A 56666-nucleotide genomic window follows, 5' to 3' on the forward strand; every position below is an offset into this window, starting at 1 on the left:
ATCCCGTCACCCGAATCACCCGCGAAACGAATGATCACCCGGCCCAGACGACGGACCTCCTTCCCACCCCCGCCCACGGCTCCCGTCGTACCTGGTGTCGTGGCGTGTTCGCCTGTGGTCATGGTGTGCCGGCCTCCGCGGTCCGGGGGCCCCGCTCGACGGGTGCCGCGGGGTGGTGGAGTCCGACGGACGTGTCCCACACCTCGGCGAGCGTGCCGCCCCGGAGCTCGACGAGGTGGTGTCGGTCGCGGGCGGGCCCGGCCCGTCGCTGCGCGGCGGGTTCGCTCCGCAGGTGGGTGCTGTCCAGCGGTCCGGTCGTCACCAGTGCCAGGCCGACATCCGCGCTCCGGGTGTACTCGGGTCCGTCGGTGCCCACGATCAGCAGGTTGCCGACCGTCGCCAGCTGGATCGGCGGGACGCCGTGCAGCCGGAGGCGGGTGTCGCAGCCCGTGCCCAGGATGCTCTCGTACTGGGCGACGGCTGCCGGGAAGGCGCGGGCGCTCACCGCTCTGCGCACGAGCAGGCGTGGCGCCCCGTCAGGGGGCGCGGCCTGCCGGCGAGGGCGTGGGCGCTCCCCCGGCTGTGGACGGTGCTCGACCAGCTCGGCGATCGTCCCGTCGGCGTACCGCACGCGGGCGCGGCTGCCGGGGAGGATCGTCTCGGGGGGTTCCAGCACCGTTGCGGCGGTGTCGCGGAGCCGGTCCAGCTGGGTCTTCAGGGACGGGACGATGAGCGAGTGTGTCGTGCGCCGTTGGATGTCGGTGAACGGTCTGATGCTGGCGATCAGCAGCATGCTTCCCACGGCGGCGAGTTCGAGGCCGCCGAAGTCGGGGATGGGCATGCGCAGGTCCGCCGGTGTGCCGGTCAGCTCTTCGTAGAGACGGATCTGTTCGTCGAGTTCCCTCAGGTGGATGAGGGAGCGGGTCAGCAGGCGTGGGCGGGGCAGCCGGGCGGAGTCCGGGGTCTCCCGGAACCATCGCTCGGACAGGGGTGCGGTGGGTGCTGCCGGCATGGGACCAGTGCCTTTCTCTCTGCGGTCGGGAACGAGGACCCCGGAGGGGGTGCCCGACGGGCCGGGCCGGGTGGCTTCTAGGGCGTGTCCGGTCCGGGCGGGGCCGGCTCGGCGCCCCACCAGCGGTCGACCGTGAGGCCCCAGGCGTTCAGTTCCTCGCTCACCCGGCGCCGCAGGCTGGAGCCGTCACCGAAGTGGTCGGGCATGCCGGTGACCGTGACCGCCATCCGGTCGCCGGTGCGGACCAGGCACAGCGAGGCGCGGATGCGGGCCTTGTCCGGCACGACGCCGGGTACGTTCATCGTGCGTACGGCGACGGTCTGCGCCCGCTGCCCGGCGAAGCGTGCGACCGCGTCGGGTGTCCGGCCGAAGTTGGAGGCGACGACGTCGGTCTGCTGTGCCCCTGGCCTCAGCAGCCGGTGAGCCGGGCGGGTGGGCAGCAGTTGCCACAGGGGCTCGGGGACGAGAGTGCTGCTGTGTTCGGCCCCGCGGCCGAGCAGTGTTCTGGTCGCTTCCCGGGTCGCGTCGAGGGTGTGGTGGCGTGCGGGTCCGCCGGGGACCGTGAGGGGCAGGACGATCAGGGCGTTGGCGCGCCCGTCGTCCTGGGATCGGCGCAGGGTCATCGGCAGGCCCACCTCGACCGGCGTGGGCGCCCCGTTGCGGACGGCCGTGCGGACCAGGTTGGCGGCGATCTCGATGAACAGGCTGTTCACCGTTCCGCCGTGGGCGCGGGCGCGTTTCTCCCACGCGACCGCGTCCGTCTCCAGGACCAGGGACGTGAAGAAGCGCGGCTCTTTCCGGTCGCCTGGTGGCGGACCGCTCGGCGGCCGGCGCAGTGCCGACAGGAGCTGTGCGCGTTCGGCGGCGTCGCCCCGCAGCCGGTGCAGCCACCGGGCGGTCGCCGCACCGGCTCGCACGGCCTGTCCCAGTACTTCGGCCGCGTCGGTCAGCGGGCCGGGGCTCTGTGCCGCGATCGTGGTGTCGGGGCCGTGGGAGGCGATGGCGTTGAAGATGCCGAGACCGTCGCAGCGGAAGTGGGGCACGGTCAGCGAGATGACGCTTCCCCTCCCGTACGGTGTGGCGGCCAGTCGCCACAGGGCGTCCGAGCCGGGTGGCAGCGGGACTTTCACCTGTAGGTCGGCCCATTCCATGAGCGTGTGGCCGGTCACCCGCACCGTGCCGATGTCCAGTGGCTCGGTGTTGTGGGCCCGGATCCAGCTGCGTCGTGCTCCGGGGATCGTCGAGGCGGCGGCCCGGCGGCTCAGGCGTCCTTGGTCCAGGCGTTTCCATTCGGCTTCCAGCGCGTCGGCCCGGGCCGGGTGGGGCAACGACCACAGGACCTGGACGATGCGGCTGGAGCCCAGGGTGCCGGCCGAACGGTGCAGCATCTCGTCGGTGGGGTTGAGGCGTACGGCGCCGGGCATCAGGCCATCGTCTCCCGCAGCAGTGCGGCCGCGCGCTCGCCCACGGCGGGCGCCAGTTTGAATCCGCCGCCGTTCCAGCCGGTCGCGGTGACCAGGCCGTCGATCTCGGAGGGCGCCTCCACCGCTCCGGGCCCGTCGGGGGACATCGCGTCGTAGGCCATCACGCCGCCCACGGGCCGGGCCCGCGCAAGCTGCGGGATCCGTGTGAGCAGTACGTCACGGACTCGCCGCGTCTCTTCGTCGGGGACGCCGTGGCGCACCTGGGCGGGCACATCCGTCTTCGGTGAGAAGACGCCCGCCAGGACGACGGACGCCGAGTCCCAGGGCCGCAGCCATGAACCGGTGGCCGGGTCGACGACGACGGGCAGGGCTGTGTTCACGGCTTTGCCGTGAAGGCGGAAAAGGCAGTAGCCGACCGCCCGGGTGCGCAGGGGCAGCGTCACGCCGGCGGTCGCCGCCAGGGGGGTGCTGCCGGTGCCGGCGGCGAGCAGGACGGCTCTTGCCCGGATCGTTCCCGCGCTCGTCTCCACACCGGTGACACGGGAACGCGAGGTGAGCAGGCCGGTGGCCCGTGCCCGCACCTGGCGCAGGAGCGGGCCGGCGTCGCGGACGAGGGCGGCGGCGACTTCGCGGGCCGGGAGCCAGCCGGCGTCCTCCTCGTACACGGCGTGGTCCCCGGTGGTGGTCCTGAGGTCGGGGAAGCGGGTGGTGATGTCTTGGGCGGTGAGGATCTCCGCCTTGTGTCCCGCTGTGCGGAGTGCGCTCACCGCGGGGTGTGCTCGCGCGAGGTCGTCGGTGGTGAGGAAGGTCAGGCTGCCGCGGCCGCGCACGGCGGGCCAGGTGCCGTGCCGTCCTCGCTTCCGGTAGGCGGCCAGGCCGGCGGCGGCGAGGTCCTGGTCGCGGCCGGACGGGGCGAAGCCTCGGACGAGACCGCCGGAGACGCCGGTGGCGCCCGCGGCGATGCCGGAGGCGTCGACCACTGTCACGGTGTGACCGGCTTCGGTCAGTCGCTCGGCGGTGGCCAGGCCGATGATGCCGCCGCCGACGACGACGACGTCCGTGGTGGGGGGTGGGTGGCTCACGGGGACGTCCCCGAGGTCAGCAGTTCCTCGCGCTCGCCTGTCTGGTTCTTCTGGAGCGAGTCGGCGATGTCCGTCGCCCGTACGGAGAGCATGGCCAGAGCACCCGCGTCGCCCATGCCGTGGCTCGCCTCGCAGAGCCCGTTCAGGTAGACCCTGAGTGGTTGTGGGCTGTCTGCCTGGGACTTGAGCTCGATCGAGTAGTCCCGTGAGACGACGGGGACGCCTTCCTCGTCGAGCGGCAGCCGGTGGGCGATCCCTTCCAGGAGCGGGTGGTAGGGCTCGTCGCCCTGCTCGCTGCCGAAGTCGCGGAATCCGGTGGCCAGGATGACGGCATCGACGTCGACGGATTCTTCGCTGAGGTGGTTGACGTCGCGCAGGACCAGCTGTCGTGTCTGCCCCTGTTGTCTGCTGAGGACCACTTCGGAGAACGGTTTCATCAGCAGCCGGTCGGATCCTGTCAGTTCGTACTCACGCTGGACGCCGGCCAGGCGGTCGATGACGTCCTGGTCGCAGGCGGCGTAGTTGATGGACCGCAGTTCGCCGCGCAGTCTGCGCTTCTTCGCGCTGGACAGGGGGTGGAAGTAGTCGACGAACTCGGGGAGGAACACGCGTCGGCTGTAGGGGCTGGTGTCCTTGAGGCGGAAGCCGATGCTGCGGTGGATGGGGATGACCTGTCGGACCTGGGGGCGTGCCAGCAGGTCGAGGATGATCTCGATCGCGCTCTGGCTGGCGCCGACCACCGCCACCCGCAGGGGTCGGTCGCCCAGTTGCTCGATGGATGAGAGGTAGCGCGTCGAGTGGAAGACGCGGGGGCCGAGGCATCGGTGGAAGGCGGGCGGGACGCGCGGGGAGCGGCCGGTGCCGAGGGACAGCGTCCGGCCGAGGTAGGCGTCGCCGTCGTCGGTCTCCACCCGGAACACTTCGCCGCCGTCGTCGCCCTGGACGAGTGAGAGTCCTACGGCGGACCGGCCGTAGTCCACCTGTTCGCGGAAGGCGTCGGCGACCCAGGTGAGGTAGTCGGCGTACTCGCGGCGCAGTGGGAATTTGGCGTTCAGGTGCAGGTAGTCCGTCAGTGAGCCGCGGGAGGCGAGGTATTTGACGAAGGTGTGCGGGCTGGCCGGGTTACGTGGCATGGCCAGGTCCCGGAAGGGGTTGTTCTGGATGTCCGCGCCGGAGAGCAACTGCTCGCGCTGCCACTGGAAGCCGGCGGACCGTTCGATGAAGTGGGCGGTTCCGGAGCGGCCGCGTTCCTCGAGCGCGACCGCCAGGGAGAGGTTGGCGGGCCCGAAGCCCACTCCCAGCACCGGATGGATCGTTTGGCTCTTCACGTTTCACGCATCCTCGACTTGTCGTGCATGCAGGAACGTCGTACGGGTGGGAGCACGAGTGGTTCAGGTGCTCAGGAGCGCCGTCTCGGTGATGGTGTTGGTGTCGTCCACGTGGACGACCCGTGATTTGTGGTCGGCGACCTCGTCCGGGGTGAGCTGGGCGTAGCTGATGACGATGACCTTGTCGCCGGTCTCGACCAGGCGGGCGGCGGCCCCGTTGACGATGACCTGGTTGGCGGCGGGCTCGCCGAGGATCGTGTACGTCTCGAAGCGGGCGCCGTTGTTGACGTTCACGACGTGGACGAGTTCGTGGATTCCGATGCCTGCCGCGTCGAGCAGTTCGGGCGAGATGGTGATGGAGCCGACGTAGTTGAGGTTGCTGTCGGTGACGGTGGCGCGGTGGATCTTGGCGTTCATGAAGGTGCGCAGCATGAGGGGACTCCTTGTCCGTGGAGGAAAAACGGGGGTGGGGTGGGGTGGGACGGGGTGGGACCCGGGGGGTGCGGCGGGGGCCGTTCAGTGGGCGGCCGGGGCCAGTGTCGAGGCCGGGCCGTTCAGTGGGCGGCCGGGGCCGGTGCCGGGCCGGTGTCGGGGCCGGGGCGCGGGTGGGTGTCGGGGCGGGGGCTGTTCAGTGCGTGGCCGGAGTGGGGGCGGGTGCCGGGGCGGGTGGGATGGTCAGGCCACGGAACTCGCCCGCCGGTGGTGTGGTGAGGTCGGCGAGCAGGGGTGCCTTGCCGGCCGTGGATCCGGCGGAGAACGCCTGGGCGATGTGGTCGCTCAGGTCGGGGGTGACGGGCCAGCCCAGTGTGCGCAGGGTCCAGAGGAACTGGAGGGCTCCGGAGACGTCGCTCTCGTCGTCGGTCCGGATGGTGTCGCAGCGCAGCGCGAGGACTTCCAGGTGGAGGGCCACGGCCTCGGCCGCCCGGCGCACGCTGAAGGATTCCAGGCGGAAGGCGTCCTCGAACCGGCCGCGGGACGCCTTGATCGCGGCGTGCCACCAGGGGGACGGGGCCGTGCTCACGCTTCGGCCGGTCAAGGTCTTGCCGAGGGCCTCGCTGATGGCCCGCAGGGGGGCGTCGTAGCGGGCTTCGATGGTAGCGGCCGCGATGGGTTCGCTGAACTCGGCCTGCTGGAGCTCCGGGCTGGTGAGGCCGAGCACGAACCTGGCCCGGTCGCGTCCCACCGCCTCCAGGTAGTCCTTCGCCCACCGGACGTCGCCTTTGCTGGTGGAGAACTTGCGCCCCTCCAGCATGTAGTACTGGTTGGTGATCGTGCGGGTTTTGGGCAGCGAGATGGACATGCCGTGGCGGGCGGCGAGCAGCGCGAGCGTCACGTACACGAACGCGTTGTAGAAGCCGTTGTCGATGCCGATGAACTGCACGAGTTCGTCGCAGGGGGTGAGTTCGTCCATGCGTGCCTGCTGGAGCCAGTACACATGGCCGACGTAGATCTCCGGCCAGGCGTTGATGGCCTGCGGCTGTACGTCGGGTCCGTCCCAGTCCACCGTGATGCCCCAGGCGCTGGGGTAGGTGAGGGGGATGTAGGGGAGGCGGCCGGCGAGGGTGTCGGAGACGACTTTGGCCAGGTCGGGGCGGAGCTGTACGTCGGTCGTCCGGTACCAGTTGGTGATCATCGACCGGTAGCGTTCGAGGTCCAGGACCCAGACGGAGACGGTTCGGCCGGGCAGGGCGGAGGCCGTGTCCGCGACGGGCAGCAGGGCGCCGGGCAGGTTGTACAGGCCGCATGCCTCGCACACTCCGGCCCGGGCGTGGGCCAGGCAGGTGGGGCAGCGGCCGGTGACGAACGCCTCGGCCTTGTACTCGCCCGTGGTCTCGTCGTACGGCAGCTCGATCTCGCGGAGGTCGAAGGCGCCGTGCTCCCACAGCCGGGTGAAGAAGTCCCGGACGAAGCCGGTGTAGTCGGCGTCGGGCCTCTCGAAGAGGTCCACGTCGACTCCCGCGAGGTCCAGGGAGCGGGTCACGCTGTCCAGGGCCTGCTGGATGAGGGTCTCGGGGAGGGTGCCGAGCCTCTCGGCCGTGGTGACGACGTAGGTCTGGTTGTCGTCGGTGCTGGTGGCGAAGGCCACGTCATGGCCCAGGATCTTCTGCGACCGGGCGCACACGTCGCTGTTCAGCACAGGGCCGGCCAGGTGGCCGAGGTGGAGGTCGCCGTTGGGGGTCGGCGGGGAGAAGGTCACGTTGATGCGCCGTCGGGGGGAGGGGGCGCCGTCGGTCCTGCCGGTCATCAGGCGTCCTGCTTCTCGTCGGTGGGCTGGAGCCAGTAGATGCTCACGAACGTCAGGGGTGCGCGGTCGCTGGTGTTCGTCACCACGTGGTCGGTTCCGTGGGGGATGTAGATGACGTCTCCCGGGGTGATCTGCCGTTCCTCGGCTCCGACGCGCAGGAATCCCTCGCCGCTGATGAAGATGAACGTCTCGTCGGTGGCGTGGCCGTGGGGTGTGCTGGACTCGGTGGGGCGGATCGAGCACAGGGTGCTGTTCCAGGGCGGGGTGACGACGCCGTTCCACGGGTAGAGCTCGCGGATGTCGCAGCCGTTCTTGCGGATGCGTGCGTCGGCGGCGTCGGTTTTGACGTGCATGGGCGGTGTTCCTTTTCTGTCGGCAGGCACGGTGGGCTACTTCAGGCGAACCGGCCCGGTGGGTTACTTCAGGGCGAACAGGCGCGGTGGGTTACTTCAGGGCGAACAGGCGTTGGATGGTGGCGGGTTCGAATGATTCGGAGGGGACGCCGAAGGCGCCCTTGAAGGTGGCGAGCCGGGAGCCGGCCAGGATCGGGTCGGTCGGCCAGGCTTTGGCGTATGCCTTGCGGCGGGTGGCGCCTTCAGGGCCGAAGGTCATGTTCATCGTGGTTCTGACCGAGCCGGAGATACGCAGCCGGCGCATCCGCTCCTCGCGTTCCTTGCGGTAGGGGGCCAGCGTGTCGGCCGTCCAGTCGGTGTGTGAGCGCAGGGCGTCCCGTACCAGGCGGGCGTCCCGTAGCGCGATGGACAGTCCCTGTCCGACGACAGGGTCGGTCCACCCGGCCGCGTCCCCGATCAGGACGCCTCCGGGTACCACCGGGGAGTCGGTCCAGGCGTCGTTCATGGGGTAGAAGGCACAGGATTCGGAGGGTGTGGCCGAGGCGAACATCTCGCTGCCGGGGATGCAGCGGAACTGGAATGCCTCGAGGAAGTCGGCCTGGCGGGTCGGTCCGGAGAAGCGGCCCTTCTGGGCGACGTCGTGCAGCAGGTAGAGCCGGGCCCGGGCGCCTTCGCGGGGGAAGACGAAGTAGAGGAGGTCGCCCTCGGTGCCGATCGAGGTGACGTTCACGGGCCAGTCGTGCAGGTCCTCGACGAGCATCCCGCCGCCCAGGGAGTTCGGCGGTGTCTGGGTCAGCGAGATACCGAGCCGGCGTCGTACGGTCGAGGTGCGGCCGTCCGCTCCGACGACGAGCCGGCACGGAACGTCGTACTCGACGTCGTTGTACTCGTAGCTCACCTGGGGCTTCGGTCCGCCCGTGACGGTGACGTCCCCGATTCCGCGGACGACTGTGGCTCCGGCCTCGGCGGCGGCGGTCGCGAGTGCCTCGCATGCCTCGGGGTGTCCCACGTCGAGCACTCCGCGGATACCGGGGATCATCTCGTCCAGGGGGATGGCGTTGGCCCGCGCGACGTCCGGCTCGACGATCTCGTCGTATCCGATGAAGCTGTCGACGTAGCTGCCTCCGGCCTTGAGGAGACATTCCTCCAGCCCGAGCCGGAGCAGCTCGACAACGCCCCAGCAGTTGATGACCTCGCCACGGACCTTGTCCCGGTAGACGGTCTGCCGCTCCAGGAGCAGCACGTCGTATCCGTCCTTCGCCAGTGCTGCCGCAAGGGCGGATCCGGCGATACCGCCGCCGACCACCACTACGTCCCTACGTTCGGCTGTCGCCATGAAACCCTCCACGGAAGACTTTTCGAGGCGCGACTGTGCGGGCCGCCCTGTTGAGGGCAACCGGAGATCCGAGCTCGTGGTACAGGTGGAGCTGCTTCGCGACGGGTTCGTTCCGGCACAAGAGGGGGCGCAGGCGGCCGCTCCGGCAGCGGCCTTGCCGGGCGGGCCGCGAACAAGCCCCGGGCCGCTAACAGGCCCCGGGCGGCGGTGACATGGGCCCGCCCCGTCCCCTCTACGGGCCACCCCGAGGGGGGCAGCCCGCCCAGGGGGTCAGCCGACCCGTGAGGCCAGCCCGCCCGGGGGTCAGCCGACCCGCGAGGTCAGCCGACCCGGGGGGAGCCCGCCCGAGGGCCAGCCCGCCCGGGGGGCAGCCGGCCCGGGGTCAGCCGGCCCGGGGGGAACCGCTCAGGCGTTTCCCCGTGTTCCTCACACCGGTGCCGCAGGCGGTGCCGCGGGATGGTGGTGTGGGTGGTGGTGCGGCGAGGAGCGCGGGCACACGGCGGGTGACGCTGTCCGGTGAGATACCGCTCGTTGGATTCGTCGCCACCACGCTCACTCCTCGTAGGTGTGTCGTTCGCGGCTTTCCACCATCCGGGGTGGCGTGCGGAGCGGCAATGCCGACTTGACTAAATCGTCCGCCGGTTTCGCACGGTCATACGAAGAGTTCGCCCACCTGTTCGTTCAGGGGTCGATGGGCGGGCGGTGGCAGATGCCGTGCTGGATCAGGTCCCAGACCCGTCTGAGCTCGTCGACGGCGTTCGTTCCGCGGTCATCGGGCTGCGGGTCCTCCTGGTCCGCCCGTGCACGGCACTCGACGCCGATCGTCAGATACATCGACAGCGACATCAGGGACGCGGGGCGCACCGCCGCACTCAACTGGCCGTCCAGGTAGGCGTCCACGAACAGATCCTGCGCGAGCACCGTCCAGGACGCCGTCCACGCCAGATCGGGCTTGGGGCGCTCACGGCTCAGCCGGGCCGCGGAGCGTACGGTCGGTACCGCCTCGAGGAGCCGGGCGACTTCGAGCATGAGGTCGATGGCCTGGTGGAGAGCGGGAGCGGGGCGGGCCGGCAGGTTCTCCAGGGCGGTACGGGTGATCAGCTGCCCCTGCGACTGCACCGCGTCCGCCAGCTCGGATTTGTTCGAGAAATGGAAGGTCAGAGCGCCGATGGTGATCCCGGCGTTGCGGCAGACCCGGCTCAGCGACGTGCCGGCATAGCCGTGGCGGTCGAACTCCGCAGCGGCGGCTTCCAGCAGTGCCCGCCGGGTGCGTACGGCACGTTCCTGCCTCACCATGCTTTTCTCCGCTTGCGTTTGTCGGTCAGGAGCAAGAAGTAACCGCCTTCCGTCGACACCTGGCCGGCGGTGACGGACCGCCCGCCCCCTCCAAGGCGTGGCGGGTCGCGCAGGTGTCGTCCGATGGCGCTCGAGGGCAGAGCCGCCTGCCGAACAGTGACGTCGGACGGTCCGGGCGCACCCACGCGCACCGCGCCCTGCGGCCCGTGCGGGTGTCCGGTTGTCGTGCCGGACAGTGTGCAGTCGCAGGTCAGAGACATCAAGCTCGCTGATTCGGGTTGGCTGGTTCGTACGCGCCGACGGGACAAGGAGGATCGAGGGTGGCGTTCCCCCGGGGGTTGGCTGGTTCGATGCGATAAAACAATAGCGAACTCTATTATTCTCTGGGGCGTCCTGAGCCGCTCGGAAGGGAACAACCATGACCACCGCTGTGTACGAGCCGGACCCCTCCTTCGTCCTCGCCGCCGGGCGGGGGGTCGCGCAGTTCGCGGATCAGATCTTCACGCACTTACCCAGAGCCGACCAACGCAGGTGGGCCGGCGTCTACCTGCTCGGCCTGTTGGCCGTCGAGGGCCGCAAGTCCGTACGCAGTCTGGCGGCGGCCGTGACCGACTCCCCCACCGCCTCGCAGTCGATGCACCGGTTCGTCAACGCCAGTCCGTGGGAGTGGCAGCTGGCGAGGGCGGAGCTGACCCGCTGGGTCGAGCAGCGGCTGCGCCCGACGGCCTGGACGGTGGGAACGGCCGTCGTGCCCAAGCGGGGCAACCAGTCGTGCGGTGTGCACCGGCGCTTCGATCCCGCCCTCGGCCGGACCGTCAACTGCCAAGTGGGCATGGGCCTTTTCCTCGCGGCGGGACGCTGCCAGATCCCGGTCGACTGGCACCTGCACCTTCCGGGCGAATGGGCCGACGAACGCCTGCGCAGCCGTGCGCGCATCCCCGAAGGGGTCCGGCCCGTCCCCGGCTGGGTCCACGTCCTGTCCTTCGCCGACCGGCTGGCCGCCTCGCTCTCCACCCCGCTGCCCCTGGTCACCGACCTGCGCGGCTTCGAACAGTACGAGCGCCTGCTGCACGGTCTGCGAAGACGTGGACACAACTTCCTCGTCGCCGTCCCCGAGAACCTGCCGGTAGCGCTCCCGTCACCCGGCCGCAACCCGCGTTCGAGCGACGCCGTCCCATCGATGAGCGCGCGCCGTTTCCTCGACGCCCACGGCGAGACGCCGCGTACGGTCGTGGCCGCCTCCCACGGCGGGACGACCGGAGTGAAACGGGTCGTCACCGCCGTGGTCGGCCTTCCTCACGGACCCCACGCCCAGCACATCTGCCGCCTGTTCGCCGAATACCCGGCGGACCGACGGAACGCGCCGGTTCTCTGGCTGACCAGCCTGACACAACAGCCCCTCAACCGGCTGACGGAACTGGCCGCAGCACATGCCTGGACCTCGGGCGCCGTGCGCCGTATGGAAGGAGGCTTCGGTCTCCAGGACTTCGAGGGACGGTCCTATCCGGGCTGGCACCGGCATGTGACGCTGGTGTCCGCGGCTTCCGCCTACAGCCAGCTGGCCCACACCACGCCCACACCCCCCGCACCCCCCGCGCCGCGTACGGCCTCACCCGGCAGTCCACTGCCCGCACGACGGCAGAACAGGCCCCTTGACCCGGCCGACGGCCGCTGGACAGTGGAAACCGCGAACGGCCACACGCAGCCGCTCAACCGCTGAACCCTGGGCCGCTGAACCGTGGGCCGTGTCGGGCCCCCGGCACCGGTGAACGAGGACAAGGAGCCCCTGCCCGCCGGTGAACGAGCAAGGCGGGGCTGCCGCCGGTGCACGAGGGCAAGAGGGGCCTGCCTGGGCCAAGAGTTGTCCCGTCATCCCTGGAGGATCGGCGCGCGGCGTCAGATGCGGTGCATCGCAAGGCGGAGGGGCGTCCGCATACTGGAAGTATGTGGATGTTCCGACAACGCGGCGAGGTACCGTAGCTGACGCCGCGCGCCCGCCAGGCATTGCGGGACAACCCTTGGGCCGCCTCTTTTCGGATCATGCTTAGGCGGCCTCCCACTCTGCTTGCAGCCGGCTGAGCTGCGCCTTGCTGAGCGGAGGCTCAAAACCTTGGGGGAACATGAGTGTGAGCGGCTGCGGCTGTCCGTCCGCAGCAACGTGGACCTTGCTGCCCAGGCCGCAGCGAGGTGGATCTTGCTGGTCAGGCCGCCGCGGGACCGGCCCAGGGCATGGTCGACCGGCTCGCCGGCTGGTGCCCATCTTTCACGAGCCCCAGCGCGGCGTGCTGGTGGGCTCGGACGACGGTGGAGTCGACCGCGACGACCCGGTCGAGATCACCTTGGGCGGCGGCCCGATCGAGCAGAGCGGTCAAGACCTCCTCCCATGTCCCATCGGCAGCCCACTTTCGCAGCCGGTTATGGGCGCCTTCCACGAGCCGAAGCACTCGGGCAGGCCCATCAGCGGCGTCCCGGTGCGGTACTCGAACGCGACCGCGTCGAACACCTGCCGGCGATCCCGCCACCGCCCACCCCGCTTCGGCATCCTGTCCGGCAGCAACGACTCCATGCGCGCCCACCGGGCATCAGTCAACAACACAGCTCAGCCAACGATCAGACGACCCGAAGGAAACGCCCCCTCCCCTCGGGCCCCGGTCACACCGCGCTCCAGCCCCCGTCCACGGGAATCGCTCCACCGGTGACGAACGACGCACGCTCGCTGCACAGCCACACCGCGGCCTGGGCGACCTCGCACGGATCCGCCAGGCGCTTCTGTATCGCCCTGCGCGTCATTTCGGCCTCGGCCCCGGGCGAGCCGGCGATGTAGGGCTCCAGCAGCCCCGTACGGGTACTGCCCGCCATCAGCGCGTTCACCCGTACACCCCGTCCGCCGTACTCCGCGGCGGCCGCCCTGGTCAGCCCGAGGACCGCGTGCTTGGCAGCCACATAAGGAGCACTCGCCCCGGACGCGCAATACCCGGCCACGCTCGACATGTTGACGACACAACCCCCGGTCTCCTGGCCCAGCATGACGGGAATCTGCTGACGCATACAGTTCCAGACCCCCCGGACATTGACGTCCATGGCCACGTCATAGGCACACTCGGGAAGTTCATGGAGCGCGGGACCCGCCGAACCCCAGCCGGCATTGTTGAAAGCCGCATCGAGCCCCCCGAACTCCTCGACCGCCCTCGAGACGGCCCGCGCCACATCGTCGGGTCTTCGCACATCGCCGGGAACCGGAACAGCCCGGCCCCCCCGGGCGCAGACCTCCCCGGCCACCGCCTCCAGCCGGTCAGCGCCACGCGCCATCAACACCACCGAGGCGCCCTCCTCGGCGAACAGACGGGCGGCCGCAGCCCCGATACCCCCCGACGCCCCCGTGATCATGACTGTCCTGCCCGATAACATCCCAGGAATACTCACGGGCAGATTAAACCGCACATCCCCGAACAAGCCCCCCACCGAACAAGCCCCGCCCAACCGACACCCCACACACGCGCCGCCCGGTCACACCTCCGACGCCTCCCGCAACAAGACGATCCTCGCACCGCACTCCTCCGTCGCGACCAGAGGCAGCAGAAACCGCCACATCTCCCGCACCCGCTCCGGAAGATGACGCCGCCCCGTCGAAAGCTGCTCATTCATCTGCAGCCCCGTCGCCGCGTTGACCACCAACCGCGCCAGCGGCTCCGGCCCCACCCCTTCCCGCAGATCCCCGCTCTCCGCCGCCTCCCGCAGAAACGGAACCAGAACCCCCGTCCACTGCTCATAGGAGTTACCGTCCCCCGGACCGACGAAATACTCCTGATCCATCACCAACCGGGCCCCCGCCAACAGCACCGGATCCTCCAGCAGACGCGTCGCCCACAAAACCGAAGTATCGACCGCCGCCTGCAAACCACACGCACCGACAGCCACCGGAACCCGATCCGGCTGAGCACGCACGATCTCCCGCGCCAACCCCTCCTTCGACCCGAAATGAAAATACAACGCACCCAGCGTGAGATCAGCACGACGAGCGATACCACTGACACTCGCCCCCGCGAAACCCAACTCCGCGAACACCTCCGCCCCCGCCCGGAAAAGAGCCGCGCGCGTCCGCGCACTCCGCTCCTGCTTCACCTCACGCAGCGCCACAAGCCGCCCTCCAGCCCCCCTCGACAAGGAAAATAGTAATCTCTATGTTACTTCGGAGATGACTCGAACGTACGCCCACAGCAACTGTCGACCTCACGCCCACACGGCCACCCGAGGAAACCCCATGACAGTCACCACTGGCTCGTTCACACCCACCACCAACACCACCACCCAACCAACGCCAACACACCTCACACGCAAAACCAACGCGGACCAGGTACTCATCACCGGCTGGGCAAGCCACAAAGACGGCATCTCGCACACCGTCCTCGCCAACTGGCCCACGCACCACCCCCTCTACACCTCCCACCACGACGTCTACCATCCACTGATACTCGCCGAGTCCATCCGTCAGGCCCTGACGATGCTGTCCCACACCGCCCACGGAGTACCCCTCGACCACCGGCTGGGATGGCAGTCCTTCGACACCTCCATCGTCACCGCGGCACTCAACACCCGCCCAGGACCCGGCACCATACGCATGACGATCACACACACCGAGGCACAGCAGCACAGACGAGGATCCCGCCGCTTCGCCGCCCAGGTCATGGCCACCCGCGACGACCAACCCCTCGGCATCGCCCGGATCCGCTACATCGCCCACCCACCCGCCCTCTACAACCGGCTCAGAGGCACACACGCCGACGCACACACCGCGACCACCCATGCACTCCCTCCCGGCCCCGCCCTCCCCCTCGCCGAACGCGGCCAACAGACACCACTCCAGCAAGCAGTCCTCAGCCCCCTCGACAAACCCCACCAATGGCAACTGCGCGTAGACGTCACCAACCGCATCTACTTCGACCACGACCACGATCACGTACCCGGCATCCTCCTCCTCGAGGCAGCCGCCCAAGCCGCCCAAGCCGAGTCAAACGCCGCCTCGACCCTCCCCACCAGCTTCAACGCACACTTCCACCGATACGTCGAACTCGACACCCCATGCCACATCGCATCCCACCCCGAACACCGAAGACAACCCGGCCAAACCAGCACCCTCATCACCGGTCACCAAAACAACCAACACACCTTCACCATCCACACCACCACCACGCAACACACCTGATCACACCGGCCCCACACTCCAGAAGAAGACGCCAAACCCGCCCCCGCCGAAGAACCCACGCTCGAGGCAAAGAACGGCGCCGCACTCGCCCTCGAGTGCGGCGCCGTTCCTCATCCGGCAGAACCAGCTCGAACCTCGGCCGCCCAGTACGCGCCACAGGCCGAGCTCATACGTCTGAATGGAACGCCTGACTGGGAAGACTAGGAACCGGACGGGGCTGAGGCAGGTGCGACAGTGCTGTAGAAGACCGAACGTCCCTGCTTGGACCGCTCCAGCAGGCCCTGAGCGACCCCTTGCTCCAGGGAGTTGCGCACCACTGCCACCTGGACCGCGCGCTCAGGGTGCGCCTCGGTGAGTGAGGCCGCTACTTCTGCCGCGGACCTGGGCTCGCTCTGTCCCTTCAAGTGGTCCGTGGTCAGCTCCAGCCACGTCGGCTCCCCCGCTTTCTTCGGCGTCACAGCCTTCTTGGGCCGCAAAGCCTTCTCGGATGCCTTGGGCCCAGTGGCGGCAGCCGTCTTCCCCGCTGCCTTCCTGCTGTTGGAACCTCGGGCCGCGGGAACTGCGGCCCCCTTGCGACCCTTGCCCTGCTTCGCTGCCTGCTTGGGCGTACCGCCGAGCACTTCCTGCATCTTCGTCAGGACGTGCTCGCTGTCCTCCAGGCGGACAAGCTCATCCTGCAACCGTGCGAGTTCGGCGCGCACACGCTCCTGCTCGTCGCGGTTCGCGGACAGGTCGTCAGCGACCCTCTGGGAATAGTCTGCGGTGATACTCGGACCGGGAAGGGTTTCAGACATGTAATCCTCGGCTCTCGACGTGGGGGGTGTGTCAGCGACGATGGTACTCACATGAATCCAGCCAACTCACCTACTCGCCTGGCGAAAAGACGCCGACCTGACATCACTCCCGACCGGCTCCAGGTGAGTGATGTGTTCGTCGGCGTGGATGCGCCCGGTTACCAGCCACCGGTGGACGGCTGCCGTGAGGTCTCTCCCCCCGCATCGCACGACGAGCGATATCGGCTGCCGCGAACCCGCCTGTGGCGGCCGATCCGTAAGAACGTTCCCCCGGTGTGGTCGGCGCGCTGGACAACGCTGCGGCGGATGCCGGGCCCCGGCCCGAACTCGATCGTCGAGTCGGTACCACTTCTTGATGTCGCGTTTGGTGGGGCCGACCTGTTTGAGTTGGTCGGCTAAGAGTTGTCCCGCAAGATGAGCGCTCGCGACTACGTCGGTCATCTCTCCACCGTCTCTGCCTATCTCGCCTTTTCGGCAGCGGAGCGAGAGCAGTTGTTCAGCCGGATCACGCAGGTGCTGCCGGGCCGAGTCGACATGACCGCCGACATCACCGTCCATCTCGCGCGTCGGCATCACCAGAATTGATCACGGCGCCTCACCGTGTCAGTCCGCCGGCCCCGGGCTGGTTCCGGGAGAGCTGACAGCACTATCCGGCTCGTGACAGCGACCTGGCCGTCCTTCCAGATCTCTCGCTGGTCGGTGGAGAACAGCTGGATGTGACCCCACAGGCATGCGTCGCCGCTCCGGCGACACGGCCTCGAAACCCCCGCCCCGGGCCGTTGCGCCCGCCCATCCGGACCCCGCCCGCCTTGAGTTCGGCCGGGACGCGACTGACGCGTTCCGTGCTCCGGGGTTCGCGCGCCCTCAGTACCGGCAGGCGGCCATAGCCGCGAGCAGGGCGAGGGCGACGGCTGCTGTTGCTGCCAGGAGGAGGCGTCCGTGGGCTCTGACGGAGCCCCTCCTGCGGGCCTCCACCTGGCCCCCGGGAGGCACGCCGGGGTGTTTGAGGGCGTAGTGCTCGATCTGCTGGTGCTGACCCTCGGGCTCGCTTCGCCAGGGCGTCTTGAAGCTGCATTCGCCGCACCAGTAGCGGTGGGTGGCCATGTCGACTCCTTGCCTCGCGCCGGTGTGCCTGCCCACGGGCTGCCGACCCCGACGGTGACCTTGGTCATGTCGGCTGTACAGGTCAGGGATCCGGCCATCTGTGACCGGTGGCCGCGGGTAGGCTCACCGCCGTTCGTACTGGCGGGTAGGGAGATGCTCGGTGGCAGATGGCCTTGGCACGTTGCTACGCAGGCTGCGCGAGGAGGCCGGCTTTACGCAGGAGCAGATGGCCGAACGGTCGGGGATCAGCGTGCGCACCATTCGCCGGCTGGAGAGCGGCGGGTCCACCAACCACCGGATGGGCACGGTGCATCTGCTCGCGGACGCGCTCGGCCTCGGGGAGAAGGACCGCCGGCGCCTGGCGGCGACCCTCGCCGGAGCGCGTGACGTCCCGCCTGTCCGGTCCGGTGCCGAAACGGAGCCCCGAGCCGGGGCCGGTCCGGAGCGAACCGGGCTTTCGGCCTCTGCCATCGGCGCTCGCCGGCCCGGTCGGGAGTCGCCCGCACCCGTGCATGTCTCTCCCGAACCGTCGCCCGCCCCCATGGCCGTCCCCCTCACACCGTCGTCCGTCCCCGACGCGCTCGCCGACACCGCGCGGGAACTGGCGACGGAGGTCCGGCGCCGCTGGCGGCGCGAGGAGGCCCAACGCCGGGTCCACGACCCCTACCCCCTCCCCGTCCGGTGGAAGCCGACGCCTGCCGCCCTGACCGACAGCGCGGAGAACATCCAGCGTCTCGGCCCGGGCGAGGCACCGCGCGAGATGGATCTCGGCGGCGACCTGCGGAGCGTGGCCGACGTCTACCTCAGGATTCCCTCCGGACGCATGACGATCCTGGGCCGGGCGGGATCGGGCAAGTCCGTCCTCACGATCAGACTCGCCCTGGATCTCCTGGAAGCCCCTACCCCGGGCGGCCGCGTGCCGGTCATCTGCAGCATCGGTGGCTGGGACCCGTCGACCACCGCCCTACGGGACTGGCTGATCGGCCGGCTGCTGCGTGATCACCCTCATCTGGCGCGCCGCGGCGCCGGGGGTGCCGACCTGGCCGTCGCGCTGGTCGACGCCGACCTCGTCCTCCCGATCCTGGACGGGTTCGACGAGATCGCCGAAGGCATGCGGCGCGAAGCGCTGGACGCGCTCAACACGACCGTCACGCCGCTCGTCCTCACCAGCCGACGCGACGAATACGCCGAAGCGGTCCGGGCGGCGCACACACCGCTCGTCTGGGCCGGGGGCATCGAGCTCGCCGACCTCGCCTTCGACGACCTCGCCGACTACCTGCCGCGTACGACCCGCATCGCCCCGCCCGACGGGAGCGGCGACGGAACCGGCACACCCGGGGCGACGTGGGACGCGGTCCTCGCTGCGCTCCGCACGCGGAAGGCCCCGGCTGCCGCGGCCCTCGCCACGGTGCTGACCACCCCGCTCATGGTCGTCCTCGCCCGCACCCTGTACAGCGAGACGCCCCGACGGGATCCCGCCGAACTCCTCGACACCGCCCGGTTCCCTTCGGTGAGGAGTCTGGAAGAACATCTGCTGGCAGGATTCGTGCCCGCCGTCTACCGGCGCCACGTTCCGGAACGGGATGCCGTCGGCCGGCAGCCGAAAACGCCGTACGCGGACCCCGCACGTGCCGAGCGCTGGCTCGGCCACCTCGCCCATCACCTGGTCCGTCCCGACCGGGAACAGCAGGATCTGGCGTGGTGGCAGCTGGGTGACTCGCTGTCCCGCTCGACCCGGACCCTGGCCGTCGTCCTGGCCACCGCTCTGAACGTTGCCCTGGCCGTCTGTCTGATCGGCCTGCTGCTCACCCCTCTCGGATTCGGCGAACTCCTCCTGCAAGGCTCTCTCGTGGGGCCCGCGGCGGGGCTGGCCTTCGGCTCCGTTTACGTGATGGCGGACAGGTCCGGTGGCGGCACAGCCTTCGTTCCGGTCCGTGTCCGGCTGGGGCCGCGCTCCACGCGCGGCGGTCTCGGCCGCCGCCCCCTGCGCGCCTTCGCGGTTCGGTTCGGGCACGGCCTGTTCGGCGGGGCCGTCACGGGGATCGGATGCGCGTGTGCGCTCACCGTCGGGCGCGAGCCGGCGGGGGCGTCGTTGACCGACCCGCGCCTCGTCGAAGCCACTCTGATCAACATGCTGGTACTCGGGCTGATCTTCGGCTCGGCCGCCGGCCTCGTCCTCGTGCTCATGACCGCGCTCGAAGCACCCGTCGACGTCACCGCCGCGGCCACGCCGGTCAGCCTGCTGCTCGCGAACCGTGCGACGGTGGGCCGACAGTTCCTCATCCTGGCCCCGATGTTCACCCTGACCATCGCCTTCGGCGGGCACCTGGTCGTCCTGGCGCTCCAGGGCTCGATGGGGCGGCTGAACTGGGGGCTGGAGGAGGGCCTGTTCATCGGAACGGTCGGCGGCATCGGCGGCACGGCCTCCTATGTGCTCGCCTTCACCGCCTGGGGGCAGTGGCTCCTGCTCGCACGTGTCTGGCTGCCCCTGACCGGCCGGCTCCCCTGGAGCCCCGCCGCCTTCCTGGACGACGCCTACCGTCGAGGCGTGCTGCGCCAGACCGGCGCCGTGTACCAGTTCCGCCACGTCCGACTGCAGCACCACCTCGGAAACCTGTACCGCCGGCAGCACCCCGACTTCGCACCGGCCGCCTTTCCGCCTGCCTCGACCCGCGCCTCCTGATCCGCGTGTACGACACCGGCACGCGGCGGGGGTGGCGCGGTCAGCGGGCGTGCCCGGGCGACCGGTCACCGATGGCCGGTGGTGTGGCCTGTCGGCCGGACGGTACCGGGCGACAGCATGCGGAGGGCGGCTCGCGGCATCCCAGCTCGTCGCGGTCCTCCCGACGAGGGGTCCCGAAGACACGCGGGTGCCTGAAGACGTGCGGGTGCCTGAATACGTGCGGGTGCTCGCAGTCACACAGGTGCGCGGCTCTACCGACTTCGCCCGCACCCTCGCCGTCACCACGAAGCAGCTCTCCAAGAAGCAAAGGAGTTCGGTGTGGCACCGCACAACCCCAGCCGCCGCCACATTCTCAGGGGCGCCGGCGGTCTCACTGCGGCACTCGCCCTCGGATCGGCCGGAGCCCTCGCCGCGGCCGGTCCGGCATCGGCCGTCGGACCGGGCGACCTGACCATCGCCTGGTCCGACGAGACCGACCCGCGCATGTTCCGCTACCGCTTCACGACTCCCGCGGTCACCGGGACCCCCGGCGTCAACGTGCTCCTCCCGGAGGATTACGGGACTGGGAACCGCCGGTATCCGGTGCTCTATCTCTTCCACGGCGGGGGCGGCGGCGACGCGACCACCTTCGACCGGCTCGGCGTCCGCGACTGGGCAGCGGGGCTGCCGCTGATCGTGGTGATGCCGGACGGCGGCGTCGCGGGCTGGTACTCGAACCCCGTCGGCTCCCATGTCGGTCCGCGCAACTGGGAGAGCTTCCACGTCGGACAGCTGATCCCCTGGGTCGACGCCGCGTTCCGCACCCATGCCGGGGCCGACGGGCGGGCGGTCTCCGGCTTCTCCATGGGCGGGTTCGGCGCCCTCAAGTACGCGGCCAAGTACCCCGGCCTCTTCTCCTCGGTCAGCTCGCACTCGGGCCCGGCCGACCTGAGACGTGACAGCGGCATCGTCGGCCACTGGGCCAACCTCTCGTCGGCGGCCACCGAACTCGGCGGCGCCACGGTCTACGGGGCGCCGCTCTGGAACGAGAGCCGGGTGAGCGCCGACAACCCGGTGGAGCACGTGGAGAGCTACCGCGGCAAGCGCGTGTTCCTCGTCGTCGGGACGAACGGCGACGCCGTCCCGTGGTTCAGTGCGGTTCAGGAGCAGCACGTCAGGAACGGGCACCGCGGTCTCCGGTCGCTGATGAACGGCGCCGGCATCCCGCACATGGCGTACGAGGAACCGGGCGGCCACGTGTTGCGCCACCCACGCGTCCGGCAGGACCTGGCAGGCGTCGCGGCCCATCTGCGTCCGGCCACCTGACGTCCCGACCGACCAACCTGACGATGGCTCCGGCCACCTGACGGCCCTTCCCACCATCTGACGCCCCCTCCCCCGCCCGTTTCCTACCCGATCAGGAGTTCCCGCCATGTCCCTGAAAACCGCCCGACTGCCTCTCGTCCTCGGTCTGGCCGCGGCCCTGTCCGCGATGCCCTTGGCCGCTCACGCCGCTCCCGACGCCGACCACACGGCCACCGCCGCCGCGCTGCGGACGTTCAACCTCGCGGGCGGGCCCGGTGCCGGCATCCACGCGGGCGACGGTTCCACCGCGTGGAGCCTGTCCTCCGGCACCGCGACCCTCAACGCCCAGGACCCGCTGGGGCCCGACGAGCGTTTCCGCATCGGCAGCCAGAGCAAGACGTTCACCGCAGCCACAGTGCTCACGCTCGTGGACGAAGGCCGCCTCAAGCTCGACGACCCGATCGAGAGCCACCTGCCCGGTGTCGTCTCGGTCAACGGCTACGACGGCACCCGTATCACCGTGCGCCAACTGCTCCGGCACTTCAGCGGCATCCCCCAGGCCAACACCGTCAACGCCCCCGCGCAGCAGTCCGGGGGCGGCTACTCGCTGGCCTCACTGGTGCAGTACGGCCTCGACGGGGCACCGCCGGCCGCCGAGCCCGGGGCGAGGTTCATCTACTCCAACACCAACTACGAGATCCTCGGCATGCTGATCGAACGGCTCACCGGGCAGCGCGTCGAAGAGGCCGTCATGCGGCGCGTGGTCGAGCCGCTGAAGCTGCCGAACACGAGCTTCCCCGCGCCGGGCGACCGTTCGCTCCCGGGCCCGCGCATCAACGGCTACGCGGGGGTCCGGTTCATCGGCACCGTGTTCATCGGCACCGAGGTCACGACGGCGCACGAGCCGAGTCGCTTCTACGCCTCCGGCGCGATGATCTCGACCATGCGCGACGTCGCCGCGTTCTACCGGGCGCTCGTCGGCGGGCGTGTGGTGTCGGCGGAAAGTACGGCGGAGATGAAGCGCGGTGTTCCGATGGAGCCGGGCTCGCCGTCCAAGGCGGGGCTGGGCCTCGTCGAAGCCCCCCTGTCCTCCTGCGCCGGCACGTTCTGGACCTACAACGGCGGGGTTCCGGGCTACTTCACCCTCACCGGCGTGACGGAGGACGGCCGCTACGCGTCCACGGTCACCAACGCCCAGATGGGCCTGTCCAACCAGCCGGTGAACCAGGGGTACGGCGCACTCCAGGCGGCGCTCTGCGAGGGCAGCGGAACCTGACCGTTTCAGCAGGTCGGAGCCGCGTGAGTCCGCCCCTGCCTCCATCGGGGGGAGGGGGAGGGGGGCTCATACCTCCCCCTCCCCCCGACGCAGCGGAAGGACGGCGGGACACTGGCCGAGCAACACACGTTCGGGCGAACCTGTGCCAGGGAGCGCCGTAATGCACAGAGGCCGGCAGCAACTCGGACGCGGCATGATCGAACGATGCTGGTCGAACTGGTGAAGGTCGCCAAGTCTTCCTCGAGCCCCGGGCCGGCCCAGGTCCAGACCCAGTTCGGAGAAGCAGCGGTCCGCTGGTGCGGTGAGCCTGCGAAGGCATGCCCAGCTTTGGTCGTAATGCTCTGTTTCCCCCGGCCGGAGCACCCATCGGCAGCGGGCCGGAGCCTTCCCGCGAATACGGACCCGCGAACCGGAGACGGCCCCGGCCCCGGCCGCCGCTCGGGCCGGGGCACCGTCCCCGGGTGCCCTGCGACAGTGGCGCGGTGGCCCGAAGGGCGGGCCACGAGGCAGGCGGCGCTCCGTGTCAGGCTCTGGAGGGCCGCCGGCCCCGTGAGCCGTCGGCCGCCAGCGGAAGACTGCTCAGAGACAGCTCGCTCGGCGCCGGCAGCGCTCCGTGTGCCGCCTCGGCGCGGAACGCCTGGAGCAAGTACGCCACCAGGCGCCGGGACGCCGCTCGGTCGCCCGGCAGTGCGGTGACCAGAGCGCAGTGGGACAACAAGGCCACGGCCAGGTCGGAGGGGTGGAAGTCGGTCCGCAGCGCGCCCGCCGCCTGAGCCCTGCGGACCAGGGTCACGAAGTCCCGCTCGGACTCGTTCCATACGCGTGCGTGTTCTCGCGTGCTGTCGGGAAAGGCCGCGACGAACGCGGCCGAGAAGCCCCGTTCCTCCCGTTGCAGTTCGCAGACCGTCTCGACCAGCCGTTGGAAGCCCTCCCACGGATCGGAGTCGGCCAGCGCCTCGCCGAGCGCCCGAGCACAGGCGTCCATCTGGTGCTCGAACGCGGCCCGCACCAGGGCGTCCCTCGTCGGGAAGCGCCGGTACAGCGTCGCCACGCCGACTCCCGCCCGTCGGGCCACGGTCGCCATCGGCGCGTCGATGCCGTGCTCGGCGAAGACGAGACGGGCAGCCGCGAGGATGCGCCGCCGGTTGCGCCGGGCGTCCGCCCGCAGACAGTCCTGCCCCGCGATCCGAGATGATTCCCCCACCGCTGTCTCTCACCTCCGGTCAAGTGGACGATCTCGTCCGTTTGCCAGCCTACGCTCGGTGCCACGATCCCCCGCACAGCCCCTGGTGGCGAAGGTGAGAACCCGACGATGGACGACCGCACGATGAAAGCCGTACTGTTCGACCGCTTCGGCGGTCCCGAGGTGCTGTATGTGGGCCGGGTGCCACGTCCCGAACCGGCGCCCGGCGAGGTCCTTGTGCGTGTGCGCGCGTTCAGTGTGAACGGCGGCGAACTGTCGGCCCGTTCCGGTCGGGCCCGTCTCATCACCGGCCGGAAGTTCCCGCTGCGCATCGGGCTGGACTTCACCGGCGAGATCGCCGCGCTCGGCACCGGCGCGACCGGCGTAGCCGTCGGCGACCAGGTGTGGGGCGTCCTGGGCCGCAGTTCCGGATTCGGCAGCGCCGCCGAGTACGTGACGGTGCGGCCCCAGCGGCTCGGCCGGGTCCCGGACGGACTGGACCTCGTGGCCGCCGCCGCCCTGCCCGTGGCCACCACGGCCATCACCGCCCTCCGCGACAAGGCCGCGCTGCGCCCCGGCGAACAGCTGCTCGTACGGGGCGCGGCGGGCGGGGTCGGCAATGCCGCCGTCCAGCTCGGACGGGCGTACGGCGCCGAGGTCACGGGCCTGGCACGCGCCGCCAACCTCGACTTCGTCCGTACGCTCGGTGCCCACCACGCCGTCGACCACCGGACCGTGTCCGCTGCGGAACCGGGACGGTTCGACGTGGTCCTCGACACGGCCGGCACGGACCTGCGTACCGTTCGGCGGATGGTGAAGCCGGGCGGACGCATGGTCACCATCGCCCTCGACCTGACGCGACCCGCCGCCTCGCTGGGCTACATCGCGGCCAGCGCCGTGCACGGACGCGGCCGGGTGCGCTTCTTCAGCGGCAACCCCGCGCGTGCGCTCTTCGACGACCTCGCTCTCCAGGTGGCGGAGGGAAAGCTGCGGCCGTCGGTGGACGCGGTCTTCCCGCTGGAAGAGACAGCGGCGGCACACCGGGCGCTGGAGGCCGGCGGTGTGCGGGGCAAGTACGTGGTCAGGGTCGACTGAGGGCTGTCCCGCATTCCCTGGCGGGCGCACGACGACAGCTGAGCGGCGGCAGCTCCAGGCAGTGGGTGGCATCGTCGCCCGATCCCGGCGGGCGCCAGTCCAGCCGGTACGCGTGGGCCCGGGCGCCGGCCCGTGCGAACTCCTCCCCGAGGGCGGTCAGTGGCTCCGCGTACAAGCGGTGGGTCCGGCCGGCCGGGTCGCCGTCATCCGCGGGCCGGCCGGAGTGTTCGCCGTCGCGTTCGTCGGGGAAGGCGGCCATGTCGTCCGCGTTTGTAGCCGTACCCGAGGTCCACGCCGCGCCGGGGGCGTGGACGGCGAGCCGTTCGAGGAAGGTCCGGCCCAGCGAGGCCGCCTCCGCCCGGGGGCGGCCGGCGGCCGACCCCGGTGGGGGGGCGGGTGAACGCCGGTCGCTGCGGGAAACCGCCCCCGGGCCGGCGGTCGGGCGCCGGCCCGGGGGGACGTCCCTCGCGGGTCGTTTCACCGCGGGGGACGGTTCAGGGGAAGGAGACCAGGGTGGACGGCACGGTCGTGGTGCCGGCCGGGACCGTGGAGGCTCCGGTGTTGTTGATGACGTGGTTGTAGTGGCCCATTCCGCCGAGCGACACCACCAGCAGGCTGTGGAACTTGACGCCCGGTTTCACCGGGGCCTTGAAGCCGTGGTCCTGGCGGATGGTCGGATCGACGTTGTAGTTGCAGTAGCTGCCCATCGCCCAGCCCTCGTGGACGTCGACCGAGTCGTCGACCCGGTAGGCGGCGTAGCCCTGGGTGTCGCCGTTCTGGATGGCTGCCTGGTCGGGTGCGTCGTACGCCTTCTCGTTCTGGTAGAAGATCGTGCGGCCGCGCTCGCCGTACCACTCGACGTCGTACTTGTTGAAGTGCTCCACGAACAGGCCGGTGGCGAGCACGTCGTCGCCGTACACCCGGACTCCGTAGTCGGCGCGGTTGGTCTCCCAGCCGACGCCCTCGCCGTGGTCGGCGCGCCACACCCAGGTGTGGTCGATGATCACGTCGTCGCTGTGGACGGCGATGGAGGTGGTGGCCTTGCCGGCGCCCGCACCGCCGATGCGGACGTACACGTCCTGGACGGTGGTGGGGTTGGCGGCGTGGTCCGCGGAGGAGTTCGGCGCGCCGACCTCCAGCAGGGTCGGGGAGTTGACCGTACCGGCGTCGATCAGGAAGCCGGCGAGCTTCACGCCGTCGACGTCGGCGACCTTCATCGCGGTCACCCCGTTGTCCGGGATGATCGTCGCGAGACCCAGGCCGAGGACGACCGTGTCCGCGCGGTCGACGTTGATGGTCTGGTCGACGTGGTAGATGCCCGGGGTGAAGAGCAGGTTGAGACCCTGCGACAGCGCCTGGTTGATGGTGGCCGCCGTCGCGCCCTCCTTGACCACGTAGAACCGGTCCAGGCCGATCGAGGTGCCCTGCGGGGTGCCGTTCCAGGAGACGCCGCGGGCGTTGGTGCGCTTCTCGGGCACGAAGACCTTGTACGTGTTGCCGTCCAGGTACAGGAACGGCTTCTCACGGGAGATCGGAGTGGTTTCCAGGGTGGTGTAGCGGGGCTCGGGGAACGCGTTGGCGGGTGCGCCTTCGACTCCCGAGAACGTCTGGTTCCAGACGGAGTTGGACCAGCCGCCGATCGAGCTGTCGCGGGTGTACCACTGCTGCTGCGAGTAGTTGCCGATCTCGCCGTCCACCTTGGAGTCAGCGATGTAGCCGCCGCTGGCCCAGCCGTAACCGCTCGGGGCCAGGTTGAGGCCGCCCTTGACGTGCATACGACGGAAGGAGGCCGCCTGCGAGACGGCCCAGCGGTTGGTGCCGCTGACCGGGTTCAGAGCCAGGTTCTCGGCCGAACGCCAGAAGTTCTGCGTCGCGTTGCCGTTGAACCAGCCCGCGTCGACGGTCACGTCACCGTTGATCGTGGTGTCGTCGGGCTTGAGGCCGAGGCCGGAGATCGAGGTGTAGAAGCCGATCTCCGCGTTGAGGTTGTTGTAGGTGCCGGGCTTGAAGAGGAACTGGTGACGGCCGTTGCCGAAGTGCGCCGCCTCCTGCTCGTCGAAGACCTGGTCCAGTTTGGCCTGGATGTTGGGCGTGGAGGGGTCGAAGACGTGCACGTTCGGGCCGAGGTCGCCGCCGCCGGGCAGCTGCGGGCCGTCGGTCCCGCCGGACTCGCCGTAGACCTTGAACTCCCAGAGGGAGAAGCCGTACTGGGTGCCGCGTTCGGTACCGTTCACTCGGACATAGCGGGCTTCACCACTGATGTCCAGGGTGTCGGTGCCGCCGTCGCCGTCGGTGGTCCGGTAGGCGGTCGACCAGTCGGAGCCGTTGGCCGACAGCTCGACGCGGTATGCCTTGCCGTAGGCCGCCTCCCAGTCCAGGACCACCTGGCTCAGCTTCGTGGTCGCGCCGAGGTCGACGCGTATCCACTGCGGGTCGGAAGCGGCACTGGACCAACGGGTGGTCGGGTTCCCGTCGACGGCCGCGGTGGCCGGAGTGCCGTAGTTCTCCTCGCTGGACGCGGTGACCGGCTTGCCCTGGGACAGCAGCACCGGTGCGGCCTCGGCCCTCGCGGCGGGAACGAAGGCGAGAAGGGTGGCGGCCAGAGCGGTGGCCATCGCGGCGACGATGCCGCGGGACACCGGCGCCGGTTGACGGCCGGGTCCGCGGGGCAGCGGTGCCGCTGGGGGAATGCCGACTGCGGGCATGCGGGGGCTCCTCGAGAACGAGTGGAGATACGGGAGAGCGCTCTCTCGTACCTTGCCCGCCACCCCGGGCACGGTCAAGGATCCAGACACGGTCTTTTCTTCCATCTTTTATTAAGTCCGTGCCGCAGCAGTGGAGTTGGCGGCCAGCCGTCCGACGCGGAGCGCGGAGACCGGTTCGCCGGCGGAACAGCACCTGACGCCTTTGGGCTCGAAACTCCTCACGGCCGGCTTCGCGTACGGAAAAGCCCTGCTCCGGGGGGCGGGCCTTCCGGACGGACCACGCCCGCACGGACGCCCGACCCGGCAAGGCTCCGGCCCCTGGCGTCAAGTGGTGTGCGGACTCCACAAGTTCTTCGGTCGGAAGCGTTGACGAAACAATCCGTTCGGCTCTAACTTCATCGCGTCGTACTTCGTACGTCATATATGAGACGCGATACGCGAGATGTGAGAGCCCGTCACCCATGACCTTCGCCCCTGCCCCGATCCCGTCCCGGACCCAGTACGTGCTGGAGGCCATCAAGCACGCCATCCTCACCGCTCAGCTGAGACCGGGACAGGCGCTGGTGGAGACGGAACTCGCCGCGCAGTTCGGGGTGTCGAAGACTCCCGTCCGCGAGGCGCTGAAGACGCTCGCGGGCACGGGACTCGTGGTGATGAGCCAGTACAAGGGCGTCACCGTGCGGCTCGTCGACGCGACCATGGCCAGGGAGGTGTACGACGTGCGCCTCCTGCTGGAACCGGAGGCGCTGCGCCGCTCCATCACCCGGGGGGCCTCGCTGGACGCGGCCCAGGAAGCCCTGGAGCGGGCCGACTCGGCGGTCGACCCGGCCGACAGGTCGCTGGCCAACCGGGACTTCCACCGGGCCCTGTACCTGCCCTGCGGCAATCCCCTGCTCTCCCGGATGCTCGACGAGGTCCGTGACCAGGCGGCGCTCGTGTCGACCGTGGCCTGGTCGGCGGTCCCGTCCTGGGAGCGCGAGGCGGCCGAGCACCGCGAGATCCTGCGGCTCGCCGTCGCCGACGACGCGGAGGCCGCCGCCGGGGCTCTGCACCACCACATCGCGTCGTTCGTACGCCGCGCCTTCCCCGACGACGAAGACGGGGGTGGCACCGCGTGAACCACTCGCCGGCCACGCACCAGCAGCACCTCGACGAAAGGCCAGTCCGCATGGACAACTCTCCGCTCAAGGCGGCCCTCGCAGACGTTGTGGCGATCCCGGTGACGCCGTTCGCCGAGGACGGCAGCATCGACACCGCGGTCCACCGCGCGCTGATGCGCAGGCTGCTCGACGGCGGGGTCCGCGTCGTCACCCCGAACGGCAACACCGGGGAGTTCTACGCGCTCACTCCCGACGAGCGCCGCCTCGTCACCGAGCTGACGGTCGAGGAGGCCGCGGGCCGCGCCACCGTCCTGGTGGGTGTCGGCCACGACGTGCCGACCGCGGTGGCCGCCGCCGAGCACGCGGCCGGGGCCGGTGCCGCGATGGTGATGGTGCACCAGCCGGTGCACCCCTACGTCGCCCAGGAGGGCTGGGTCGACTACCACCGGTCGATCGCCGAGGCCGTGCCGGAGCTCGGCGTCGTCCCCTACATCCGCAGCCCGCGGCTGGCCGGCGCACGGCTCGCCGAACTCGCCGACGCCTGCCCCAACGTCATCGGGGTGAAGTACGCGGTCCCCGACGCGGCCCGCTTCGGGGCCTTCGCCCGGGACGCCGGGCTGGAGCGGTTCGTCTGGGTCGCCGGCCTCGCCGAGCTGTACGCCCCCTCCTACTTCGCCTCCGGTGCCACCGGCTTCACCTCCGGGCTGGTCAACGTGGCCCCGGCGGTCTCCCTCGACATGCTGGAGGCGCTGCGCGCCGGCGACTACGTGGCGGCGATGAAGGTCTGGGAGCGCATCCGCCGCTTCGAGGAACTGCGCGCGGAGGAGCAGTCCGCCGACAACGTCACCGTCGTGAAGGAGGCCCTGTCCGCACTGGGCCTCTGCCGCCGCGAGGTACGCGCGCCGAGCCGCGTCCTGCCCGAGGCCCGGCGTGCCGAGGTCGCCGGGCTGATAGCCGAGTGGTCGCTGTGACCGGGGCGTCCGCCCGGGAACCGGGAACCGGCCGCATCGCGCCCGAGGAACTGCGCAGCCACCAGTGGTTCGGCACCGACGGACTGCGCTCCTTCAGCCACCGGGCCCGCACCCGTCAGCTCGGCTACCTCCCCGAGGAGCACCTCGGCAAGCCGGTCATCGCCGTGCTCAACACCTGGTCGGACATCAATCCCTGCCACAGCCATCTGCGCGACCGCGCGCAGGCGGTCAAGCGGGGAGTCTGGCAGGCGGGAGGGTTCCCGCTGGAGTTCCCGGTCTCCACGCTCTCGGAGACCTTCCAGAAGCCGACGCCGATGCTCTACCGCAACCTGCTGGCGATGGAGACCGAGGAGCTGCTGCGCTCCTACCCCGTGGACGGGGCAGTGCTGCTGGGCGGCTGCGACAAGTCGACGCCGGCGCTGCTGATGGGCGCCGCCTCCGTGGACCTGCCCACCGTCTTCGTGCCCGCCGGGCCGATGCTGCCGGGGCACTGGCGCAACGAGGTCCTCGGCTCCGGCACGGACATGTGGAAGTACTGGGACGAGCGGCGGGCCGGGACCATCGGCGACTGCGAGATGAGCGAGCTGGAGAACGGCCTCGCGCGCTCCCCCGGCCACTGCATGACGATGGGTACCGCCTCCACCCTGACGGCCGCCGCCGAGGTGCTCGGCGTCACACTGCCGGGCGCGTCGTCCATACCGGCCGTCGACTCGGGTCACGAGCGGATGGCCGCCGCGTCGGGGCTGCGGATCGTCGAACTCGTCATGCGGCAGGTGACGTTGTCGCAGATCCTGACGCCGGAGGCGTACGAGGACGCCGTCGCCACGGTCCTCGCGCTCGGCGGGTCCACCAACGCCGTGATCCACCTGATCGCCATGGCCGGCCGGTCCGGTGTGAAGCTCACGCTGGACGACTTCGACCGGATCGCGCGTACGGTGCCCGTCCTGGCCGATCTCCGTCCCGGCGGACGGTACCTGATGGAGGACTTCCACTTCGCCGGCGGTCTGCCCGGCTTCCTGGGGCGGCTCGGGGACGTACTGCACCTGGACCGGCCCACGGTCGCGCACGCCACCCTGCGCGAACAGCTCGACGGGGCGCCCGTCCACAACAGCGAGGTCATCCGCGAGCGCGCCGATCCGCTGGCCGAGGAGGGCGGGGTGGCGGTGCTGCGCGGCAACCTCTGCCCCGACGGGGCCGTCATCAAGCACATCGCCGCCGAGCCGCACCTGCTGCGCCACACCGGGCCCGCCGTCGTCTTCGACGACTACCGGGAACTCCAGCGCACGATCAACGACCCGGCCCTGGCCCTCACTCCGGACCATGTGCTCGTGCTGCGCAACGCCGGTCCGCAGGGCGGCCCCGGTATGCCCGAGTACGGCATGCTGCCGATCCCGGACTACCTGCTGAAGCAAGGTGTGCGGGACATGGTGCGGATATCCGACGCGCGCATGAGCGGCACCAGTTACGGGGCCTGCGTCCTGCACATCGCCCCCGAGTCCTATGTCGGCGGGCCGCTCGCCCTGGTCCGCACCGGCGACCTGATCACCCTGGACGTCGAGGCCCGGCTCCTGCGGCTCGATGTCGACGACGAGGAACTGGAGCGGCGCAGGGCCGCCTGGTCCCCGCCGCCCGCCCGCTACGGGCGCGGCTACGGGGCGCTGTACCAGGACCAGATCACCCAGGCCGACACCGGCTGCGACTTCACGTTCCTGGCCCGGCGGGGAGAAGTGCCCGACCCGTACGCGGGGTGAACCGGGCCCCGTGACCGTACGCGGGAGAACCACGGCCGGAGACCGTACGCGGGAGACCCGGGAGCCGTGGCCGTACGCGGACGGAGCCGGGCGGAGAAACCCGTGTGTCCCGCTCCCCCGGGGCCCTTCCGGCCCTTCGTAGCAAGCGCTTTCACAGGCAGTGGCCCCAGCGGGCCCCGCAGGTTCAGCGCATCCAGCACCTCCCAGAGATCGGAGACGCGTCATGGCCCAATCCGCAGCCGTGGCCACACCGCCGCCCAAGGCACCCCGGCGCCGCTCGGCACGCCCCCGCCGCCTGCCGTATCTGCTGATCGCGCCCGCGGGCCTGCTGATGCTGGGCTTCATCGCCTACCCGGTGATCAGCGTCTTCTACTACAGCCTGCAGAACTACAACGTCACCAAGCCGTGGCGGAACGGCTTCGCGGGGCTCGACAACTTCCGGCGGATCTTCACCGACGACGACCAGTTCTGGCCGGCGCTCGGGTTCAGCGCCCAGTGGGTCTTCACCCAGGTCACGCTGCAACTCCTCCTCGGGCTGGCGCTCGCCCTGATCGTCAACCAGACCTTCATCGGGCGGGGCATATCACGGGCCATGGTCTTCTCGCCCTGGGCCGTCTCGGGCGTGCTGACCAGCACGATCTGGATCCTGCTCTACAACTCCTCGACCGGCTTCAGCCGGTACCTCGCGGACGCCGGGATCGGGGATTACGGAACGTCGGTGCTCTCGGACACCGGAACCGTCTTCTGGGCGGCCACCGTCACCGAACTCTGGCGCGGCGTCCCCTTCTTCGCGATCCTCATCCTCGCCGACCTCCAGTCCGTCTCCAAGGAGCTGTACGAGGCGGCGTCGGTCGACGGCGCGGGCCGGTTGCGGCAGTTCTTCCACATCACACTCCCCCACCTCCGGGACGCGATCATCCTCGCCACCCTGCTGCGCGGGGTCTGGGAGTTCAACAACGTCGACCTGCTCTACACCCTCACCGGCGGCGGGCCCGCCGGTGTGACCACCACCCTGCCGCTCTACGTGGCCAACACGGGCATCGAGGGCCACGACTTCGGGTACGCCTCCGCGCTCACCACCGTCGCCTTCGTGATCCTGCTCTTCTGCTCGATCGTCTATCTGCGCCTGAGCAAGTTCGGAGGCGACCGCACATGACCGCCGTACTCGCCGAGAAGACCGGGACCGCTCAGCGGTCTGCCGGTCACGGCACTCCGCCGTCCTCCCCGCGCCGCCGTCCCGGACGGGAACGCGCCTTCGACGACGTGCCGCGCTGGCAGATCTACCTGCCGCTCGGCCTCTACCTGCTCTTCACGCTCATCCCGTTCTACTGGATGCTGCTCTTCGCCGTACGGCCCGCCGGTTCCACGTCGCTGGTGCCCTGGCCGATGACCGGAGAGCACTTCTCCAAGGTCTGGAACGAGCGGAGCTTCGCCGTCTTCTTCCAGAACAGCATGATCGTCGGTGTGGCGACGCTCGTCGCCACGACCCTGGTGGCCCTGGCCGGCGGCTACGCCCTCGCCCGGTTCGACTTCAGGATCAAGGGCGTGTTCATGCTCGCCCTGCTCTGCTCGCAGTTCATCCCGGGCGCCCTGATGCTCGTACCGCTCTTCGAGATCTTCCGGAACCTCCAGCTGATCAATTCGCTGGGAAGCGTCGTGATCGCGGAGACGGTTTTCCAACTTCCGCTGTCCATCATCCTGATCAGCGGTTTCATCAAGAATGTCCCGGTGTCCCTGGAGGAGGCCGCCTGGGTCGACGGCTGCTCGCGCTTCACCGCCTTCCGGACCGTCGTCCTGCCGCTCCTGCGCCCCGGGCTGATCGCCGTCGGTTCCTTCGCCTTCGTTCACAGCTGGAACCACTTCCTCTTCGCCCTGATGTTCCTGAGCGAGCAGGACAAGCAGACGATCCCGGTCGGCCTCAACACGCTGATCGGCGCGGACAGCGTCGACCTGGGCGCGCTCGCGGCGGGCGGTGTCATCGCGGCCGTCCCCGTGGTGATCGTCTTCGCCTTCATCCAGAAGTGGCTCATCACGGGCTTCAGCGCCGGCGCGGTGAAGGGATGACGAACATGCCCCTCCCCGCCGCGGACATGACCGCCCCCGTCCCCGTCGTCCTGGCCGGCGCCCGGGGCCACGGCCGGTGGCATCTCGCCAATGTGCGCCGACTGCAGCACCAGGGCCGGGTCAGACTGGCCGGGATCTGCGAGCTGGAGCCGCTGACCGCCGACGAACTCGTCGCCTCCGGCTTCGGAGCCGGTGAGTCGCCCGAGCAGTCCGACGACTTCGCGGCGCTCCTGGACGGCACCGGAGCGCGGGCGGCCATCGTCTGCACCCCCATCCAGACCCACACCGAACTGGCCCTCACCGCCGCCGCCCGCGGTGTCCACCTGCTGCTGGAGAAACCGCCCGCCGCCGCCTGGGCCGACTACGCGCGCATGAGCGAAGGCGTCGAGCGGGCGGGGACCGCCTGCCAGGTCGGGTTCCAGTCCTTCGGATCGCACGCCCTGCCCGCCATCCGCGAGCTCGTGAGCACCGGAGCCATCGGGACCGTCACCGGTGTCGGGGCCGCCGGCGCGTGGGTCCGCGACGAGGCGTACTTCCGGCGGGCGCCCTGGGCCGGGCGGCGCAGGCTCGGCACCACCGACGTGGTCGACGGCGTCCTGACCAATCCGCTGGCGCACGCCGTGGCCACAGCACTGGAACTCGCCTGCCGGGGGCGGTCCGAGCAGGTCGCCTCCATCGAGACGGAACTGTTCCGGGCGCACGCCATCGAGGCGGACGACACCAGCAGCGTCCGTGTCACCACCGCCGACGGGCTGCCCGTCACCGTCGCGGTCACGCTGTGCGCCGAGCGGGCCGGGGAGCCGTACGTCATCGTGCACGGCGAGAGAGGCCGGATCACCTTCTGGTACAAGCAGGACCGCGTCCTGGTGCAGCGCGCCGGACGCGGCCCGGAGGAGACCGTACACGGGCGGACCGATCTCCTGGAGAACCTCCTCGACCACCTGGAGCACGGCACCCCGCTGCTGGTTCCGCCCGCCTCCACGGGCGCGTTCATGCGCGTCGTCGAGGCCGTGCGCAACGCGCCCGAACCGGCCCCCCTGCCCGCCCCCGCCTGGGAGATGCGGCACGAGGGGCCCGGCGGCGGGGCGAGGCGGGTCGTGCCGGGCATCGACTCCCTGGTCGCCGCCGGGGCCGAGTCCCTCCGCCTCTTCTCCGAACTGGGCGCTCCCTGGGCCCGGGCCAGTGAGGGGGCCGCCTCATGACCCGGCGTGCCGCCGACCCGTTCCCCGATCTCCCGGCCGCCCTCTCCTGCGGAGCCGACACCGTCGCGCACTACGGCTACGGGCCCGGGGCGGGCGACCGCCCCCGGCTCCACCCCGTCACCACCCTCGGCGGGATCACGGTCACCGAGGAGCGCCCCGCCGACCACCTCCACCACCTGGGCGTCTCCGTCGCCGTCCCCGACGTGGCCGGGTACAACTTCTGGGGCGGGCGCACCTACGTACGGGGCCGGGGGCCCACCGCACTCGACAACCACGGCGTCCAGCGCCACCTGGCCCGGCCGCACCGCAGCCCGAACGGCTTCACCCAGGAGCTCGCGTGGGAGGCGAACGGCGTGGAACTCCTGCGCGAGCACCGCACGGTGTCGGCCACCCGGACCTCCGGCGCCACCTGGGAGCTCGACTTCTCCTTCGTGCTCTCCAACTCCGGGGACACGGACCTCTCCATCGGCAGCCCCGCGACCAATGGACGCCCGGGCGCCGGGTACGGCGGATTCTTCTGGCGCGCTCCCAAGGAGGCCGTACCGCCTGCCGTGTTCAGCGACGAGCACGAGGGCGAGAGCGCGGTCCACGGTCGCACCGCCGACTGGCTGGCCCTCGCCGGGGACGGCTGGACCCTCGTGTTCGCGGGGGCGACCGAGGAGACCCGGCGCGACCCGTGGTTCGTGCGGACCGCCGAGTACCCGGGGGTCGGCTCCTGCCTCGCGGCGCGGGAGCGGCTGCCCGTGCCCGCCGGGGGCTCTGTCGTGCGCCGGATCATCACCGTCGTCGTGGACGGCAGGCCGGACCGGGAGACCGCCGCCCGGTACGCGCGCCGGGCGGTGGCCCGGTGAGCCGGCCCTGGACCTCCGACCTCGGTGACGGGACGTATCGCAATCCCGTCCTGAACGCCGACTGGTCCGACCCCGACGTCGTCCGTGTCGGAGACGACTACCACCTCACCGCGTCCAGCTTCGGCCGGTCCCCCGGGCTGCCCCTCCTGCACTCCCGCGACCTGGTCAACTGGACCCTCGCCGGGCACGCGCTGGACCGCCTGGAGCCCGCCGCCGATTTCGCCGCCCCCCGCCACGACCGGGGGGTCTGGGCGCCCTCGCTGCGCCACCACGGCGGGCGCTTCTGGATCTTCTGGGGCGACCCCGACCACGGTGTCCAGCAGATCAACGCCCCTGACATCACGGGGCCCTGGTCAGCCCCGCACCTGCTGAAGGCGGGCCGGGGACTCATCGACGCCTGCCCGCTGTGGGACGAGGAGACCGGCGACGCCTACCTGGTGCACGGGTGGGCCAAGTCCCGCTCCGGCATCAAGAACCGCCTCACCGGCCACCGGATGAGCCCCGACGGGCGCGGCCTCCTGGACGAGGGGCGGACGGTGGTGGACGCCGACCGGATACCGGGCTGGTTCACCCTCGAAGGCCCCAAGCTCTACCGCCGCGACGGCTACTTCTGGATCTTCGCCCCGGCCGGCGGTGTGGAGACCGGCTGGCAGGGCGCCTTCCGTTCCCGGAACTTCTTCGGACCGTACGAGGAACGCGTCGTCCTCGCCCAGGGCCGCACCGATGTCAACGGCCCCCACCAGGGCGGCTGGGTGCGGACCCCTGCGGGCGAGGACTGGTTCCTGCACTTCCAGGCGCGGGGAGCGTACGGGCGGGTCGTCCACCTCCAGCCGATGCGCTGGGACGCCGGGGGCTGGCCCGTCATCGGCGACGCGGGTGAACCCGTCTCCCGGCACACCAAACCGGCCGCCCCCGCCCAGCCGACGGCGGCGCCCGCCGTCGACGACGACTTCCCCGGCGGCCGGCCCGGCGAGCAGTGGCAGTGGACGGCCAACCCGCAGCCCGGCTGGACCGCCCCGCACACCGGGGACGGGTTGCGGCTCACCTGCGTGCGGACCGCGGACGAGCACGACCTGCGGCTGCTGCCCAACGTCCTGGTCCAGCGGCTGCCCGCCGAGGAGTTCGACGTCGAGGTGGATCTCGCCCTGGACAGCGGTGAACCGGGCGCCAAGGCCGGACTCGCCGTGCTGGGGGACGCCTTCAGCTGGATAGGTCTCGCGGTGGCGGCGGACGGGACACCGCGGCTCGTCCACCGCTTCGCCGAGGGCGTCGCCGCGCACGAACGGGACGCGGCGGGGTCCCGCGCGTCCCCCGACGGGCGGGTCCGGCTGCGGATCGAGGTCACGGCGGGGGCCCGCTGCCGCTTCTTCGCCGACACCGGCGAGGGGTTCCGGCCCTCGGGCCAGGTCTTCGCGGCCACTCCCTGGCGCTGGGTCGGCGCGCTCCTCGGCCTCTTCGCCACCGCGCCGGCCGGAACGGGACGCGCCGGCTCGGCCCGCTTCTCCACCTTCCGCACCACCGGTCCCCACCCCCCGCAGACGTACACACCCACGGATCCACCCCGCCCCGATCGACAGACAGAGAAGAGCCGACGATGATCATCTCGAAGACACACCGGGCACGCGCCTCCGCCGCGGTCTCCCTCACAGCCGTGCTCGCGCTGACGGCCACCGCGTGCGGCGACGACGGCAGCGGCTCCGGCACGGAGGGCAGCGGAAAGGGCGAGATCACCTTCTGGGACAACAACGGCGGTCCGCGCACAGCCGTCTGGACCGAGATCATCAAGGACTTCGAGAAGCAGAACCCGGACATCACCGTCAAGTACGTGCCGATTCCGATCGCCGACGTGCAGTCCAAGTACGACACCGCGATAGCGGGCGGCGGGCTGCCCGACGTCGGCGGCGTCGGCACGGCCTACCTGGCCAACATGGTCTCCCAGGAAGCCCTGGAACCGGTCAACGACCGGCTGGAGAAGTCCGCGCTGAAGGGCAAGCTCGTCGACTCCATGGTCGAGAGCGTCCGCGCGGCGGCCGGCCGGGGCGACGACATCTACTCCGTACCGACCTCCGCCAACAACGGCGTGCTCTGGTACCGCACCGACCTGTTCGAGCAGGCCGGTCTGGAGGCGCCCGACACCTGGGCGAAGTTCTACACGGCGGCCGAGAAGCTGACCGACGCCAAGAACAACAAGTTCGGCTACACGATCCGCGGCGGCGCAGGTTCCATCGCGCAGGCGCTGGACGCCGTCTACGGCCAGTCCGGCATCACGGAGTTCTGGGACGGCGACAGGACGACGCTCAACGACCCGAAGAACGTCGCCGCTCTGGAGAAGTACGCCGGACTCTTCAAGAAGACCACGCCCGCTGCCGACGTCAACAACGACTTCACCAAGATGGTGGCCCAGTGGGACACCGGCACGATCGGCATGCTGAGCCACAACCTCGGCTCCTACCAGGACCACGCGAAGGCCCTGGGCGACGACAAGTTCGCCGGCATCCCGGCCCCCATCGGGGACAGCGGCACCCGCGTGCAGGTCTCCAACCCCGTGGACGGCCTCGGCCTCTTCCGGTCGAGCGACAACAAGACCGCGGCCTGGAAGTTCATCGAGTTCGCCGCCTCCCACGCGTCCAACAGCAAGTGGAACGAGTCGGCGGGCGCCATCCCGGCCAACACCGAAGCGGCGAAGGACCCGTGGATCAGCGAGACCGAGCCGACGGCACTCGCCGCCAAGGCGCTGACCGACGGTTCCACCAAGGTCGTCGACCTGCCGTACTACCTGCCCGACTGGAACAACATCAGCAAGGCGGACAACGAGCCCGAGTTCCAGAAGGTGCTGCTCGGCAAGATCACGGCCAAGGCGTTCCTGGACGACATGGCCGAGGAGCTGAACGCCGCCAACAAGGAGTGGAAGGAGATCGGCAACGGCTGACCGAGCCGCCCCGCCGGCCCCGTCCCGACCGGGCGGGCCGGCGGCGATCCGGGTCGCGCCTCCCGCCGGCCCTCCCGCACCGCGTGCGCGTGTCCCGGACCGCGCACGCGCGCACGTCCCCAGGGACGCGTCCACCGGTACGTCCTTTGAGAGAGGCAGCCCCCGTGTCACTCACCCGCAGACAGACCGCCACCGCACTGCTCACCCTTCCCCTCGCTCTCACCGCCACCCCGGCGCTCGCGCACGGCGGCCGTGGTGGCGGCAGGCCCCGCCCCCGGACCATCCACATCGCCGGTGACTCCACGGCCGCCGCGAAGGCCGCCGACGCGGCGCCCGAGACGGGCTGGGGCATGGCGCTCCCCCATTTCCTCTCCTCGCACCTCCGGGTCGCCAACCACGCGGTGAACGGCCGCAGTTCGAGGAGCTTCATCGAGGAGGGCCGCCTCACCGCGCTCCTGGCCGATGTGCGCCCCGGCGACCTCGTCCTCGTCCAGTTCGGCCACAACGACCAGAAGACCGAGGATCCGGCGCGCGGGACGGACCCGTACACCACCTATCAGGAGTACCTGCGCCAGTACCTGAAGGAGGCCCGCGCACGGCGGGCGCGGCCGGTGCTGGTCACCTCGGTCGAACGCCGCCGGTTCGCCGCCGACGGCACGGCCCGGCCCACCCTCGGCGAGTACCCGGCGGCGATGCGTGCCCTGGCGGCCGAGGAAGGCGTCCCCCTGGTCGATGTCCAGGCGCTGTCCCTCGCCCGCTGGCAGGAGCTGGGGCCGGACGGCACCGAGGCGTACTTCCTGTGGCTGGAGCCCGGCGACTCGCCCAACCATCCCGACGGCGCCCGGGACAACACGCACTTCAGGCCGACGGGCGCCATCGAGGTGGCCCGTATGACCGCACGGGCGCTGCTGGCAAAGGACGTGCTCGCCGCGCGCGACCTCCGACGCCTGGACGACCGGGTCCCGGCGGAGTGGATCACCTGGCCGGCCTGACGTACTCCCCCGCCCCTCTTTCCCCTTCCGACGACACAGAAGGATTCGCCATGCCCGCACGCAAGCGTCATACCCGCGCCATCGCCGTGACCCTGGGCTGCGCCTCCCTGGCCCTCGCCGTGAGCGCCCCGGCCCAGGCGTCCCCGCGCCACCCCGGCCCGGGCCTGGAGCGCGCCGTACTGCCCGCCGGAGACGGCTGGGCCGCCGCCGAGGGCTCCACCACGGGAGGCGCGAACGCCACGCCCGACCACGTCTACACGGTGACCGACCGCGCCGAACTCGTCGCAGCCTTCGCGGAGGCGGGCGACGCGCCGAAGATCATCAGGATCTCCGGGACGGTGCACGGCAACTCCGACGTGAACGGCACGCCGATCGGCTGCGAGCAGTACCGGACCGGCGGCTACACGCTGGAGAAGTACCTCGCCGCCTACGACCCCGAGGTCTGGGGCCGGGACTCGGTCCCCTCGGGTCCGCTGGAGGAGGCCCGCGCCGCCTCCGCGAAACGGCAGGCGGCCGCCGTCACCATCAAGGTCCCCTCCAACACCACTCTGGTCGGCGTGGGGAAGAACCCGAAGATCATCGGTGCCGGGCTCCAGGTGCGGGACGTCTCCAACGTCATCATCCGCAACATCGGCTTCGAGGACACCTACGACTGCTTCCCGCAGTGGGACCCGACGGACGGAGCCGAGGGCGCCTGGAACGCGGAGTACGACAACCTCGTCGTGTACGGCTCCCGCCATGTCTGGGTCGACCACAACACGTTCAGCGACGGCGGCCGCCCCGACGCGGGCCAGCCGCGCTACTTCGGCCAGGTGTACCAGCAGCACGACGGACTCTTCGACATCGTCCGCGGCGCCGACCTGGTCACCGTCTCGTGGAACGTCCTCAAGGACCACGACAAGACCATGCTCATCGGCAACAGCGACGGCGCCGGGGCGACCGACCGGGGCAAGCTCCGCGTCACGCTCCACCACAACCTCTTCAAGGACGTCAAGGAGCGGGCGCCGCGCGTCCGCTTCGGCCAGGTCGACTCGTACAACAACCACTTCCTGGCGACGGCGGGCAGCGCCTACGGCTATACGTACGGCATCGGCGCCGAGTCACGCCTCGTGGCCGAGCACAACGCGTTCACCCTCAACCGCGGCATCGACCGGGCGACGATCCTGAAGAAGTGGTCGGAGTCCTCCCTCACCGCGGGAGACAACTACGTCAACGGACGCCGGACCGACCTGGTCGCCGTGCACAACGCGGGCGTTCCCGAGGAGCACCTCACCGAGGGCGCCGGCTGGACACCCCGTCTGCGGACGGCGGTCCACCACCCGCTGGCCGTACCGCTGCTCGTGGCGCTCGGGGCCGGGGCGGGCAGGGCCGGCGGCCGCTGACGCAGAGACGACCCCGGTCCCGGGGGCCCGAAGGTCCCTCGAAGCCGGCAATCGCTGATACCGGCCGGAGCGGCACCGCATGCTTTCCACCATCCCGGAGAGCGCCGCTCCGGCCTTTCGCCGCTCACTCCCAGGAGGCTGACCATGCCCAGCAGACGCAGCGCGCTCTCCCTGCTCGCCGGAACGGGCGCCGCCCTCGCCCTCGGCGCACCCACCGCCCACGCCGGGGACGCGCACCCCCGCCCCTTCGGCCGTTACGGCTCACCCGCCCGCCGCCCGGGCCCCCGCACCCTGTATGTCGACGCGTACGGCCGAGGCGACCACACCGACGTGCAGTCCGCCGTCGACGCGGTGACCGGCGCCGGGCACACCCTCGTGATCGCCCCCGGCGTGTACCGGGCGACGGTGCTCATCGGCCCCGCCCACGAAGGGCTCACCCTGATCGGCGCGAGCGGCGACGCCCGGGACACGGTGCTCGTGTACGACAACGCGGCGGGCACTCCCCGGCCCGACGGCTCCGGGACGCTGGGCACCAGCGGATCGGCCTCCGTCACCGTCCGGGCGGCCGGGTTCACGGCCCGGGACCTGACCTTCGCCAACGACTGGCTCCGCTCCGACAACCCCGAGTACACCGGCACGCAGGCCGTCGCCGTCAAGGTCCAGGGTGACCGGTCGGCGTTCCACGGCTGCCGGTTCCTCGGCCACCAGGACACCCTGTACGCCGATTCCCCCGCAGTCACCGCGTTCGCCCGGCAGTACTACCGTGACTGCTACGTGGAGGGGGACGTCGACTTCGTCTTCGGCCGGGCCACCGCCGTGTTCGACCGCTGCCACTTCCGCACCCTGACCCGCACCGACCTGGCGTCGCCCCCGTACGGCTACGTCTTCGCGCCGAGCACCGCGGGAGCCAATCCGTACGGCTTCCTGGTCGTGCGCTCGCGGGTCACCAGCGCCGCCCCCGACGCCTACTACAAGCTCGCCCGCCCCTGGGTCCCCTCGTCCGACCTCACCGCCCGCCCGATGCTGACCGTCCGGGAGAGCCGGCTCGGTCCGGGGATCGACGCGGTGGCGCCGTACGGCACCATGTCCGCGGGCTTCCCGTGGCAGGACCAGCGCTTCGCCGAACACCGCAACACCGGCCCCGGCGCCCGTGTCACCGTCCCCGCGAACCGGCCGCGGCTGAGCGCGGCCGAGGCCCGCGTCCAGACCCCGGCCCGGTGGCTGGACGTCCCGGGCCCGCACCTCCCGGGCAGATGGGAGATGCGGGCCATGGACGGTGGGGGCGGCTTCGGTCAGCCCGCGTAGGTCTCGAACTCGGTGATCCTCGGTGTGCCGGTCGAGCCGGTGATCTCGAAGGTGATCTTCCGCAGGGAGGCCGGCGGGAAGGCGATGGCCCCCGCACCGGTGCCGGAGGCCAGGACTGCGCCGGTGTCCGCGTCGAGGAGCCGCCAGGTCGTGATCGTGCCTTCGGAACCCGCAGCCTCACGGATGCGGACCGAGGAGACGGTGGTGGCGGAGGCCCACTTGATCGAGGCGTAACCGGTGGAGCCGACGGGCGACCAGTAGGTGTTCAGGTCGCCGTCCCGCAGGTCGCCGTAGCTCGTGCCGGCGGCCTTGCCGGAGCCGTCGGAGCCGGCTCCGATGCTGAGGTTGGTCCCGGTGGGCGGAGTGGGGTCGGTCGGCCCCGGCGTCGGGTCGGTCGGGGTGGGCGTCGGGGTGGGCGTCTGCGGTGAGCAGTTGCCGTCGGAGACCTTCAGCCCCGTGCCGGCGCCCGCCGTGCGGCTCACCACGTCCGGCACGCAACCGGCCGCGTCGGCACGGTAGGCGTAGGGGATGTTCACCGTGGTGGTGGACTTCATGTCGGGCCCGGCGGGGTTGGTCGTGCCGCCGCGGCTGGACCAGGTGACGTTGTCGAGTGTGTTGCCGCTGACCTGCCAGTAGCCGGCCTGGTCGGTGTAGAAGGTGCCGAGGACGTCCTTGGAGTCCTCGAAGTAGTTGTTCTCCACCTTGGCGCGGGCCCCGGCCCGGGAGTTGATGCCGGAATCGTTGAGCCGCACGTAGTGGTTGCTGTGGATGTGGGCGATGCCGCCGCGCAGCAGGGGCGCGCGGGAGTCGATGTTCTCGTACAGGTTGTGGTGGTAGGTGATGAAGCCGTTGGAGCGGTCGCTCTCGCTGGACCCCACCAGGCCGCCGCGGCCGGAGTTGCGCAGGATGCTGTACGAGAGGGTCACGTACTGGGTGTCGTTCTTCATGTCGAAGAGGCCGTCGTACCCCTCCGACTCCCCGCCCGACGCCTCCAGGGTGGTGTGATCGACCCAGACGTTGCGGACGCCGGACTCCATGCCGATGGCGTCACCGCCGTTGGAGGTGGGCGAGCCGGACTTCTTGACGTTCCGGACCGTCACGTTCTGGATGATGATGTTGCTGGCCTCGCGGAGGTGGATGCCCAGCTGGTCGAAGACGGCCCCGCCGCCGACGCCGACGATCGTGACGTTGCTGATCTGCTTGAGCTCGATCACGCCGGCGGCGGTGTTGCAGCTGCTGCCGGACACCTTGGCGGTGTTGCCGTGGTTGATGGTTCCCTCCACCTCGATCACGATCGGGGTGCTGCTGCTGGCCCGTCCGCAGAGGGCCTCGTGGATCTGGGTCCCGGTGGTGGCGCGGACCGTCTGCCCGCCGGCCCCGCCGGTGGTACCGCCGTTCTGGGTGGCGTAGCCGGTGGCGCTCCCGGTCGCCGCCGCCGCCTCCGGGGCCGACAGCACCGCACCGGTCGCGGCCGCGAGGGCCAGGGTTGCCACGGCGGCCTGCAGCCGCCGTGCGACTGGTCGTCGTCTCATGTTCTTCTCCCTGTGCGTCTTTGGATACGGATATGGAGGACAGCCCATCTCTGGCGTGCCCATGACAATGGGAGCGCTCCCTCGCACGCCCGCGCGAGAGGGCACGAGCCGCCGCGTGGGGGGTGCGGCAGCGCGTCGGCATCCCGGGCTCCACATGGGAGGCGACCGGGCAGCAAGCGCTTTCTAGAGTGAAGCTAGAGGGCTCCGACCGCTCTGGCAAGATGCGTGCAGCAGGCGGTGGGCCGCCTGAGCGCGAGCGAGGCGCCCCGCGTCAGACGTCGGAGAGCCAGCCCCGCGCGCGCAGCGCCGCCACGAAGCGGCCGTACGCGTCGTCCAGGGCCGGGCGTTCCTCCGGCACCGGATCGACGAGGGCGCCGCCGCGCACCATGGCCGCGGCGCTCGCCGCGAGATCTTCGTGGAGCGTGCCGGTCGCGGCGAGGAGCGCGGCGCCGAACGCCGTCTCCGCACGCTCGACCACCCGGACCGGCCGGTCCAGGACGGTGGCCCTGATCGCCGTCCACACCGGACTGCGGCTGCCCCCGCCGGCCGCGTGGAGGGGGCCGAGCACCGGGACTCCGAGCCGCTCGACCCGCTCCAGGGCCAGGCGTTCGACGAAGGCGACTCCTTCGAGTGCGGCCCGGTGGGCATCCGCCTCGTCGTGGGGGCGGCCCAGCTCGAATCCGCGCGCCGCGCCGGAGACGAAGGGAAAGCGTTCTCCGTCGCGGCACAGCGGGTAGCGCACGGTCGAGGCGGGGCCCTTGGCCGCCGCGGCGGCGTCCAGCGCGGGCAGGCGGGCGGGGGCGATGCCGGCCAGGCACTCCCCTCCGGTGTTGGAGGCCCCGCCGGGGAGCCACCAGCCGTCGGGGTGGCGATGGCTGTAGAACGCTCCGGTCGCGTCACGGACCAGGTCCGCTGAGACCCCCTTGAGCACGTACGTGGTGCCGAGCACACCCACGAAGCGTCCCGGCTCGACCGCCCCTGTGGCGATCTGGCCGGCGCAGCCGTCCGTCATGCCGAGGCGTACGGAGCACCCCCGGGGCAGACCCGTCGCCCCGGCCGCTTCCGGGCCGACGACTCCGGCCTCCGTGCCGGGCGCCTGTACGTCGGGGAGCAGCGCCGACGGGAAGCCGAGGGCGTCGAAGACCTCGTGCGCCCACTCCGCGGCGCGGGCGTCGTAGCCGGACTTGAGCGCGTGGCTCCAGTCCGTGGCGATCGGGTGACCCGTCAGCCCGCGCCCGACGACCTCGGGTGTGTGCAGGATGTGGCGCAGGCCCGAGCCGTACGTCCGCAGGCACCCGACGGCCCGGCCCAGCGCGGCGGTGGGCCCCACACAGAGGCCCAGCGCGTCCCACCGGGCGCTGCCCGCCCGCTGTGCCTCGGCGTTGACGTCGGCGGCCCGCCGGTCGTCGTACATCAGAGCCGGGCCGAGCGGTTCGCCGTCGAGACCGGCGGGGACGATGGTTCCGGAGGTGGCGGACACGGCCACCGCGATCACCTCGCGGCCGCCCCGAGGCAGTGCGGCCGTGGTGCGGCGCAACGCCGAGCGCACGGCGGGCCACCAGGAGCGGGCGTCCTGCTCGCTCGCCCCCGCCGCACTGCGCACAGGGGGTGGGAGATCGCCCCGCGCCCGGGCGAGCACGCGCCCCCGCCCGTCCACGCAGAGGACGCGGACGGACGCGGTCGCCACATCGATCCCGATCACGGCGGGAGGACCGGGGGTGGTACGACGGGATGCACGGCTCATGGCGGACGGCGTCCTTCCCCGGCCGGACGGGCCGACCGGGTCCACCGGCGAGATGGCCGCCCGTCCTCGTGGTCAGTTCGGTGTGAAATTAACACGTGTTCCATCATGGGCGGAGATCCATCGTGGCCGGGAGATCCGTCGCGGGCGGGAGAACACGCCTTCAGGGTGCGACGGCCGCCACCGTCACCCGGGTCCGTTCGCGGAGCCTGCCGAGCAGTTCGGCGTCCGCCCGGTCGTCCACGACGAGATGGTCCAGGTCGGCGACCGGCCCCACCCGGTGCAGCGCGGTCCGGGCGAGTTTGGTGTGGTCCATGAGCATGACCTTCGTCGCCGCCGATGTCAGCATCGCCCGTTTGACCAGCACCACGTCCTGCTCCTGGTGGTAGGCCGACCTGGCGTCGAGGGCCGATGCGGAGACCGCGACGAGGTCGACGGAGAGCGCCTCCACCGCCTCGACGCACGGCATGCCGAGGAAGGAGTCATGGGTGCGGGAGTACTCGCCGCCCAGGGCGATGAGACGGATGCCCTCGCACCCGGCGAAGACGTCGAGCACCCGGCGGGCGTTGGTGACCACGGTGAGCGGGGCGAGGTCGCCCAGCAGGCCGGCCATGGCCAGCACCGTGGTGGAGTCGTCGAGCATCACCGACATGCCGGGCTCCACCAACGCGGCGGCGGCGCGCGCGAGGGCGTTCTTCTCCGCCGTGTTGACGCCGAGCCGGTAGTCGAGGCTCGACTCGAACACCGTGGACGGCAGGGCGGACGCGCCGCCGCGGAAGCGTCGCAGCACCCCTTGCCGCGCGAGGTCGTCGAGGTCGCGGTGAACGGTCATCAGGCTTACGCCCGTGAGCCGGGCGAGGGCCGCGCCCGTGACCGTGCCCTGCTCCACGACATGGTCGGCGATGAGCCGTCGGCGCTCTTCGGCGGATCTCTTGGTCATGGGGACCAGTCTCCCGCAGGGCCCGTGCCGGGCGCGGGGCCGGGGGGCGCGGCGGTGGGGACGTTGAGCGAGCGCAGCGCCGTCCGCTCGCCGCGGATCTCGATCTCCGTGACCGCCCCGTTGTCCAGGCGCGGGAAGATCAGCCGGTAGTGCCCGAGGGGCAGTCCGAGGAGTTCGCACAGGGCGATGCGCAGCAGGGTGTTGTGCGCCACGACGAGTACCCGGCCCCCCTGGTGGCGGTGCGCGAGTTCGCGCAGGTCCGCGGTCGCCCGGGCGGCGGCCCGGGCGACGGGCTCGGAGCCGGGGAAGGCGCCGGAGTCGGCGTCCTGGCGGAAGCGCCGTACGGCTTCGGGGTCCTCCTCGGCCATCTCCTCGGCGGTCCGGCCCTCGCCCCACCCGAAGTCGACCTCCCGCAACCCCTCCCGGACGTCCACCGCGAGGCCCAGCGCCGCCGCCGCGGGGGCCGCCGTCCGGCGAGCGCGGGCGAGCGGGGAGCTGACGACCGCGTCCACGCCGTTGCGGGCGGCCCAGCTTGCGAGGCCGGCCGCCTGGGACACGCCTCTGGGTGTCAGTGCGACGTCGGTGACGCCTGCGTACCGGTTCTCCGCGTGCCACTCGGTCTCGCCGTGCCGGACCAGAAGGAGGCGAGAGGTCATGGAGACCGCCCTTTCGAGGTCGGGGCCGCGTCCGCAGCCGTACACGCCGGGCGCATTGCCGGTTCACGTCACCGCTGTTAAATTTAACAGCGATTTCCACAGCCGGGCACCGGCCCGTCGCGGCCCGGATGCCGCCCCGAACCGCTCGCCACGCGATCCCACCGGCTCTCCTCGCAGAAGGAATCCGACGTCATGCGCATCCTCGCCGCAGGCGACCACTTCGTCCGTCCCGCGCTGATCCGCGCGGCGGTGAGCCAGGAGCTGTCCCGCACGGGCCGGGAACTGCCGGAGTTCGCGGAACTGACCCTGCCCTGGCCCCACGAACCCTTCGGTCCGGTCGCGGAGGTGCGGGAGGCGAGCGGCGCGGAGGACGAGCTGATCGAGGCGCTGGCCGGGGTGTCGGTCTGCGTGACGCAGCTGGCCCCGTTCACCGGGCGGGTGTTCGCCGCATCGCCCGCGCTGCGTCTCGTCGCCGTCTCGCGGGGCGGGCCGGTGAACGTCGACCTGGCCGCCGCCACCCGCCACGGGGTCAGGGTCAGCTTCGCCCCCGGCCGTAACGCCCCGGCCGCCGCGGAGTTCGCCGTGGGGCTGACGCTCGCCGCGATGCGGCATATCGCCACCGCCGACGCGGAGCTCAAGCGCGGTGTGTGGCGGGGCGGTCTGTACGCGTACGAGGAGTGCGGCGGCGAGCTGGGCGGCGCGACGGTCGGACTCGTGGGCTACGGCGCCATCGGGCGCATCGTGGCACGCGTGATGCGCGCCTTCGGAGCCCGCGTGCTCGCGGCCGACCCGTACGCCGACCCTGCCGCGGTCGCGGCGGACGGGGTCGAACTCGTCGAGCTGGACGCCTTGTTGAGCCGCAGTTCGGTGGTGAGCCTGCATGCCCGCCTGACGGCGGAGACCCATCACCTGCTCGACTCCCGCCGGCTCGGGCTGCTGCCGCGCGGCGCGGTCCTGGTGAACTCCGCGCGCGGCGGGCTGCTCGATCACGCGCCGCTGCCGGAGCTGCTGCGCGGCGGCCGCCTGGGAGCGCTGGCCCTGGACGTGTACGACATCGAGCCGGTCCCGGCCGACTGGGCCCTGCGTGACGTTCCGAACGTGATCACCACCCCCCATCTCGCGGGTGCGACCCGGCAGACGGCCCACCGGGCGGCGGCCATCACCGCCGCCGAGGTCGGCCGTTTCCTGCGGGGGGAGGAGCTGTCCCACCTCGCGAACGGGGACGTCCTCGTGCCCGGTCGGACCTGACGGTCGCCGCCGGCGCCCGGGAAGCCATCGCCCGCACAGGAGGTAGCCAGGCGTGAGCGCCATCATCGGTGTGGACATCGGGACGTCGGTCACGAAAGCCGTGGCGTTCGACGAGGCCGGCGGCGCCCTGGCCTCGGCGAGCCGGCGCTCGCACGTGGAGATGCTGCCGGGCGGGCGGGTGGAGCAGGATCTCGGCGACGTCGTGGCCGGCGTCGGCGAGGTCGTGCGCGAGGTCGCCGCCGCGACCGGCCGGACGCCGGACGCCGTGGCGCTGACCGGGCAGGGGGACGGGCTGTGGCTGCGGGACGCCGGCGGCCGTCCGGTGCGGCCCGCCATCTCCTGGATGGACGCACGGGCCTCGGACCTGGTGACCCGCTGGCTGGCGGACGGCACCATCGGGGCCGCGTACGCCCACACGGGCTCGGGGATGTTCCCCGGGTGCCACGGCCCGCTGCTGCGCTGGCTCCAGGAACACGAGCCGGACTCGCTGGACCGGGCCGCCGTCGCGGGGTACTGCGTCGACGCGGTCGCCCAGCGCCTCACCGGCCGGGTGTGCCTCGACGCCTCCGACGCGACGCTGCCGTTCCTCGACCCCCGTACCCGCCACTACGCGCCCCAGGCCCTGGCGGCGTGCGGCGTCGAGGACCGGGCGGGGCTCCTGCCGCCTCCGGCCGCTCCCGGAACGGTGCTCGGGCTGGACGGTCGCGGCGCCGGGCTGCTGGGGCTGCCCGAGGGGCTGCCGGTCGTGGCGGGGCCGTACGACCTGCCGGCCTGCGCGATCGGGAGCGGGGTGCGCGAGGTGGGGGACGGGGTCCTCATCCTCGGCACCACCCTCGCGAGCCAGGTGCTGACCGACCGCGTCGATCTCGATCCGCTCGCCGAGCCCGCCGGGATGTGGCTGTGCACGCCGGCTCCCGGACGGTGGCTGCGCGCCATGCCCGCCATGGTGGGGACGGCGGCGCTGGAGTGGGTGCTCGCCCTCGTCGGTGCGACGACGGCCGATGTGGACGCCCTCCTCACCGACAGCCCGCCCGGCGCCCGGGGCGTCCACGCCTTTCCCTTCCTGTCCGAGGCGGGCGAACGGGCCCCGTTCGTCGAGCCGTCGGCCCAGGGCCGACTCGACGGGCTCAGCCTCGCGGCGGGCCGGGCGGACGTCGTCCGGGCCGTCTGCGAGGCCATCGGGTACGCGGCCCGGCACTGCCTGGACTCGGCGGGGCTGTGCGGCACGCTCGCCCTGTGCGGCGGTGGCACCCGGTCGGCGACGTGGGCCCGGCTGATCGCCGACGTCCTCGGCCGGCCCGTGCGCGTTCCGCTGGAGGAGCAGGTCGGGGCGCTCGGCGTGGTGTCCGTCGCCAGGGCCTCGCTGTCCCCCGGGTACGCGCCGCCGCCGGGACGCCATCAGGTGGTCGATCCGCGTGAGGACGTACGGGCGCTGTACGAGGACGGGTACGGGCGGTACCGGGCCGCGTTGGCGGCGGCCCGGGCCGAGTGGGGAGCCGGCGCGCGGTGACCCGGACGGCTGTGAGCGCTCCGACGCCCCTGTGCATGCGTGCCGGTCGGCATCGTCGCCCTGGGCGTCGTCTGCGTCCTCCTCGTCGGCCGGATCGATCTGTCGGTCGGTTCGGTCAGCGGGCTCGGCGCTGCCGTCCCGGCCGTGCTCTTCGTGGACCGGGGCCTGCCGGCCTGGCTCGCCGTCACCGTATCGCCGGCATGCGCGTGTGATCGGCTGGTTCCACGCGCAGGTCCACCACCGGATCGGGGTGCCCAGCTTCGTCATCACGCTGGGCGGTCTCCTCGGCTTCCTCGGTGTCCAGTTGTGGGTACTCGCCCCCAAGGGCTCGATCAACCTGCCCTTCGCATCGGGGCCGGTGGCCTTCACCCAACTCCGTTTCCTGCCGCCCCGGCTGGCGTACACGCTGGTTGTGGCGGGCTCGGCGGCCCTGTCCGCCACCGGTGCGGCCCGCCGCCAGGGAGCGCCGGCGCGCGGGGCTCAACGCCGCCTCCCGGCGTCTGCTCGCCGGACGGAGCCTGGCGCTGCCGGCCGGCCTCGGCGCGGCGGTCTGGTATCTCAACCGGGACCGGGGAATGGGCTGGATGTCCGTGTTCTTCCTCGCCCTGGTGCCGGCGCTGCACTACGTCCTGTCCCGCACCTCGTTCGGCAGGTCGATGTAGGCCGTCGGCGGCGACATGGAAGCCGCCCGGCGGGCGGGAGTCCCGGTGAAGGCTGCCCGCACCACCGCCTCCGTGCTGTGCGCGACGCTCGCGTGCGCCGGCGGGGGTCCTCTCCGCCGCGCGGCTCGCGGCGGCCAACCAGAGCAGCGGCGGCGGTGACGTCGACCTCAACGCCATCGCGGCGGCCGTCACCGGCGGTACCAGTCTGCTCGGCGGCCGGGGCACCGCGTTCGCCGCTCCGCTCGGCGTTCTCGTGATCCAGTCGATCTCCGGCGGGCTCACGCCGCTGAATCTCGACTCCGCGTACCGCTTCATGGTCACCGGCGGGGTGCTGCTGCCGGCGGTGTCGTTGGATGCCGTGGCCCGGCGTTCGCGGGTCTCCCACGGCAGGGCCTGAGTACGGTGTTCCCGGTCCCCGCCGCCGTTGCCGCCCGCCGGCCCCGGGGCGTCACTCCCGGACGTTTTCCGTCCGCCAGTGTTCCCACAGCGCCGTCAGCTCCGCCTCCATCGCCGGCGCCTCGGTGTCCAGCAGCCGGACCTGGGCTCCGGGGCCCGCGAGGTCCGTCCGGTAGGGGTGGGGCGGGCCGAGGGGCCGTGCGCCGAGGGCGGTGAGGGAGCCGATGACCCGGTTCGGGCCGAGGATGCCGGGCAGTTCGCGCATCTCCGGGTCGGTCAGGTCCAGATCCTCGACCAGCAGTTCCGCTCCGTCGTACAGAGCCCGGGTCCTGGCGCGACGGTCCACGCGACCGAGTCGAGGGGGTCGCCGGGCAGCAGTTTGAGTGCGGCGGCGGCGATGGTCTGCAGTTCGTCGTAGACGACGCCGTGGGCCAGCGCCTCCTCCCCCACCTCCAGGACGGCCCCGAGCGCCCCGAGGGCGACCGGCCGCAGAGGGCGCTGCGGGAGCCGTGTCAGGGCGGTGACCGCGGGGTGGTCCGGGGCCAGCCGGCGGGAGAGGCGGTGTACGCCGCGGCCCAGTGCGGTGGACGCCTCGCGCAGCGGGGCCGTCGGAGTCCGGGCGGCGAGAGCCCGCTGCACGGGAGCGTAGTCCACGGGGTCGCTCAGGGCGGCCCGCAGGGCGAGTACGGCGGCGGCGGCCTCGGTGACGGCCGTGGTGTGCAGGCGGGCCCTCAGCAGTGCGGGGATTCCCGCGCGCGTGAGGCCGGCGGCGACGGCCGGTTCGAGGCCCGCGCTGTAGGTGTGGGCGCCGACCGGGAGCCGTCCGTCGGCGAGCAGGAAGGCGGCGAGTCGCTCCATCAGAACATGCTGTACCGCTGGGCGAGCGGCAGTTCGGCGGCGGGGGCGGGCTCGACGAGTTCCCCGTCGATACGGATGGCGAAGGTCTCCGGGTCCACGTCGATGGCCGGAAGCGCCGTGTTGTTCGGCAGGTCCGCCTTGGTGAGGTGCCTGGTGGGCCGTACGGCGACCAACTCCCGTACGAGGCCGAGCTGTTCGGCCAGCCCGTCGGCCAGCGCCAGCGGGGAGACGAAGCTGACCGACAGGTGCGGCGCGGCCTCGGCGGCGGAGGTGGCGCGCATGAGGACCGGCTGGGTGGTGGGGATCGCCGCGCCCGCGTCGTCCAGGGGCGCGTACACGGCCATGCCGCCCTTGATGACGGCGGCAGGCCGGATGCCGAAGAAGGCGGGGTCCCAGAGCACCAGGTCGGCCAGTTTTCCGGGCTCCACGGAGCCGACGACGTGGTCGATGCCGTGGGCGGCGGCAGGGCAGATCGTGTACTTGGCGACGTACCGGCGCGCCCGCTCGTTGTCGGCGGGCAGTTCGCCGCCGCGGTCGCCGAAGCGCCGCTTCATGACGTGGGCCACCTGCCAGGTGCGGCAGACGACCTCGCCGATGCGGCCCATCGCCTGGGCGTCGGAGGAGGTGATGGAGAGTGCGCCGATGTCGTGGAGCACGTCCTCGGCGGCGCTGGTGGTGGCCCGGATGCGTGACTCGGCGAACGCGAGGTCCTCGGGGACCCGGGGGTTGAGGTGGTGGCACACCATCAGCATGTCGAGGTGCTCGGCGACCGTGTTGACGGTGTGCGGGAGCGTCGGGTTGGTGGACGCGGGGAGGATGTCGGGGTGGGAGGCCACGGTGATGATGTCGGGGGCGTGGCCGCCGCCCGCGCCCTCCGCGTGGAAGACGTGGATACCGCGTCCGGCGATGGCGTCGAGGGTGCCCTCGACGTAGCCGGCCTCGTTGAGGCTGTCCGCGTGCAGGGCCACCTGGAGGCCGTACGCGTCGGCCGCCCGCAGTGCGGCGTCGATCGCGGCCGGGGTGGCGCCCCAGTCCTCGTGGACCTGGCGGCCGACGCCTCACCGGCCGCCCCGCCGCGGAGGGCCGGTGACCCGCGTCACATCCCATTCCTGTCAGCAATCGGAGCGCTGTCCCGTTCTAGGGGCACACGAACGAGACAGGAGCATCGCCATGAAGCACCGCATCGTCGTTCTCGGCGCCGGATACGCGGGGGCTTTCGCCGCCGGAAACCTGGCCCGTCGGCTCTCCCCCGCCGACACCGAGATCACCGTCGTCAACGCAGCACCGGACTTCGTCGAGCGGATGCGGCTCCACCAGCTCGCGATCGGTCAGGACCTCGGCTTCCGTACGCTCGCCGACGTGTTCGCGGGCACCGGGGTGCGGCTGCGCCTGGCCCGAGTCACCGCCGTCGACCCCGGGCGCAGGACCGTCGCCGTGACCGGCGAGGACGGCGCCGGCGAACTGGCCTACGACACCCTTCTGTACGCGCTCGGCAGCTCTGTGGCTCACCATGACGTCCCCGGGGCGGCCGAGTACGCCTTCGATGTGGCCGACCGGTCCTCGGCGCTGCGGCTGCGCGAGCGCCTGGCCGGCCTGCACGAGGGCGGCACGGTCCTGGTCGTCGGCGAGGGGCTGACCGGCATCGAGACCGCGACCGAGTTCGCCGAGTCGCGGCCCGGGCTCTCCGTCGCGCTCGCCGCCCGGGGCGAGCCGGGCGCCTGGCTCTCCCCGAAGGCCCGCCGCCACCTGCGCGGGGCCTTCGAACGGCTGGGCGTCACCGTTCACGAGTACACCCCCGTCGCAGCCGTCGAGCCGACACGGGCGATCGCCGCCGACGGTACGTCCCTTCCGGCCGACGTGACCGTGTGGTCGGCCGGCTTCGCCGTGCACCCCCTAGCGGCCGCCGCCGGCCTGGAGGTCGCGGGGACCGGCCAGATCGTCGTCGACCGCACCATGCGCTCGGTCTCGCACCCGGACGTCTACGCCGCCGGCGACAGCGCCTACGCGATCGGCGAGAACGGCCGGCCGCTGCCGATGTCCTGCGCCTCGGCCGGGATCACCAACATGCAGGCGACCGCCGCGATCATCGCCCGCCTGACGGGCGGCGAGGTCCCGGCCACCGGGCTGAGGTACTACGGCAACCACATCAGCCTCGGACGGCGGGACGCGATCTTCCAGATGGTCGGCGGGGACGACCGGTCGAAGCGCTGGTACCTGGGCGGCCGGACCGCCGCACGGCTCAAGTCGGGTGTGCTCAAGGGGGCCGGGTGGGGCGTGGCCCATCCGACCTTCGGCATGCCGAAGCGCAGGCGCCGTCTGGACCGGACGCCCGACCGGGTCGGCGCCTAGGCTGTTGCGCATGGACAGCGCAGCCGTCGACACGTTCGAGGCCGGCCGGGGCAGGCTGGCCTCGCTCGCGTACCGTCTGCTCGGCTCGGCGGCCGACGCCGAGGACGCCGTGCAGGACACGTTCCTGCGCTGGCAGGCCGCGGACCGGGAGCGGATCGAGGTGCCGGAGGCGTGGCTGACCAAGGTCGCGACCAACCTCTGCCTCGACCGGCTCCGCTCGGCACAGGCGCGTCACGAGCGAGCGGCCGGCGCGTGGCTGCCCGAACCGCTGCTCGACGGCGACCCGATGCTCGGCCCGGCCGACACCTTCGAGCAGCGCGAATCGGTGTCCCTGGCCGTACTGACGCTCCTGGAGCGCCTCTCTCCGGCCGAGCGGGCCGTCTACGTCCTGCGTGAGGCGTTCTCGTACAGCCATGCCGAGATCGCCGCGATCCTCGACATCACCGAGTCGGCGAGCCAGCAGCACGCCCATCGGGCCCGAACCCGGGTCGTGGCCGAGCGCCGGCGCGGCGGCGAGGCCGACCCCGCGTCCGCGCGCCGGGTCGTCGAGGAGTTCCTCGCCGCCGCGATGTCGGGGCGCACCGATCGGCTGGTGGCACTGCTCACCGAAGACGTGACGGCGGTATCGGACGGTGCCGGACTCGCGAGGCGGCTGCTGCGCTACCGGACGCGCGAACGGGTCGCCTCCTTCGTACGGGCCGGTTTCAAGCCCACGCCGGCGAAGCGGCGGCTGGCGGGCGGCTCGCCCGCGATGCATGTGGCGCGGGTCAACGGCGTCCCGGCCGTCATCGCCGTGGTGGAGGGCCGGGTCGTGGGCGCCGTGGCGTTCGAGGTCAGCGACGGCAAGGTCGCGTTCCTGTGCGGCATCGCCGCCGCCGGCCGGCTCGCGCGCCTCGACAAGGAGTGGCGGCGGAGCGAACCCGGCGCACCGGTCGTCCGGGCGTGGTGATCACCGCCGCCGGGGTACGGCGTCCCGGTCGGCGCGGAAGGACCACGGCTGCCGGAGCTCTCCCGAGCGGCCCGCCACCCCGCGGCAGGACCGCGGTCGCTCCTTCTCGTACGCCTCGTTGGAGTTCGGCGTAGGTTCGTCGCCATGTTCAAACGAATACGCGGTGTCGTTCTGCCCGAGCGCGTGGAGCGAACGTTCTGGATCGACGGGGAGAGGCTGCGGACCGAGCCGCCGGCCGGGGCGGCGGCGAAGCAGGTGGAGACCGTTGTGGACGGCGGGTGGCTGTTGCCGGGGCTCGTCGACGTCCACACGCATCCGGGGGCGGAGAGTCCGGACGACAGGTTCGACGAGGCATTGCTGCGCCGCCACTTGACCGAGCACCGGGACGCGGGCGTGCTGTTGGTGCGAACGCCGGGGACGGCGGAACGCATGCCCGGCTGGGTCGACACGGCAGCCGACCTGCCGCGTGTCCGGTCGGCGGGGCGGTGGCTGGCGACACCCGGCCGGTTCTTCCCCGGCGCGGGGCGGGACCTCGGGGAACACGAGCTGGCGGGTGCGGCGGTCGAGGAAGCCACGGCTTCGTCGGGCTGGTGCAAGGTCATCGGTGACTGGCGGTGGGACGAGCCCGCGGTGCCCCTGGACGTGCTGAAGGCGACCGTGGAGGCGGTGCATGCCGTCGGCGGGAGGGTCGCCGTGCACTGCCAGACCGGTGAGGGCTCGCGAAACGCCGTACTGGCCGGGGCCGACAGCCTCGAACACGGGATGCACCTCGATCCGGGCCTGCTGGATCTGATGGCCCGGCAGGGCACCGCCTACGTACCGACCCTCTCGGCGTTCGCCGGGAGTGCGGAGATCTGGCAGGGCCGCGAACCCGGCGCACGGCGCTCGGACTGGCTCCTCGGCTGGCAGGGCATGATCGACAACGTGCGTCTGGCGCACGAAGCCGGCGTCACGGTCCTCGCCGGCACGGACACCTTTCCGTGCGGCACCGTCGCCACGGAGTCCCAATGGCTGGTGCGTGCGGGGATGCCGGCGGAGGAGGCGCTCGGAGCCGCCTCGTGGACGGCGCGGAACTGGCTGGGGCTGCCGGGTCTCGTGGACGGAGCACCCGCCGATCTCGTCGCGTACGACCGGGACCCCGCCGCGGAGCCGGCGGTTCTGGGGCAGCCGAAGCGGGTGATTCTGCGGGGCAGGGTCATGCGCTGACCCTGTGCCCTTCCTCGGCGGGAGGCGCCGGCCGGGGCACGCCCGTGCGGGACCGGCGCCGGTCCCGGCCTCCCCGCGGGGGGCGGCTCCGAGGCGGGGCCGGAGTCGGCCGGGAGCCCGGTGACCGGGGACCGGACGCCCTCCCGGGTAAGCCGGATCATGGCGGTCGGCTGTTACACAACGATCATTGAGTGGGTCCGAGCGGCCTCGGCATACTTCAGGAATCCGGGGCCGAACGCGTATCCGAACGGGCCCCGTGCGGCCGGGACTTCGCCCGCCCGATCCCACTTCTGAGCAGGGACAATCTTGCGAAAAAGATCAACGAGGGCGTACGCCCTCGTCGCTGCGGCCTCGGTCGCCCTGACGGCGGGCACGACCGGCCCGGCGTCGGGGAGGACCGGCGGGTCCGACCCGGCGTCACCGGTCACCGCCACGGCTTCGGCGGCAGGCGGCCGGACCGTCCACACCGTCACCCTGATCACCGGCGACCGCGTCCTGTTGGACGCCGAGGGCCGGGTCGGGGGTATCGAGCGGGCCAAGGGCCGGGAGGCCGTTCCCTTCTTCACCGAGATCCACGAGGGCCGCACCCATGTGGTGCCGCGTGACGCCCGGCAGCTGATCGCCGACGGCAGACTGGACCGGCGGCTGTTCGACGTCACCGGACTCGCC

General features: G+C 71.5%; 49 protein-coding genes and 3 pseudogenes (1 of these 52 running past the window's edge). 27 read left to right on the forward strand and 25 right to left on the reverse strand.

All coding sequences use genetic code 11. The features are described 5' to 3' along the window. Nucleotides 1–118 precede the first annotated feature (118 nt). From ACIQMU_RS22380 to ACIQMU_RS22420, 9 genes are all read right to left on the reverse strand, one after another. A complete protein-coding gene (locus ACIQMU_RS22380) occupies nucleotides 119–1012 on the reverse strand; it encodes a lactoylglutathione lyase (protein WP_402689532.1) in 894 nt (297 codons plus the stop codon). A gap of 77 nt (nucleotides 1013–1089) precedes the next feature. Continuing rightward, entirely contained in the window at nucleotides 1090–2436 is a 1347-nt protein-coding gene (locus ACIQMU_RS22385; RefSeq protein ID WP_352242599.1) for a hypothetical protein, read from the reverse strand. Beyond that, on the reverse strand, nucleotides 2436–3518 hold the full coding sequence (locus ACIQMU_RS22390; protein ID WP_402689533.1) for an NAD(P)/FAD-dependent oxidoreductase: 1083 nt from the start codon (nucleotides 3516–3518) through the stop codon (nucleotides 2436–2438). Before ACIQMU_RS22390 ends, ACIQMU_RS22385 begins: the two co-directional genes overlap by 1 nt. Then, nucleotides 3515–4846, reverse strand: a complete 1332-nt coding sequence (locus ACIQMU_RS22395; RefSeq protein ID WP_352242597.1) for a SidA/IucD/PvdA family monooxygenase — start codon at nucleotides 4844–4846, stop codon at nucleotides 3515–3517. Before ACIQMU_RS22395 ends, ACIQMU_RS22390 begins: the two co-directional genes overlap by 4 nt. 63 nt (nucleotides 4847–4909) lie before the next feature. Continuing rightward, a complete protein-coding gene (gene panD, locus ACIQMU_RS22400; protein ID WP_352242596.1) occupies nucleotides 4910–5278 on the reverse strand; it encodes an aspartate 1-decarboxylase in 369 nt (122 codons plus the stop codon). 196 nt (nucleotides 5279–5474) lie between these two features. After that, on the reverse strand, nucleotides 5475–7091 hold the full coding sequence (locus tag ACIQMU_RS22405; RefSeq protein WP_402689534.1) for a class I tRNA ligase family protein: 1617 nt from the start codon (nucleotides 7089–7091) through the stop codon (nucleotides 5475–5477). Continuing rightward, nucleotides 7091–7444, reverse strand: a complete 354-nt coding sequence (locus ACIQMU_RS22410) for a cupin domain-containing protein (RefSeq protein ID WP_352242594.1) — start codon at nucleotides 7442–7444, stop codon at nucleotides 7091–7093. The genes ACIQMU_RS22405 and ACIQMU_RS22410 overlap by 1 nt, the downstream gene beginning before the upstream one ends. A 91-nt stretch (nucleotides 7445–7535) precedes the next feature. Continuing rightward, complete coding sequence (locus tag ACIQMU_RS22415; RefSeq protein WP_352242593.1) at nucleotides 7536–8780, reverse strand: FAD-dependent oxidoreductase; 1245 nt, start codon at nucleotides 8778–8780, stop codon at nucleotides 7536–7538. A 681-nt stretch (nucleotides 8781–9461) separates the two neighbouring features. Further along, a complete protein-coding gene (locus ACIQMU_RS22420) occupies nucleotides 9462–10076 on the reverse strand; it encodes a helix-turn-helix domain-containing protein (RefSeq protein ID WP_352242592.1) in 615 nt (204 codons plus the stop codon). A gap of 418 nt (nucleotides 10077–10494) precedes the next feature. Between ACIQMU_RS22420 and ACIQMU_RS22425 the strand changes: the two genes are divergently transcribed. Further along, complete coding sequence (locus ACIQMU_RS22425; protein ID WP_402689535.1) at nucleotides 10495–11796, forward strand: IS701 family transposase; 1302 nt, start codon at nucleotides 10495–10497, stop codon at nucleotides 11794–11796. Nucleotides 11797–12277: 481 nt separating this feature from the next. Here ACIQMU_RS22425 and ACIQMU_RS22430 read toward each other — a convergent pair whose 3' ends face one another. The 4 genes from ACIQMU_RS22430 to ACIQMU_RS22445 all read right to left on the reverse strand — a co-directional run bounded on the left by ACIQMU_RS22430 (nucleotide 12278) and on the right by ACIQMU_RS22445 (nucleotide 14213). After that, entirely contained in the window at nucleotides 12278–12448 is a 171-nt protein-coding gene (locus ACIQMU_RS22430; protein WP_402689536.1) for a hypothetical protein, read from the reverse strand. Next, complete coding sequence (locus ACIQMU_RS22435; RefSeq protein WP_402689537.1) at nucleotides 12445–12672, reverse strand: transposase; 228 nt, start codon at nucleotides 12670–12672, stop codon at nucleotides 12445–12447. The genes ACIQMU_RS22430 and ACIQMU_RS22435 overlap by 4 nt, the downstream gene beginning before the upstream one ends. Before the next feature lie 56 nt (nucleotides 12673–12728). Beyond that, complete coding sequence (locus tag ACIQMU_RS22440; RefSeq protein ID WP_352242588.1) at nucleotides 12729–13463, reverse strand: SDR family oxidoreductase; 735 nt, start codon at nucleotides 13461–13463, stop codon at nucleotides 12729–12731. A 120-nt stretch (nucleotides 13464–13583) separates the two neighbouring features. Next, nucleotides 13584–14213, reverse strand: a complete 630-nt coding sequence (locus tag ACIQMU_RS22445) for a ScbR family autoregulator-binding transcription factor (RefSeq protein ID WP_352242587.1) — start codon at nucleotides 14211–14213, stop codon at nucleotides 13584–13586. A 124-nt stretch (nucleotides 14214–14337) separates the two neighbouring features. Between ACIQMU_RS22445 and ACIQMU_RS22450 the strand changes: the two genes are divergently transcribed. Further along, a complete protein-coding gene (locus ACIQMU_RS22450; RefSeq protein WP_352242586.1) occupies nucleotides 14338–15279 on the forward strand; it encodes a ScbA/BarX family gamma-butyrolactone biosynthesis protein in 942 nt (313 codons plus the stop codon). A 200-nt stretch (nucleotides 15280–15479) separates the two neighbouring features. Here ACIQMU_RS22450 and ACIQMU_RS22455 read toward each other — a convergent pair whose 3' ends face one another. Further along, entirely contained in the window at nucleotides 15480–16073 is a 594-nt protein-coding gene (locus ACIQMU_RS22455) for a hypothetical protein (protein WP_352242585.1), read from the reverse strand. Between the two features lie 51 nt (nucleotides 16074–16124). On the opposite strand from ACIQMU_RS22455, the gene ACIQMU_RS22460 reads away from it, so the two are divergent. Together ACIQMU_RS22460 and ACIQMU_RS22465 are read left to right on the forward strand one after the other, a co-directional pair. Then, on the forward strand, nucleotides 16125–16472 hold the full coding sequence (locus ACIQMU_RS22460; RefSeq protein WP_352242584.1) for a hypothetical protein: 348 nt from the start codon (nucleotides 16125–16127) through the stop codon (nucleotides 16470–16472). Nucleotides 16473–16487: 15 nt separating this feature from the next. Next, on the forward strand, nucleotides 16488–16658 hold the full coding sequence (locus tag ACIQMU_RS22465) for a hypothetical protein (RefSeq protein WP_352242583.1): 171 nt from the start codon (nucleotides 16488–16490) through the stop codon (nucleotides 16656–16658). Between the two features lie 279 nt (nucleotides 16659–16937). Here the strand turns inward: ACIQMU_RS22465 and ACIQMU_RS22470 are convergent, their stop codons facing one another. Next, the gene (locus ACIQMU_RS22470) at nucleotides 16938–17177 is read right to left on the reverse strand and encodes a hypothetical protein (protein WP_352242582.1); all 240 of its coding nucleotides are present in this window, start codon (nucleotides 17175–17177) and stop codon (nucleotides 16938–16940) included. Nucleotides 17178–17337: 160 nt separating this feature from the next. Here ACIQMU_RS22470 and ACIQMU_RS22475 point away from each other — a divergent pair, with 160 nt between their 5' ends. From ACIQMU_RS22475 to ACIQMU_RS22485, 3 genes are all read left to right on the forward strand, one after another. Further along, nucleotides 17338–19860 (forward strand): helix-turn-helix domain-containing protein, encoded by a 2523-nt coding sequence (locus tag ACIQMU_RS22475; protein WP_402689538.1) that lies wholly within the window; start codon nucleotides 17338–17340, stop codon nucleotides 19858–19860. 318 nt (nucleotides 19861–20178) lie between these two features. Continuing rightward, the gene (locus tag ACIQMU_RS22480; RefSeq protein ID WP_352242580.1) at nucleotides 20179–21165 is read left to right on the forward strand and encodes an alpha/beta hydrolase-fold protein; all 987 of its coding nucleotides are present in this window, start codon (nucleotides 20179–20181) and stop codon (nucleotides 21163–21165) included. A gap of 106 nt (nucleotides 21166–21271) precedes the next feature. After that, the gene (locus ACIQMU_RS22485; protein ID WP_402689539.1) at nucleotides 21272–22420 is read left to right on the forward strand and encodes a serine hydrolase domain-containing protein; all 1149 of its coding nucleotides are present in this window, start codon (nucleotides 21272–21274) and stop codon (nucleotides 22418–22420) included. Nucleotides 22421–22943: 523 nt separating this feature from the next. Here the strand turns inward: ACIQMU_RS22485 and ACIQMU_RS22490 are convergent. Further along, a complete protein-coding gene (locus ACIQMU_RS22490; protein WP_352242578.1) occupies nucleotides 22944–23624 on the reverse strand; it encodes a helix-turn-helix domain-containing protein in 681 nt (226 codons plus the stop codon). Nucleotides 23625–23732: 108 nt separating this feature from the next. On the opposite strand from ACIQMU_RS22490, the gene ACIQMU_RS22495 reads away from it, so the two are divergent. Then, nucleotides 23733–24698 (forward strand): NAD(P)-dependent alcohol dehydrogenase, encoded by a 966-nt coding sequence (locus tag ACIQMU_RS22495; RefSeq protein WP_352242577.1) that lies wholly within the window; start codon nucleotides 23733–23735, stop codon nucleotides 24696–24698. Here ACIQMU_RS22495 and ACIQMU_RS22500 read toward each other — a convergent pair. After that, nucleotides 24685–24957, reverse strand: coding sequence for a hypothetical protein (locus ACIQMU_RS22500; protein ID WP_402689540.1), 273 nt, complete (start codon nucleotides 24955–24957; stop codon nucleotides 24685–24687). The two genes, ACIQMU_RS22495 and ACIQMU_RS22500, sit on opposite strands and share 14 nt — an antisense overlap. Nucleotides 24958–25192: 235 nt before the next feature. Next, nucleotides 25193–27403, reverse strand: coding sequence for a discoidin domain-containing protein (locus ACIQMU_RS22505; RefSeq protein WP_402689541.1), 2211 nt, complete (start codon nucleotides 27401–27403; stop codon nucleotides 25193–25195). Nucleotides 27404–27864: 461 nt separating this feature from the next. Between ACIQMU_RS22505 and ACIQMU_RS22510 the strand changes: the two genes are divergently transcribed. The 12 genes from ACIQMU_RS22510 (at nucleotide 27865) to ACIQMU_RS22565 (ending at nucleotide 41950) form a co-directional block, all read left to right on the forward strand. Next, on the forward strand, nucleotides 27865–28521 hold the full coding sequence (locus ACIQMU_RS22510) for a GntR family transcriptional regulator (RefSeq protein ID WP_352242575.1): 657 nt from the start codon (nucleotides 27865–27867) through the stop codon (nucleotides 28519–28521). Nucleotides 28522–28571: 50 nt separating this feature from the next. Continuing rightward, entirely contained in the window at nucleotides 28572–29474 is a 903-nt protein-coding gene (locus ACIQMU_RS22515; RefSeq protein ID WP_352242574.1) for a dihydrodipicolinate synthase family protein, read from the forward strand. Continuing rightward, nucleotides 29471–31225 (forward strand): L-arabinonate dehydratase, encoded by a 1755-nt coding sequence (gene araD / locus ACIQMU_RS22520; RefSeq protein ID WP_352242609.1) that lies wholly within the window; start codon nucleotides 29471–29473, stop codon nucleotides 31223–31225. The genes ACIQMU_RS22515 and araD overlap by 4 nt, the downstream gene beginning before the upstream one ends. A 223-nt stretch (nucleotides 31226–31448) precedes the next feature. Further along, entirely contained in the window at nucleotides 31449–32381 is a 933-nt protein-coding gene (locus ACIQMU_RS22525; protein WP_402689542.1) for a carbohydrate ABC transporter permease, read from the forward strand. Beyond that, nucleotides 32378–33289, forward strand: a complete 912-nt coding sequence (locus ACIQMU_RS22530) for a carbohydrate ABC transporter permease (RefSeq protein WP_352242572.1) — start codon at nucleotides 32378–32380, stop codon at nucleotides 33287–33289. The genes ACIQMU_RS22525 and ACIQMU_RS22530 overlap by 4 nt, the downstream gene beginning before the upstream one ends. Then, complete coding sequence (locus ACIQMU_RS22535; RefSeq protein WP_352242571.1) at nucleotides 33286–34491, forward strand: Gfo/Idh/MocA family oxidoreductase; 1206 nt, start codon at nucleotides 33286–33288, stop codon at nucleotides 34489–34491. The genes ACIQMU_RS22530 and ACIQMU_RS22535 overlap by 4 nt, the downstream gene beginning before the upstream one ends. Further along, a complete protein-coding gene (locus tag ACIQMU_RS22540) occupies nucleotides 34488–35342 on the forward strand; it encodes a DUF6807 family protein (protein ID WP_352242570.1) in 855 nt (284 codons plus the stop codon). The genes ACIQMU_RS22535 and ACIQMU_RS22540 overlap by 4 nt, the downstream gene beginning before the upstream one ends. Beyond that, nucleotides 35339–36940 (forward strand): family 43 glycosylhydrolase, encoded by a 1602-nt coding sequence (locus tag ACIQMU_RS22545; RefSeq protein WP_352242569.1) that lies wholly within the window; start codon nucleotides 35339–35341, stop codon nucleotides 36938–36940. The genes ACIQMU_RS22540 and ACIQMU_RS22545 overlap by 4 nt, the downstream gene beginning before the upstream one ends. Next, nucleotides 36937–38271 (forward strand): sugar ABC transporter substrate-binding protein, encoded by a 1335-nt coding sequence (locus ACIQMU_RS22550; protein ID WP_352242568.1) that lies wholly within the window; start codon nucleotides 36937–36939, stop codon nucleotides 38269–38271. The genes ACIQMU_RS22545 and ACIQMU_RS22550 overlap by 4 nt, the downstream gene beginning before the upstream one ends. A 164-nt stretch (nucleotides 38272–38435) precedes the next feature. Next, complete coding sequence (locus ACIQMU_RS22555; RefSeq protein ID WP_402689543.1) at nucleotides 38436–39263, forward strand: rhamnogalacturonan acetylesterase; 828 nt, start codon at nucleotides 38436–38438, stop codon at nucleotides 39261–39263. Between the two features lie 50 nt (nucleotides 39264–39313). Further along, nucleotides 39314–40645: a polysaccharide lyase family 1 protein gene (locus ACIQMU_RS22560; RefSeq protein WP_402689544.1), complete on the forward strand. Its 1332-nt coding sequence runs from the start codon at nucleotides 39314–39316 to the stop codon at nucleotides 40643–40645. Between the two features lie 144 nt (nucleotides 40646–40789). After that, on the forward strand, nucleotides 40790–41950 hold the full coding sequence (locus ACIQMU_RS22565; RefSeq protein ID WP_402689545.1) for a pectinesterase family protein: 1161 nt from the start codon (nucleotides 40790–40792) through the stop codon (nucleotides 41948–41950). On the opposite strand, the gene ACIQMU_RS22570 is transcribed toward ACIQMU_RS22565, so the two are convergent. From ACIQMU_RS22570 to ACIQMU_RS22585, 4 genes are all read right to left on the reverse strand, one after another. Next, nucleotides 41938–43482 carry a pectate lyase gene (locus ACIQMU_RS22570; protein ID WP_352242564.1) on the reverse strand — a complete coding sequence of 515 codons (1545 nt, stop codon included), beginning with the start codon at nucleotides 43480–43482 and terminating at the stop codon, nucleotides 41938–41940. The two genes, ACIQMU_RS22565 and ACIQMU_RS22570, sit on opposite strands and share 13 nt — an antisense overlap. Nucleotides 43483–43753: 271 nt before the next feature. After that, nucleotides 43754–45226 (reverse strand): FGGY-family carbohydrate kinase, encoded by a 1473-nt coding sequence (locus tag ACIQMU_RS22575; protein ID WP_402689546.1) that lies wholly within the window; start codon nucleotides 45224–45226, stop codon nucleotides 43754–43756. Between the two features lie 160 nt (nucleotides 45227–45386). Then, nucleotides 45387–46163, reverse strand: coding sequence for a DeoR/GlpR family DNA-binding transcription regulator (locus ACIQMU_RS22580; RefSeq protein ID WP_352242562.1), 777 nt, complete (start codon nucleotides 46161–46163; stop codon nucleotides 45387–45389). After that, nucleotides 46160–46819, reverse strand: coding sequence for a histidine phosphatase family protein (locus tag ACIQMU_RS22585; RefSeq protein ID WP_352242561.1), 660 nt, complete (start codon nucleotides 46817–46819; stop codon nucleotides 46160–46162). The genes ACIQMU_RS22580 and ACIQMU_RS22585 overlap by 4 nt, the downstream gene beginning before the upstream one ends. A 192-nt stretch (nucleotides 46820–47011) precedes the next feature. Here ACIQMU_RS22585 and ACIQMU_RS22590 point away from each other — a divergent pair, with 192 nt between their 5' ends. The 3 genes and pseudogenes from ACIQMU_RS22590 to ACIQMU_RS22600 all read left to right on the forward strand — a co-directional run. Then, nucleotides 47012–48067 carry a 2-hydroxyacid dehydrogenase gene (locus tag ACIQMU_RS22590; protein WP_352242560.1) on the forward strand — a complete coding sequence of 352 codons (1056 nt, stop codon included), beginning with the start codon at nucleotides 47012–47014 and terminating at the stop codon, nucleotides 48065–48067. A gap of 52 nt (nucleotides 48068–48119) precedes the next feature. Beyond that, nucleotides 48120–49577: an FGGY family carbohydrate kinase gene (locus ACIQMU_RS22595; RefSeq protein WP_402689547.1), complete on the forward strand. Its 1458-nt coding sequence runs from the start codon at nucleotides 48120–48122 to the stop codon at nucleotides 49575–49577. A 39-nt stretch (nucleotides 49578–49616) separates the two neighbouring features. After that, nucleotides 49617–50636: pseudogene (locus tag ACIQMU_RS22600) on the forward strand (sugar ABC transporter permease); the annotation flags it as partial. Nucleotides 50637–50687: 51 nt separating this feature from the next. Here the strand turns inward: ACIQMU_RS22600 and ACIQMU_RS22605 are convergent. The 3 genes and pseudogenes from ACIQMU_RS22605 to ACIQMU_RS22615 form a co-directional block, all read right to left on the reverse strand. Next, nucleotides 50688–50993 (reverse strand): annotated as a pseudogene (locus tag ACIQMU_RS22605) (urease accessory protein UreD); the annotation flags it as partial. Then, nucleotides 50912–51493 (reverse strand): urease accessory protein UreF, encoded by a 582-nt coding sequence (locus ACIQMU_RS22610; RefSeq protein ID WP_402689548.1) that lies wholly within the window; start codon nucleotides 51491–51493, stop codon nucleotides 50912–50914. The gene ACIQMU_RS22610 and the pseudogene ACIQMU_RS22605, both read right to left, overlap by 82 nt. Next, a pseudogene (locus ACIQMU_RS22615) lies at nucleotides 51493–52545 on the reverse strand (urease subunit alpha); the annotation flags it as partial. The pseudogene ACIQMU_RS22615 and the gene ACIQMU_RS22610, both read right to left, overlap by 1 nt. Nucleotides 52546–52663: 118 nt before the next feature. Between ACIQMU_RS22615 and ACIQMU_RS22620 the strand changes: the two are divergent. From ACIQMU_RS22620 to ACIQMU_RS22635, 4 genes are all read left to right on the forward strand, one after another. After that, the gene (locus ACIQMU_RS22620) at nucleotides 52664–53842 is read left to right on the forward strand and encodes an NAD(P)/FAD-dependent oxidoreductase (protein WP_402689549.1); all 1179 of its coding nucleotides are present in this window, start codon (nucleotides 52664–52666) and stop codon (nucleotides 53840–53842) included. Between the two features lie 10 nt (nucleotides 53843–53852). Next, nucleotides 53853–54791 (forward strand): sigma-70 family RNA polymerase sigma factor, encoded by a 939-nt coding sequence (locus ACIQMU_RS22625; RefSeq protein ID WP_352242556.1) that lies wholly within the window; start codon nucleotides 53853–53855, stop codon nucleotides 54789–54791. A 144-nt stretch (nucleotides 54792–54935) separates the two neighbouring features. Continuing rightward, nucleotides 54936–55997, forward strand: a complete 1062-nt coding sequence (locus tag ACIQMU_RS22630; protein WP_402689550.1) for an amidohydrolase family protein — start codon at nucleotides 54936–54938, stop codon at nucleotides 55995–55997. A 306-nt stretch (nucleotides 55998–56303) separates the two neighbouring features. Beyond that, nucleotides 56304–56666 carry the 5' end (the start) of a S8 family peptidase gene (locus ACIQMU_RS22635; protein WP_402689551.1) on the forward strand. Its footprint extends 2979 nt past the window's final position, so 363 of the gene's 3342 nt are visible here — the first part of the coding sequence; the start codon lies at nucleotides 56304–56306; its stop codon lies off the right edge, out of view.

Origin of the sequence: Streptomyces sp. NPDC091649 (genome assembly GCF_044756785.1) — a bacterium.
In the GTDB taxonomy this organism is placed as follows: Bacteria; Actinomycetota; Actinomycetes; order Streptomycetales; family Streptomycetaceae; genus Streptomyces.

Excerpts from the sequence above, each read along its gene's own strand:
- ACIQMU_RS22385 (WP_352242599.1), bottom strand. The coding sequence starts at position 2,436 with ATGCCCGGCGCCGTACGCCTCAACCCCACCGACGAGATGCTGCACCGT.
- ACIQMU_RS22510 (WP_352242575.1), top strand. The coding sequence starts at position 27,865 with ATGACCTTCGCCCCTGCCCCGATCCCGTCCCGGACCCAGTACGTGCTG.
- ACIQMU_RS22580 (WP_352242562.1), bottom strand. The coding sequence starts at position 46,163 with ATGACCAAGAGATCCGCCGAAGAGCGCCGACGGCTCATCGCCGACCAT.
- ACIQMU_RS22620 (WP_402689549.1), top strand. The coding sequence starts at position 52,664 with ATGAAGCACCGCATCGTCGTTCTCGGCGCCGGATACGCGGGGGCTTTC.
- ACIQMU_RS22410 (WP_352242594.1), bottom strand. The coding sequence starts at position 7,444 with ATGCACGTCAAAACCGACGCCGCCGACGCACGCATCCGCAAGAACGGC.
- ACIQMU_RS22575 (WP_402689546.1), bottom strand. The coding sequence starts at position 45,226 with ATGAGCCGTGCATCCCGTCGTACCACCCCCGGTCCTCCCGCCGTGATC.
- ACIQMU_RS22405 (WP_402689534.1), bottom strand. The coding sequence starts at position 7,091 with ATGACCGGCAGGACCGACGGCGCCCCCTCCCCCCGACGGCGCATCAAC.
- ACIQMU_RS22450 (WP_352242586.1), top strand. The coding sequence starts at position 14,338 with ATGACAGTCACCACTGGCTCGTTCACACCCACCACCAACACCACCACC.
- ACIQMU_RS22420 (WP_352242592.1), bottom strand. The coding sequence starts at position 10,076 with ATGGTGAGGCAGGAACGTGCCGTACGCACCCGGCGGGCACTGCTGGAA.
- ACIQMU_RS22630 (WP_402689550.1), top strand. The coding sequence starts at position 54,936 with ATGTTCAAACGAATACGCGGTGTCGTTCTGCCCGAGCGCGTGGAGCGA.
- ACIQMU_RS22440 (WP_352242588.1), bottom strand. The coding sequence starts at position 13,463 with ATGATCACGGGGGCGTCGGGGGGTATCGGGGCTGCGGCCGCCCGTCTG.
- ACIQMU_RS22590 (WP_352242560.1), top strand. The coding sequence starts at position 47,012 with ATGCGCATCCTCGCCGCAGGCGACCACTTCGTCCGTCCCGCGCTGATC.
- ACIQMU_RS22380 (WP_402689532.1), bottom strand. The coding sequence starts at position 1,012 with ATGCCGGCAGCACCCACCGCACCCCTGTCCGAGCGATGGTTCCGGGAG.
- panD (WP_352242596.1), bottom strand. The coding sequence starts at position 5,278 with ATGCTGCGCACCTTCATGAACGCCAAGATCCACCGCGCCACCGTCACC.
- ACIQMU_RS22415 (WP_352242593.1), bottom strand. The coding sequence starts at position 8,780 with ATGGCGACAGCCGAACGTAGGGACGTAGTGGTGGTCGGCGGCGGTATC.
- ACIQMU_RS22470 (WP_352242582.1), bottom strand. The coding sequence starts at position 17,177 with ATGGCCACCCACCGCTACTGGTGCGGCGAATGCAGCTTCAAGACGCCC.
- ACIQMU_RS22540 (WP_352242570.1), top strand. The coding sequence starts at position 34,488 with ATGACCCGGCGTGCCGCCGACCCGTTCCCCGATCTCCCGGCCGCCCTC.
- ACIQMU_RS22585 (WP_352242561.1), bottom strand. The coding sequence starts at position 46,819 with ATGACCTCTCGCCTCCTTCTGGTCCGGCACGGCGAGACCGAGTGGCAC.
- ACIQMU_RS22610 (WP_402689548.1), bottom strand. The coding sequence starts at position 51,493 with ATGGAGCGACTCGCCGCCTTCCTGCTCGCCGACGGACGGCTCCCGGTC.
- ACIQMU_RS22515 (WP_352242574.1), top strand. The coding sequence starts at position 28,572 with ATGGACAACTCTCCGCTCAAGGCGGCCCTCGCAGACGTTGTGGCGATC.
- ACIQMU_RS22560 (WP_402689544.1), top strand. The coding sequence starts at position 39,314 with ATGCCCGCACGCAAGCGTCATACCCGCGCCATCGCCGTGACCCTGGGC.
- ACIQMU_RS22550 (WP_352242568.1), top strand. The coding sequence starts at position 36,937 with ATGATCATCTCGAAGACACACCGGGCACGCGCCTCCGCCGCGGTCTCC.
- ACIQMU_RS22460 (WP_352242584.1), top strand. The coding sequence starts at position 16,125 with ATGAATCCAGCCAACTCACCTACTCGCCTGGCGAAAAGACGCCGACCT.
- ACIQMU_RS22495 (WP_352242577.1), top strand. The coding sequence starts at position 23,733 with ATGGACGACCGCACGATGAAAGCCGTACTGTTCGACCGCTTCGGCGGT.
- ACIQMU_RS22570 (WP_352242564.1), bottom strand. The coding sequence starts at position 43,482 with ATGAGACGACGACCAGTCGCACGGCGGCTGCAGGCCGCCGTGGCAACC.
- ACIQMU_RS22565 (WP_402689545.1), top strand. The coding sequence starts at position 40,790 with ATGCCCAGCAGACGCAGCGCGCTCTCCCTGCTCGCCGGAACGGGCGCC.
- ACIQMU_RS22535 (WP_352242571.1), top strand. The coding sequence starts at position 33,286 with ATGACGAACATGCCCCTCCCCGCCGCGGACATGACCGCCCCCGTCCCC.
- ACIQMU_RS22485 (WP_402689539.1), top strand. The coding sequence starts at position 21,272 with ATGTCCCTGAAAACCGCCCGACTGCCTCTCGTCCTCGGTCTGGCCGCG.
- ACIQMU_RS22500 (WP_402689540.1), bottom strand. The coding sequence starts at position 24,957 with ATGGCCGCCTTCCCCGACGAACGCGACGGCGAACACTCCGGCCGGCCC.
- ACIQMU_RS22625 (WP_352242556.1), top strand. The coding sequence starts at position 53,853 with ATGGACAGCGCAGCCGTCGACACGTTCGAGGCCGGCCGGGGCAGGCTG.
- ACIQMU_RS22425 (WP_402689535.1), top strand. The coding sequence starts at position 10,495 with ATGACCACCGCTGTGTACGAGCCGGACCCCTCCTTCGTCCTCGCCGCC.
- ACIQMU_RS22455 (WP_352242585.1), bottom strand. The coding sequence starts at position 16,073 with ATGTCTGAAACCCTTCCCGGTCCGAGTATCACCGCAGACTATTCCCAG.
- ACIQMU_RS22505 (WP_402689541.1), bottom strand. The coding sequence starts at position 27,403 with ATGCCCGCAGTCGGCATTCCCCCAGCGGCACCGCTGCCCCGCGGACCC.
- ACIQMU_RS22530 (WP_352242572.1), top strand. The coding sequence starts at position 32,378 with ATGACCGCCGTACTCGCCGAGAAGACCGGGACCGCTCAGCGGTCTGCC.
- ACIQMU_RS22465 (WP_352242583.1), top strand. The coding sequence starts at position 16,488 with ATGAGCGCTCGCGACTACGTCGGTCATCTCTCCACCGTCTCTGCCTAT.
- ACIQMU_RS22525 (WP_402689542.1), top strand. The coding sequence starts at position 31,449 with ATGGCCCAATCCGCAGCCGTGGCCACACCGCCGCCCAAGGCACCCCGG.